We start from the raw sequence: 54543 nt of genomic DNA on the forward strand, positions 1-54543 counted from the left end.
TCCGCGAAGGCGGTCTGACGGTCGGCGCGGGCGTCATCACCAAGATCCTCGAGTAAGAAAAGGTGAGAAATGGCCAAGCAACGTATTCGTATCCGCCTTAAGGCATTTGATCATCGCGTACTGGATCAATCGGCGAAACGCATCGTGGAAACTGCAGAACGCAGTGGTGCGCGGGTGGTTGGTCCGGTTCCTCTGCCCACCAAGATTGAGCGCTACACGGTGCGCCGCTCGACCTTCATCGATAAAGATTCTCACGAGCACTTTGAGATTCGCACGCACAATCGTCTGATTGACGTGATTGATCCGGATGCCAAGACGATTGATATGCTGATGCGGCTCAATCTGCCTGCGGGCGTAGATATCGAGATTAAGATCTAACCAGGTTTTATGGACGATGATGCCAGTTTGCACGGAGGTTTCCTCTGTGCAAACTGGCTGTGTGTGAAAACAGGATTTACTCTGGACAGGATAAAGACGCTCTGGTAAAATAGAGCGGTTTTGGGCGCAAAGCCCGAACAGGTAGTGCAAGAGTTGGTGCGCTGGGCGCGTGAAAAGAGACCCGAGCGATGCCCTCCACGAACTGACTGCGCTACGGACGGGGATGATGCAGCCGAGCCCAGGCTGACAGTCCCGACACTTTGAAGCAAGGAGACAACAGAGATATGTTGAAAGGGCTGATTGGAAAGAAAATCGGTATGACCCAGATTTTCGATGAGAACGGTGTGGCTATTCCGGTCACCGTCATCGAGGCTGGGCCTTGTTACGTTACCCAGGTACGTACGCCGGAAAACGACGGTTATTCAGCCGTCCAGCTGGGGTTTGAAGAGGTGAAACCCAAGCGCCTCACAGGCGGCGAATTAGGCCACCTGAAACGCAACAACCTTCCGCCGTTGCGCTTTTTGCGTGAATTTCGGGTCAAAAATCCAGAAGTCAAAGAAGGCGATAAAGTGACTGTGGAGTGCTTTGCTGTGGGCGAGCGCGTGGACGTGGTCGGCACCAGCAAAGGTAAGGGCTTCCAGGGTGGCGTGAAACGCTACCATTTTCGGGGTGGTCCAAAGACTCACGGTCAGTCAGATCGCCATCGCGCTCCCGGTTCGCGAAGCTCGGGCACGACACCGGGGCGTGTGTATAAAGGATCGCGGGGACCGGGTCATATGGGCAATGACCGCGTGACCGCGCAGGGCTTGAAAGTGGTCCTGGTGGATACCGAACGCAACCTGATTGGCGTCAAGGGCTCGGTGCCGGGCGCCAAAGGCGGCCTGGTCGTCATCAAAGAGGCGCGTAAACAGTAGCTGGCTGCCTTAGCCTGAATGTAGGAGCGATGGTATGTTAGTAGATGTAGTCAACATGCAAGGGCAGAAAGTCAGCTCTGTGGAACTTCCCGAGAGCATCTTTGAAGCCCCGATTTATATTGATCTGATGCACCAAGCGTATCTTCGCCAGATGGCGAATGCGCGTCTGGGAACCCACGACACCAAGACTCGCAATGAGGTCTCGGGTGGTGGGCGTAAGCCCTGGCGACAAAAGGGTACTGGTCGTGCCCGTCAGGGTTCCACTCGTTCGCCGATTTGGGCAAAGGGTGCCAAAGTGCACACGCCCCATCCGCGTTCTTATGCCCAGTTGATGCCGCGCAAAATGCGCCGCGCCGCGTTGCGTTCGGCGCTCTCCGTCAAAGCGGCTGAAAACGCCATTGTAGTGGTGGATCAACTCACCCTGCCGGAAGCCAAGACCCGGCACATGGCGCAGGCGTTGAACACGCTGGTCGGCGATGCCAGTGCGCTGGTTCTCATTCCGGAAAAGGAAGCCTATGAGGGCGTCATTCGCTCTACCCGCAACCTGCCGGACGCCAAAATCCTGCTGGCAAATTACCTGAACATCCGCGATTTACTGGTGTTCGATAAGGTAGTTATGCCGTTGGCGGCGCTGGATGTGATCTCGGCGAACCTCGGGTAAACAGGAGGACAGAATGAGCACGATCTATGATGTACTTCGCCGCCCATTGATTACGGAGAAAACCAACTATCAGGCTGGAAAACTTCATCAGTATGTATTTGAAGTTGCCGATGATGCAACCCGCACGCTGGTGAAGGATGCCGTTGAGAAAATTTTCAATGTGACAGTCCTGCGGGTGAACTTGATCAATGTTCCGGCAAAACAAAGCCGTCGTGGACGAGGTCGCCGCGTGGTAGTGACTCGCGAAGGGTACAAGAAAGCCATCGTGACGCTGGCGCCCGAGGACTCAATTCCGTTGTTTGAAGGGGTGTAGCCATGGCTGTTAAAGTCTACAAACCGGTAACCCCCGGTCTGCGCGGCATGACCGGTTACACATTCGAAGAAATTACCAAAACCAAGCCGGAGCGCTCCCTGATCGTCGTGCGCAAGAAGCACGCCGGGCGCAACCACTTTGGGCGCATTACCGTGCGCCATCAGGGTGGCGGCAATCGCCAGTTCATCCGTCTGGTGGACTTCAAACGCGATAAGCGCGGCATTCCTGCCCGTGTTGCGGCTATTGAGTACGATCCGAACCGCACCGCGCGCATTGCTCTGCTGGTGTACGCGGATGGCGAGAAACGCTACATTGTGGCTCCGCTGGGCTTAAAGGTTGGTGATACCGTGCTGGCAGGGAAAGATGCGGAAATCCGCCCGGGCAACAGTCTGCCGATTGCCAATATCCCAGTGGGTACGATGATTCACAACATCGAACTCAAAGAGGGTCGGGGCGGTCAACTGGTGCGGGCTGCGGGCGCTGCGGCGCAATTGCTGGCAAAGGAAGGCGATTACGCACAGGTTCGCCTGCCCTCGGGTGAGGTGCGTCTGGTCCGCCAGACCTGCTACGCCACCATTGGGCAGGTAGGCAATCTGGATCATTCCAATGTCAAGTTGGGGAAAGCCGGGCGCAAGCGCCACATGGGCATTCGCCCGACGGTGCGCGGTACCGCGATGAGCCCGCGCGACCATCCGCATGGCGGTGGTGAAGGGCGTCAGCCGGTCGGTATGCCGGGTCCCAAATCGCCGTGGGGTAAACCCACCCGCGGTTACAAGACCCGCCGCAATAAGCAGACCGACAAGTACATTGTCCGCCGTCGTAAGTAGAAGACGCGGTTTAGCGATTGGAATTGCGTTAGACCGGAAGAAAGAAGGACGAGACTATGTCACGATCGTTGAAAAAAGGGCCGTACGTTGACCCAAAACTTCTCAAGAAAATCGAGTTGATGAACACCCGGGGCGAGAAAAAGGTGATTCGCACGTGGAGCCGGGCAAGTGTGATCTTCCCTCAGATGGTAGGGCACACCATTGCCGTCCATGATGGACGTCGCCATGTACCCATCTACATCACTGAGAACATGGTTGGGCATCGCCTGGGCGAATTTGCCCCCACGCGCCTGTTCCGCGGTCATGTCGCGGAGAAATCCTCTGGCGCCAAGGGTAAGGGAGGCAGATAAACCATGGCAACGGATATTCGCGCTCAATTGAGATTTGCCGACACCTCCGCGCAAAAAGCGCGCCTGGTGGTGGATCTGGTGCGGGGAAAACCGGTGGTAGAAGCCTCCAATATCTTGCGCTTCACCCCTAAAAAAGCCGCGCGGATCATTAACAAAGTGCTGGACTCGGCGATTGCCAACGCAGAAGAAAACTTCGGCGTCAGCCGCGACAACCTGTACATCCATCAAATCGCCGCTGATGAAGGACCTACCCGGAAGTGGCGCCGTTTTGGGGCTCGCGGTCGCTTCAAGCCGATTTTACGCCGCACTTCTCACATTACGATTGTCCTGCGCGAGCGGGAGTAGTAAGGACCAGGAGCAGATATGGGACGCAAAGTTAATCCCGTTGGTTTTCGTCTCGTCGTGAACAGGGCTTGGGAAAGCCGTTGGTTTGCTGACGGGAAAGAGTACACACAAAATCTGCAACAGGATTTTCAGATCCGCAAACTGGTGCGGGAAATTGCAGAAAACGCTGGTGTTTCCCGTGTGGAAGTGGAACGCTTCCCCGGTAAGGTGCGCGTGATTGTCTTCACCGCCAAGCCTGGCATCCTCATCGGACGCAAAGGCGAAAGCGTGAAGAAACTCCGCCAGGATCTGGAAGCCCTGACCGGCAAGAAGATTGACCTCGAAATCAAAGAGATCAAGAACCCCGACACCGATGCTTTACTGGTGGCTGAAAATCTGGCCTCCCAGATCGAGCGCCGTGTGAGTTATCGCCGGGCGATGAAACGTGCCCTTCAGCAAGCCATGCGCCAGGGAGCCAAGGGCATCAAGGTTGAAGTTCAGGGCCGCCTGAGCGGAGCAGAAATGTCCCGCAGTGTTTGGTTGCGCGAAGGCCGTGTCCCCCTGCAGACCCTGCGAGCCGACATTGATTTCGCTCGCGCTGAAGCGCTGACCACCTATGGACGCATTGGCGTGAAGGTGTGGGTCTATAAGGGTGAGATGGCGCCCGAGGTCGAAGAAAAAGCCGAGCCTACCGAAGGCGTGTACGTAAGCGAATAACGATACCCCCTGACAGATTGTCGGGATGAGAGAAAGAGGTAGCAACCATGTTGATGCCAAAACGTGTCAAGTGGCGCAAACAACAGCGCGGAAACATGCGCGGTAAAGCCCTCCGCGGGGCAGAAATCGCCTTCGGCGAATATGCTCTGCAGGCGCTTGAACCCGGTTGGGTTTCGGCTCGCCAGATCGAGGCTGCCCGCCGCGCTATCGCGCGTGAAATGCGCCGCCGAGGAAAGATTTGGATTCGTATCTTCCCGGATAAACCCTACACCCATCGTCCGCCTGAAACCCGTATGGGTAAAGGGAAAGGGAATGTCGAGTACTGGGTGGCTGTGGTTCGCCCTGGGCGGATCATGTTCGAAGTGGGAGGCTTACCTGAAGACGTTGCCAAGAAAGCGCTTCATCAGGCTTCCTATAAGTTCTCCATCAAGACCAAGGTCATTGCACGTGAGGAAGTGGAAGGAGAACAGGCATGAAACCGTCTGAAATTCGACAACTGACGACTGAAGAATTGCGAGCCAAACTGATGGATGCTCGCCAGGAATTGATGAACCTGCGTTTCCAGATGACCACCGGTCAATTGACCGACACCAGTCGTCTGGGGAAGACGCGTCGCCTGATCGCTCGTTTCGAGACGATCCTGCGCGAACGCGAACTGGCAGAAGAAAGAGGTGAAAAATGAACACGCGCCGTCGCATGACCGGTCTCGTGACCAGCAATAAGATGATGAAAACGGTTGTGGTTCAAATCACCCGCACCTTCCAGCACCCGCTGTACAAGAAAGTGGTGCACTCCATCAAAAAGGTCAAAGCCCACGATGAACTGGGGTGCGAGGTAGGCGATGTGGTGCAAATCGTGGAAAGCCGCCCGCTTTCTGCGCAAAAACGCTGGGTGGTCGAGAAGATCATTCGCAAGTCCAGTGGCGCAGATGTGGTGGAGGAAGGAGCCTAAGCCATGATTCAACAGGAAACCCGATTAAAGGTTGCCGATAACACGGGCGCTCGCGAACTGCTGGTGATTCACATCATGGGTGGGTCGACCCGCAAGTATGGCGAAGTGGGCGATATTGTGGTGGCGACGGTCAAATCGGCTGCACCGCAAGGCGCAGTAAAGAAAAGTGAGATCGTCAAAGCCGTGATCGTGCGCTGTGCAAAGGAATGGCGGCGAGAAGATGGTTCGACCATTCGGTTTGATGACAATGCCGCTGTGATCCTGGACAGCTCTGGACAGAACCCGCGGGGTACCCGCATCTTCGGGCCTGTGGCGCGTGAACTGCGCGAAAAAGGCTTCATGAAGATTGTCTCGCTGGCGCCTGAAGTGCTCTAGGATCGATGAGGAGAGTGGTATGAAGTTCAAGATTCATAAGGGCGATACGGTAGAGGTGATCAGCGGCCGTCGAGAAGACAAAGGCAAACGCGGTGAGGTCATTCGCGTTTTGCCCGACGAGGAGCGCGTGGTGGTGCAGGGTGTCAACCTGCGCACCAAGCATCAACGTCAGGTTCAGGCTCAGGGCCGCACGATCAACCCCGGTCTGGTCAAATTTGAGGCGCCCATTCACATTTCCAATGTGATGCTGGTTTGCCCAAAGTGCGGGAAAGCCACCCGTGTGGGCGTCAACCGGCAGGCAGATAAAGCCGTGCGCGTCTGCAAGAAATGCCAGGCGGTTATTGATGAATAAGGCACCTGGAGTGATGCGATGAACAGGTTGAAAGAATACTATCAGAAAGAAGTTGTGCCTGCGTTGATGAAGTCGCTGGGGCTGGACAATGTCATGCAGGTGCCCAAAATCCAGAAGGTTGTGGTGAACATTGGTTTGGGCGAGGCATTGGACAACCCCAAAGCGCTGGAAACCGCTTCCGCAGACCTGATGGCGATTACCGGGCAGAAGCCGGTCATTACCAAAGCCCGCAAAAGCATTGCGGCTTTCAAACTGCGCGAAGGACGTGCAATCGGCGCCAAGGTGACCCTGCGTGGTGAGCGCATGTGGTCCTTCCTGGATCGCCTCATGAACGTGGCTCTGCCGCGTGTGCGTGACTTCCGGGGTGTTTCCCGCGATGCCTTCGATGGACGTGGTAACTACACCCTTGGTCTGCGTGAGCAGTTGATCTTCCCTGAGATCGAGTACGATAAAATCGACAAGATCCGCGGGATGGAGATCACCATTGTGACCACCGCCAAGAGCGACGATCATGCAGCGGCGCTGTTGGAAATGCTGGGTATGCCATTCAGAAAGGGTTAATATGGCGAAGAAATGCATGAAATACCGTGAGATGCGGCGAAAGTACGAAGTTCGTGTACGCAACCGCTGTGAGCGTTGCGGACGACCGCGCGGCTATATCCGCCGGTTTGGACTGTGCCGCATTTGTTTCCGCGAATTGGCACTGCAGGGCAAGATCCCTGGCGTGACAAAGGCTTCCTGGTAGCCGGTTGGGAGGTAAGCGATGAGCGTTAACGATCCAATTGCTGATATGTTGACCCGAATCCGCAACGGCATTATGGCCGGGCACGCCATGGTTGCCATGCCCTCTTCGAAGATCAAGGTTGAGATCGCTCGAATCCTCAAGGAAGAAGGTTACATCGAGGATTACGAGGTGGTTGAAGAGGCTGATAACTCGGCACGCAAAGTGTTGCGGTTGAAACTTAAATACGTGGGCGAACGGCGCCAGCGCAAACCCGTCATTACCGGGTTGGAGCGCGTGAGCAAGCCCGGACGCCGCATCTATACGCCCAAATCGGAAATTCCGTGGGTCCTCTCCGGAATGGGCATTGCCATCCTTTCCACTCCCAAGGGAGTGATGACGGGACAGCAGGCTCGCAAACTGGGCGTGGGCGGCGAGATCCTCTGCAAGGTCTGGTAGCCTGCGACGTGAAGGAGGTAGAACTGTGTCTCGTATAGGACGTTTACCTGTGGTTATTCCCTCTGGCGTGCAGGTGGGGGTTGATGGGCTGAGTGTGACCGTCAAAGGTCCCCGTGGAACACTTGCTCGCACCTTCGCGCCGGGTGTCCAGATTACGCTGGAAGGCAATCAGGTGCAGGTGACGCGCGAATCGGATGAACCGCGCATCAGAGCCCTGCACGGAACAACCCGCGCATTGATTCAGAACATGGTGACCGGCGTAAGCACGGGGTTCACCAAAGTCCTGGAAATCGAAGGAGTGGGTTACCGCGCCAGCATGGATGGCAAGAATCTGGTGTTGAACGTGGGGTATTCACACCCCGTTGTCGTGGAACCGCCTGCGGGCATTACCTTTGAGGTGGAAGAGCGCACCCGTCAAATTCGGGTCATTGGCGCCGATGCCGAGCAGGTGGGACAGATAGCCGCGGATATCCGCAAGATCCGCCCGCCGGAACCCTATAAGGGCAAAGGCATCCACTATCTGGGTGAGAAGATTCGCCGCAAAGCCGGTAAGTCGGGCAAGGGCGGTAAAGGTGGCAAGAAATAGCAGGTGAGATATGGCAAAACGAACTCGTGCTGAAGGACGTTTACATCGGCATCGCCGCGTGCGCATGAAAGTGCAAGGCACGCCTGAGCGCCCTCGCCTCAGCGTTTATCGCAGTCTGGCGGAAATCTACGCTCAGGTGATTGATGACCAGGCTGGTCATACGCTGGCGGCGGCATCAAGTATTGATCACGAACTGCGCGAGAAAACCGCCGGTTTGAATAAGACCGAACAGGCAAAACTGGTTGGTAAACTGGTTGCCGAACGCGCCCTGGCGAAGGGCATTAAGCAGGTTGTCTTTGACCGTGGCGGTTTCCGCTACATGGGTCGCGTCAAGGCTCTGGCAGATGCTGCCCGCGAAGCCGGTCTGGATTTCTAAGGAAGGAAGGTCCTGATCCATGATGGACATTATGGAATATCCAAGCATTGAAACCCAGTATGACGAGCGCGTGATTGAAATCGCGCGGGTTGCCAAAGTTGTCAAAGGTGGCCGCCGCTTTCAATTCCGTGTGACGGTTGTGGCTGGTGATAATAAAGGTCATGTGGGTTTAGGGGTTGGTAAAGCCAACGCCGTGCCGGATGCCATGCGCAAGGCTACGGAACGCGCCCGCAAGAATATGCGCAAGGTCAGCATGTACGGGACCACTATCCCGCATGAGGTGATCGGCAAAGTGGGTGGTTCCAAAGTTCTGCTCAAACCGGCATCCCCCGGTACCGGCGTTATTGCCGCGGGTGGCGTGCGCGCTGTGCTGGAAGCCGCGGGCATTCGCGATATCCTCACCAAATCGTTGGGCAGTTCAAATGTGCTCAACGTGGTGCAGGCAACCTTTGAAGCCCTTGACCAGCTGAAATTCCTTGAAGTGGAAGCCGCCAATCGTGGCAAGGCTGTGGAAGAGGTTTTACCGTTCTGGGAGCGGAGGAAGAAACATGACTGAAGCGACCGAACCGAAAATGTTGAAAATTACGCTGGTCAAAAGCCCCATCGGTTACTCCGAGAGGCATAAAGCCACGGTGCGTGCTCTGGGTCTGCGCAAAATGCACCAGAGCGTGGTACACCCCGATTCCCCATCCTTGCGGGGAATGCTTCTCAAAGTGAACCACTTGGTGAAAGTTGAGGAAGTGAAATGAAACTTCACGATCTTTTCCCGAACGAAGGTGCAAAGAAAAAGCACAAACGCAAGGGTATTGGTATCGCCGCGGGTCAGGGTAAAACCGCCGGTCGCGGTACCAAAGGCGAAGGGGCGCGCTCCGGTCAGGGTGGTAAACTCTACCGGCAGGGTGGTAACCTGCCTTTCTATCGCCGCTTACCCTTCATGCGTGGTGAAGGCTTTACTCCCCCCAATCAGGTGGAGTACAACGAGGTCAACGTTGAGCAGTTAGAACGTTTCCCGGAAGGAACGGTAGTTACTCCGGAACTGCTGGCGCAGGCGGGAATGCTGCACAAAAACAGCAATCCGGTCGTGATCCTCGGTCGTGGTGAGTTAACCCGCGCTTTGACTGTTAAGGCGCAACGCGTCACCAAAGGCGCGCGCGAAAAAATCGAAGCCGCCGGTGGTAAGGTGGAATTAATAGCCTAGTTTCAGGAGACCCTCTATGAAACGGTCTGCTTGGCGTTACCTGTGGAAGTCGGTCGATATCCGTCAGAAACTGTTAATTACGTTTCTGCTGTTGGTCATCTACCGGCTGGCTGCCAATATCCCCGTGCCCGGGGTGAACACCGAGGTGATTCGCGGTTTACTGCAGGGGTCGAGTGGAGCCCAGTCTTTCCTGGGCTTACTTGACCTGCTCTCGGGCGGTACGATTTCAAACTTCTCCATTCTAGCGATGGGAGTGTACCCCTACATTACCGCTCAAATTATCCTGCAACTGCTGGTCCCCATCATCCCGGCACTGGAACAGCGTCTGAAGGATAACCCGCGCGAGGGGCAAATCTGGATGGAAAAATGGACCATCATTCTCACCATCCCGATGGCGTTCCTTTCGGCAATCGGGCAGATTAACATCTTTGGTTCGCTGTTGCAGGGGGGCATTTCCGCAATCCTGCCCAACTATGGGTGGAGCGGTGCGAACCTCCTGCCAACCCTGACGGTCATTCTGACCATGATGGGTGGGACGATGTTCGGCATCTGGCTGGGACAACTCATTTCAGAGTACGGTATCCCCAAGCAAGGCCTGTCGTTGATCATCTTTGCCGGTATCGTTGCGCGCATCCCTGCAAACCTGCTCTCGATTTTGAGCGATCAGCAAAATGGTTGGTGGATGTTGCTGGTGATCCTTGCCATCCTTGTCCTGATCATTTTCGCCATCGTGTATGTTCAGCAGGGACGCCGCAACGTACCGGTGGTATTTCCGGGGCGGCGCGTGGGCAATCGCATGTCCATGCCGGTGCACAGCAACCTGCCGCTGATGGTCAACATGGCGGGCATGATCCCGTTGATCTTTGCTCAGGCAATTTTGACCTTCCCCTCCATGCTTGCCAGTTACTTTATTTTGTCCAAGACGGAGTGGGTGGCAAATGCCGCGCGAGATATTCAACAGTTGTTCAGTTCGCAAAGCGCCCTGTACATCATCATCTATTTCCTGATGGTGGTGTTGTTCACCTTCTTCTACACCGATGTGCTCTTCCAGCAGCAAAACTATGGCGAAAACTTGAAGAAGCAAGGGGCGCAGATTCAAGGTGTGTTACGGGGTGAAGCCACTCAACGCTATTTGAGCAAGGTGCAGCGTCGCATTACCCTGCCGGGGGCTCTCTTCCTGGGCATTGTGGCAGTCCTGCCTTACATTGTGCATGCACTGTTACCGGCAAACGCCGGGGCGGGCTTGCTGCTCATCTCTGCCGCAGGGTTGCTCATCGTGGTCGGGGTGGTGCGCGATACCTTCACCATCATTGACACTGAGTTGAAATTGCACGGTTATCAGGAAAGCCTCATCAAAGGGTAGGGGCGTATGGCAACGTACATTGTGCTGTTAGGTCCTCCGGGCGCGGGCAAGGGAACACAGGCCACTCAGATTGTGCAAACATTTGGGCTGACCCATGTCTCCACTGGCGATTTGTTCCGCGAAAACCTGCGCAACCAGACCGAACTGGGGAAACTGGCGGCGAGTTATATGAACGCCGGAAAACTGGTCCCCGATGACGTCACCATTGCGATGGTGCGGGAACGCATTACCCGTCCTGATTGTGTGCAAGGGGTGCTCTTCGATGGCTTCCCGCGCACCGTGGCTCAGGCGGATGCGTTATCTGCCATGCTGGCAGAACTTTCGGGAAAGGTGGATTGTGTCCCTTACATCTCCGTACCCGCTGAGGTACTGGTGGAGCGGTTGAGCGGGCGCATCAGTTGCCCAACCTGCGGACGGGTGTACCATGTGACCAACAACCCGCCGAAACAGCCCGGTGTGTGTGATGCCGATGGCACTGCCCTGGTCCAGCGAGAGGACGACAAACCCGAAACCGTGCGAAAACGGATTGAAGAGTACCTTAAAAATACTGCGCCGTTGATTGATTACTATCGTGAGCGCCACCTGCTGGTGGAAATTGATGGTACCCAGTCCATAGAGGCTGTCAGCGAACAGATTCTCAACGCAATCCGAAAGGTGAAAACTTCGTGAGCTGGGATCGACAAATCACCATCAAAACCCCGCAGGAACTGGAGATCATGCGCGAGGCAGGAAAGATCAATGCCGAAGCGCTGGCAGCCGCCCGTGCCGCCATTCAACCCGGTGCTACCACTGCCGATGTCAATGCGGCGGCGGAAAGCGTGCTGAAAAAATATGGGGCCTACTCCCCGTTTAAAAATTATCCGGGACCGTACCCCTATCCTGCCAGCACGTGTGTCAGCATCAATGATGAACTGGTGCACGGTATTCCCAGCAAGACGCGCAAGATCAAGGAAGGGGATATCGTCACGGTGGATTGCGGCACGGTGTACCGGGGTTTTGTGGCAGATGCGGCATTCACGGTAGGCGTGGGGCAAATCTCTGAGGTCGCCCGTAAATTGCTGGAAGTGACTGAAGGAGCGCTCTACGCAGGCATTCAACAGATGAAGCCGGGCAATCGCGTGGGAGACATTTCAGCGGCAATTCAACAGTATGTCGAAAGCCGTGGGTTTCACGTCACCCGTGAGTATACCGGACATGGTGTGGGACGGCGCATGCATGAAGGTCCACAAGTCCCCAATTATGGGGTTCCAGGACGCGGGTTGCTTCTTCGACCAGGATTGACCATTGCTCTGGAGCCAATGGTGCTGGTTGGAACCTGGCAGACCCGGGTGCTGGCAGATGAGTGGACGGTAGCCTCTGCCGATGGTTCGCTCACCGCACATTTTGAGCACACCATCGCAGTAACGGAAGATGGACCGGTCATCCTCACCCTGCCGGGAGAGGAATAAATCTGGACAAAAACGGGCAAGCGGCATATAATAGCAACTTTGGTTTGCCTGTTGCGATAATGACGAAGGAGTAAGGAATCATGAGAGTTTCGCCATCTATCAAGAAACGCTGCGCAAAATGCAAAATCGTGAAACGCGGCGGACGGTTGTATGTCATTTGTGAAAATCCTAAGCACAAGCAGCGACAGGGGTAATCAGTTATGGCACGTATTGAAGGTGTAGATCTTCCGCGCAACAAGCGGGTCGAGGTCGCTCTGACCTACATTTATGGTATTGGCCCCACGCGGGCACGCGAGACACTGGCGGCTACGAAAGTCAACCCCGATACACGGGTGAAAGACCTGACCGAAGCCGAAGTGAACGCGCTGCGCGATTATATTGCCCGCAATTACACTGTGGAGGGAGACCTCCGCCGCGAAGTTCAGATGAGCATTAAGCGGCTGATCGAAATCGGGTGTTATCGTGGTCTGCGTCACCGCCGCAATCTGCCGGTGCGTGGACAACGCACGCGCACCAACGCGCGCACCCGCAAAGGACCACGCAAGACGGTTGCGGGTCGTGGTCGCCGCCGTGGCGCCAAGAAGTAGTCTTTGGCACAGGATGGAGGACGGAGGTAGGGATCTTCCTCTCCCTCCGCGGCACTCCGTCCTCGCCTGTTGTTCAAAGGTCCTTTTTGGCTGGAACCTGGATGTAACGTAAACAGGAAAGGGAGTATGGCACAAAACGTACGTTCTGCACGAAGAGGTGGCTCGGCTAAAAAAGTCAAGCGAACGCTGACTTCCGGGCAAATCCACATTTACGCCTCTTTCAACAACACCATTGTGACCGTCACGGATCAACAGGGAAACACCGTCTGCTGGGGTTCCTCCGGGTCGGCTGGCTTCAAGGGGTCGCGCAAGAGCACGCCCTTTGCAGCGCGTCTGGCGGCAGAGCAGGCCGTGAAAGCCGCGATGGCAATGGGATTGCAAGAGGCAGATTTGATTGTTAAGGGGCCTGGCCCCGGTCGTGAGTCAGCCATCCGCGCTGTTCAGGCGATGGGTGTGCGGGTGCGCTCGATTGCTGATGTGACGCCGGTTCCGCATAACGGTTGCCGGCCTCCGAAGAAACGCCGCGTCTAAAAGGGGAAGGTAGTATGGGTAAATATCTTGGGCCGGTTTGCAAACTTTGCCGGCGAGAAGGTGAAAAACTGTTCCTCAAAGGGGAACGTTGCTATAGCCCCAAATGCTCGTTTGAAAAACGCGGTTTTGCTCCCGGTCAGCATGGCCGCACACAGCAGGGGCGTAGCGAGCGCGAATCGGATTATGCGCGTCAGTTGCGCGCAAAACAGAAGGCTCGCCGGGTCTACGGCATTTTTGAGCGTCAGTTCCGCCGCTACTTTGGTTTGGCGCTTCGCAAGAAAGGTTTGACCGGTTTGAACCTGTTGCAGACGCTGGAAATGCGTCTGGATAACGTGGTCTACCGCATGGGGTTTGCCTCCAGTCGGGCGCAGGCGCGTCAGTTGGTTAATCATGGCCACATTCTGGTCAACAACCACCGCGCGGATATTCCTTCCATGCTGGTCAAACCCGGAGATGTTGTCTCCGTAAAGGAAAACGCCCGCAGTCTGACCTACTGGAAAGATTTGCTGGATGTTGTTGACCGGCGCACTTGCCCGATGTGGATTGACCGCGATACCAAGAATCTTTCCGGTCGAATTCTGCGACTGCCGGAACGGTCTGAAATTGACGGCAACCTCAACGAGCAGTTGATCGTTGAGTACTACTCTCGCTAAGGCTCGATGAAGTCCGGGGCGATAAGTTACGCCGGGAAGGGGTGAAACGTGGCTGCTCTAACAAATATGGTAACGCCAAAAGTCGAGCGAGAAGCAGAGGCTCGCAATTATGGAAAATTCATCATCGGGCCACTGGAAGGCGGTTACGGGGTGACCCTGGGAAACGCCCTGCGGCGTGTTCTGCTTTCCTCTCTGGAAGGCGCCGCGGTGACTTCTATCCGCATCTCCGATGTCCTGCATGAGTTCAGCGATATCCCCGGAGTGCGCGAAGACGTCATTCAGGTGATGTTGAACATCAAACAACTGCGCCTGATTTTGCATGACGTGGAAACCACCCACATGCACCTGGAGGTGCGTGGCGAAGGTACTGTCACGGCGGCAGATATTGATGCGCCTGCTGAGGTGGAAATCGTCAACCCTGAACTGGAACTGTTTACAGTGGATGACCCGAACACTCGCCTGGAGATCGATTTGACGGTCAGCCGCGGGCGGGGCTACTCGCCGGCTTCGGAGCGAAGCGGTCGCCTGCCAATTGGCGAACTGCCCGTGGACGCCATCTTCAGCCCGGTAAAACGTGTGAACTGGTCGGTCACTGCCGCGCGTGTTGGGCAAAGCACCAACTACGACCGTCTGATTATGGAAATCTGGACCGATGGCACCATTACGCCGGAAAATGCTTTGAGCACTTCGGCAAAAATCCTGATTGACCACCTCCGCTACATCACCGGCGTGAGCGCCGAGAGCCTGGCGGTGGCGGTTGAGAAGGAAGTCACCGGCGGTCGTTTGACCAGTGAGGCGGCTGAAACGCCCATCGAGAATCTGGATCTCTCGGTGCGGGTGTTTAACTCCCTCAAACGCACGGGAATTACCACTGTGGGCGATGTGCTGGAGTTGCTGGAGAAAGGCGAAGATGCTGTGATGTCCATTCGCAACTTTGGCGAGAAGAGCCTGGATGAATTACGACAGAAAATGCGGGAAAAAGGTTTCCTGCGAGATGAAAAAACTGTGGAGTGAGCGAATATGCGACATGCTGTAGCCGGTTACAAACTTGGACGTTCAAAAGGACAGCGCAACAGCCTGCGGCGTACGCTCATCAATCAGCTGTTTACTCACGAGCGTATTCGCACCACCCGCGCCAAGGCGCTTGCCATTCGCGGGGATGCTGAACGATTGATTACGCTGGCGCGCAACAGTAGCAAAGGCACCGACATTGACAAGGTGAATGCTCGCCGCCGTGCCGCCGCTCGCCTGGGAAACCCGGCGACCGTGCGCAAGCTGTTTGATGATATTGCCCCGCGGTATGCCAATCGCAATGGCGGGTACACCCGCATTGTGAAACTGGGACCCCGCCTGGGCGATGCCGCCGAAATGGTCTTGATTGAACTGGTAGAAGGGTAAAACCATCCGGTTCATACCGGGGTGGTATGGCACGTTACAAAGCGATTATTGCCTACGACGGCACGCACTTTCAGGGTTTTCAGCGACAGGCTGGCGCCCGAACGGTGCAGGCAGAGGTAGAAGAAGCGTTGCGTTCGCTGGGTTGGAGGGGAGATTCTCTCCTCTCCAGCGGGCGGACGGATACAGGGGTGCATGCCAGCGGTCAGGTGATTGCCTTTGATCTGGATTGGCGGCACTCTCATGAAGCCCTGCGCAACGCTCTGAATGCCCGTCTTGCAGAAGATGTGGCGGTCCGGCAGGTGGAAGAAGTAGCGGAGGATTTCCATCCGCGCTTCAACGCCATCGAGCGGGCATACCTCTACCGCATTATCGTGGCAGAAACCCGAGACCCGCTCCGAGAGCGGTACGCGTGGCGCCTCTGGCCCCCACTGCAAGCCCCTGAAGCCTTGCAGTGCGCCGCGCAAGCCCTGTGCGGAAGTCACGATTTCGCCGCCTTTGGTATGCCGCCCATTGCGGGAGGCAGTACTCTCCGCCACATCTATCAGGCGGAATGGCGGGTTCATGCGGATGAATGGGTCTTTGAGGTGCGCGGAAATGCCTTCCTGTACCATATGGTGCGTCGGATGGTGTGGGCGCAGGTGCAGGTTGGGCAGAACCGGTTGAGTTTGAGGGACTTCCTGGAAGCCATTCATCAGGCTCGACCGTTACCGCCCGGTCTGGCACCCGCTCATGGGCTGGTGTTGACCGAGGTGCGTTACGCCGAAAACAGGCAGGAAGCAAAAAACTGGATAAGATCCTTGCTATAAGGTGAGACAATGGCAGTGGAAAAAACTTTTGTATTGAAAGGAAAACCCGAATCGCAATGGCTCCTGGTGGATGCCACCGGTAAGGGCTTGGGGCGATTGGCTACGCAAATTGCCCACTATCTGATGGGCAAGCATAAGCCGACCTATACCCCTGGGGTAGATATGGGCGATTATGTGGTCGTAATCAACGCTCTGCAAATGGATATTCCCAAAGAGCGCTTGACAACCAAGATTTACTATCGCCATTCCAACTATCCGGGTGGCTTGAAAGCAATCAGTCTGCGTGACCAGTTGCAGAAGAACCCCGAACGGGTCATTCGCGCGGCTGTATGGGGAATGCTCCCGCATAACAAACTGGGACGTCGCCTGATCGAAAAACTCAAGGTGTACCCCGGCAGTGAGCACCCGCACACCGCACAGAAGCCAACCCCGGTTGCGTAGGAGAGTGGAGGAATTATGTCCGTTCAGTATTATGAAGGTGTTGGGCGCCGTAAAGAAGCTACTGCACGCGTTCGCGTGATGAGCGGTAACGGCAAGTTCATCGTCAACGATAAACCCGTTGAAGATTACTTCACCCGCCTGGGCGATCTGGAAGCCATTCTGGCGCCGCTGTCGGCGGCTGGTGAGGATCGCTCTCGCCTCGATATCACCGTTCAGGTAACGGGCGGTGGCGTCACGGGGCAGACCGATGCGGTCAAACTGGGCATGGCGCGCGCGTTGGTGAAGATGAATGCCGATCTGGTTGCCGTGATGCGCAAGTACGGCTTCCTGACCCGGGATGCTCGTGTCAAGGAACGCAAGAAACCCGGTCTCAAACGCGCTCGTAAGGCCCCTACCTACACCAAACGTTAAGCCGATTCTTTCGGAAATCAAAAAAACCGCCAGTTCTCTGGAATTGGCGGTTTTTGTGTTTGCCGTGGTAACAGCGATAAAAAGATTATTCCAGTGTTTCTGCGTTCAGGCGTTTCCAGCCTTTTTCCGGATCGCTGTGGACAAAATTTCCATCTCTCAGTCGCTGTGCCACACGCAAGAGCACTTGCTGGATTTCTTCAGCGATCTCACGGGCAGTTTCGTCTTCCAGGGCACTGCACGAAACCACGTCCAGAGGATCGGCAAAGCGTACAATCACCCGATCCCCTAACGACTCCACCGAAATATTGCAGGGAAGCATAAGTCCAATGCGCGGGTCGTGTTGTAAGGCGCGATGGACAATGGGAGGGTTGTAGGCGCCCAGGATGGAATAAGGATGAAAATCTACGTTCATTTTCTTTTTCAGCGCGGTGGACAGGTCAATATGCGTGACCACACCAAACCCCTCTTCTTTCAGCACTCTGGAAACGACTTCCAGCGCCTGGGGGTAAGTAAGGGAAAGAACTACTTCAAAAGGATTCTCAGGAGGCATGCACCTTTTCCATCTGGTAAAATGTCTATGCTAATTTTACCCGATTTCCTGCTATTTTGAGATTGGAGGTCAACGAAGATATGAATGAGCAGGGCATTACCATCCTCGGGTTGGGACCGGGAGCGCCCCAACTGTTGACGCTGGAAGCCTGGCAACATTTGCAGTCCATTCCTGAGATTTACCTGCGCACCCGGGCGCACCCTGTCATTGCGGGGTTTCCCTCCACCTTACAGGTGCACTCTTTTGACGAAATCTATGATCAAAACCATGATTTTTCTGAGGTTTACCGTCAGATTGTTGAAAGAGTATTGGAACATGCTCAAAAAATGGGTGCGGTGACCTATGCAGTACCGGGGCATCCCTTCGTTGCTGAGGCAACTGCACCGGAAATTGTGCGCCGTGCCGGTGAAATGGGCATCCCTGTGCGGGTAATTGAAGGCATCAGTTTTCTGGAGCCAGTTTTTTCAGCCCTCCAAATGGATCCTTTCCCGCGTGCCGTGCTGGTTGATGCGCTGGAGCTGGGCGCTCTCCATGTTCCCAATTTCCCTCCCGATTCTCCAGCCCTGATTGCGCAGATTTACAGCCGTCAGATTGCGTCCGAGGTGAAATTGACGCTGAACGCTTTCTATCCGGATGAATTTCCCGTTCGGCTGGTCCATGCAGCAGGGACTCCCCAGCAAAAAGTGGAAGACCTGGCTCTCTATGAGATTGATCGCAGTCCTCATATCGGGTTGTTGACTGCATTGTACGTTCCTCCGCTGGATGAAGATACCTCAATGGAGGCATTTCTTGAGATTGTGGCTCATCTCCGCGCTCCAGACGGCTGTCCATGGGATCGCGAGCAGACCTTGCAAAGTTTAGGTCCACATCTCCTTGAAGAGACATATGAGGCTCTGGAGGCACTGGATCAGGAGCAAATTGATAATTTGCGGGAAGAACTGGGAGATTTGCTCCTGCTGGTTTCCATGCTCAGCCAGATTGCCAGCGAAGAGGGATTTTTTACCTTCCCGGAAGTGGTTCAGGGCATTCACCGCAAAATTGTCCGCCGTCATCCGCATGTCTTTGGCAATGTGGACTTAAAGGATGCCCGTGGAGTATTGCGGAACTGGGAAAAACTCAAAGAAGCCGAACGGAAAGAAAACGGTACTGCCGGGCAGAAGGGGATTCTGGATGGCGTGTCAAAGGCATTGCCATCGCTCATCCGTGCGCAGGAGTACCAGAGCCGTGCCGCGCATGTAGGCTTTGATTGGAGCAACATTCAGGGCGTTCGTGAAAAGGTCATGGAAGAATGGGAAGAACTCCAGCAGGCAGGCTCTCCAGAGGAAATCGAAAAAGAGATAGGTGATTTATTGTTTGCGGTGGTCAATCTTTCGCGCTGGTATAAGGTCGATGCCGAGACGGCTCTTCGAAAAGCCAGCGAGCGGTTTATGGCGCGCTTCAAGCACATTGAACAGGAAGCCCGTGTTATGGGAAAATCCCTGGGAGATCTTTCTATGGATGAGATGGAGGCTCTCTGGCAACAAGCCAAACGTCAGGGAAAGTAAAGGTCTGTCACGGGAGCCCGCACCAGAGGAGCCAAAACCGGCTCCTCTGGCGGTTTTTAAATTAAATTAAAGGTTGATATTAAAAAAATCAAAATACCTGTTGACAAAAATAAATTTCGGTGTATGATTATTAAAGATTATTGAAAGGAGATTGGCATGAGTGCTTTTGAACAGCGCTTTCCTTTTCCGGCAAACGGGTTAATTGTCATTCAAAGTACGGGAGACCTCCGTGTTCAGGGTTGGGAACAAAAGGAGGTGCTGGTACGCACCCCTGAGGCAGATGCGGCTCTGGCCCAGGCTCAGTCGGATCGGCTTTCTGTTCTTTCCCGGTCGGACGTTGAGGTTTTTGCGCCAAAGCAGGCAAGAATTCGCATAGAGAATACCAGCGGGGATGCAGTGATTGTGGACATGGCGGGCTACATGGAAATTTCAAGGGTCAGTGGCGATTTAGCCGTACAATCCTGCAGGAAAGTGGATGTGGGCATTGTCAATGGAGATGCCGAATTGCTCCAGGTGGAAGGACCTGCTGGACTTCGCCGTGTAGGTGGTGATTTGCTCATCGAGTGCCGCAATCGGGTGATTGCCGAGCAGGTCGGTGGCGATGCGACTATTATCGCCGATGCGCTGGTGCGAGTCAAATCGGGTGGAGATTTGAGTATCCGATTGCTATCGGTGGAAGTAGAAGAAGTCAATGCCCGGTGTGGTGGCGATCTTTCCCTGTTTGCTTTGCCCGGACTTGGGGCTCAGGTAGATGTGAATAGCGGGGGGCATTCCATTGTGATGCGCTTACCCGATCAAACGTTGCATCTCGACCAGGGACATTACAGTGCCACTCTGGGAAGTGGAAAGACTCTCCTGCGCCTCTCTGCAGGTGGAGATGTGCAAATTGAACTGGGTGAAGCGGTAGACCGCGAAGTTGATGCTTCTCGTCATTCCATGGGGTCGAAATTTGTTTCTACAGGCGAGGTAGATATGACCGGATTTTCCCCCCAGATAGAAGAAAAAATTCGTCAAAAGATGGAATTTGCCACGCGGAAAGCCGAAGAACGGGCGCGCCGGGCGGAAGAGCGGGTGCGTCGTGCCATGGAACGGGTTGAACAGGTACAACGCCATGCCGGACATCGAAAGTTTAACTGGTTTGGCATTCGCTCCGGGTGGGAAGATAAGCCTGCCGAGCCATTGGACCCCCAACCGCCCGAAGCCCCGGAGGCTCCAGAAACCAGCGCTTTTTCAGACCGTTCTTTTTCGCAGGTATCAAATGAAGAGCGTCTGTTGGTGCTGAAAATGCTTCAGGAGCATAAAATTACTGTTGAAGAAGCCGAACAATTGCTTGCCGCGCTGGATGGTGATCTGGACGTGGAGTAAACAGCCATTCTTTAGCATTCCCATCACCGGGTTGATCTCTCCTCGCCTGAAAAGGCGGGGAGTTTGTTTATAATCGGTCTATGCAGAAGATGAGGAAAGTCTGGTTTTTTATCGGCTTTGCAATTTTAGCGGTGCTGTTTTTGTGGGTCTCCCTGCCTGCGCCTGTGGAGCGGGTGAGCGTTTCTCTGGAAGGAGATCCGCAATTGTTTACTGAGGTGGTACTTTTGGTTCCTCGCTGGGGGTGGGTAGGACGTTCTGTAGAAATTCAGACTGTCATGTATAAAGCCACCCCCGAGAAGATGGTGGTGCGCGCAAGATTGGAGACATCACCCGGTGTGCTGGGGAGCGGGGAAGAGTCGCAGGTTGTCCAGGGAACATCTCCGGTGCAGTGGACTTTTCCACTGACCAGTATGACTCCCGGGCACAAGGCCTGGAGGGTGTGGCTGTGGGCAGGGGATTCCCCGGCAGTTGAAAACCTGTACCTGGTGCGCGGGGGTAAAGTGCGCATTCTGGGCATCTCAGGCATTCCAGTGTCCTTGCTTCAGGGTGGATTAGCCCTTGTAATGGTTTTGTTGATCCTTGCCCGGGTATTGTTTCAGTCTCAATATCCTCCTCGAAAAGGGAATTGGATGAATTGTGATAAAATAAACAGAAATTGAATACGCTGAAAACGGGATGGGGTCACTGCATGGCAGGAAATCCCGAAAAATTTTCTCGCTAGAGGAGATTTCATGTTGACTGCGTGGCTGTATGTAGGCATATTCCTTGTCGTTGCGGTGCTCTTGCCGGCGGTGGCGATTGCTCTGGCAGGTATTCTGGCGCCCAAGAAATCCAACCCGATTAAAACCTCCGTTTACGAATGCGGTATCGAAGTTGTCGGTCCAGCCCGAGTCCAGATTAAGGCTCAATATTATATTTACGCAATGGTGTTTCTCGTCTTTGACGTAGAAATGGTGCTGCTTTTCCCCTGGGCAGTTGCATTCAAGCAACTGCCTCTTTTTGCGGTGTTTGAGGGCATTCTTTTCCTGCTGATTTTGCTGGGTGGTCTGTTCTACGCCTGGCGAAAAGGTGCGCTGGAATGGTTTTAAACGGGGAGGCGTATGACGAACTGGCTTGAAGATCCGATTCGCTGGATTGCTGAGTGGCTGTACAGTGTGCTTGTCGGCTGGGGGATCCTTCCCTCAGTAGCCGATGTCATTCTGATGATTACAGGTGCGGCTATCCTTTCAACGCTGGCACTGCTCTGGGTGCTCTTCCTCATCTGGTTCGAGCGCAAACTCATTGGACGCATCCAGGACCGCTTTGGGCCCAATCGAGTTGGTCCATGGGGTATATTCCAGTCCGTTGCGGACATGATAAAGATTTTTACCAAAGAGTACATTACGCCTCAAGGCGCAGATAAGGTTCTCTACAATCTGGCGCCTGTTCTGGCGGTGGCTTCCGTTTTGCTCATCTGGGCGGTTTTGCCATTTACCCGAAGCATAATGGGTGTCAATCTGAATGTCGGCGTGGTGTACATTGTTGCCGTTGGTGGCGGTGGTGTCCTTGCCATTCTCATGGCCGGGTATGCCTCGAACAACAAGTATGCCTTTCTGGGGGCTTCTCGCGCTGTAGCGCAATTGATTTCCTATGAAGTGCCGATGGTCATCTCGCTTCTCGTTCCGGTCCTTCTGGCGGGCTCAATGGGGCTGAACGATATTGTCCAGGCTCAATCTGTTCCCTATCTGGTGATGGCTCCCGTTGCTGCTCTGGTGTTCTTCATCACTTCCATGGCGGAAACCGGCAGAGCGCCGTTTGATCTGGTAGAAGCCGAATCTGAACTGGTGGCAGGGTACAATACCGAGTATTCCGGGTTGAAATTTGGCATGTTCTTTGTGGGGGAATTCCTCCATTCTTTTACCGCTGCGCTGTTGTTTGCTGTGTTGTTCTTGGGAGGATGGCGTGGACCCTTTGTGGATCAGGTGCCCCTGCTGGGATTGGTGTACCTCTTTATCAAAACCATGGTGATTTATTTCCTGATCATCCTGGTACGGGCATCGGTGCCGCGTTTCCGCATTGACCAAATGATGGATTTAAACTGGAAGGTGCTTACACCGCTTTCCATTTTATCTTTTCTGGTGACCGCTGTCATTGCTAAAGTCCTCGAAGGACAATTCCTTTTCCAGGTTCTGGGTTTGCTGGCAGGCAATGTGATCCTGCTGGTTCTGTTTATGGAATGGGGAGAACGCCGTAACAAGAGAAACCGCCGTCCTATGGTCAGCCAGCCCCGTCCGCTGGCTACACCGGCATCTGATGAAACCTCGATGGCTCAGTCCTGAAACGGGAGTGCTTCATGAGTGCTTTCCAAATTGTTTTCCTGTTGATTGCCCTGCTCACCCTGTTTTCTGCGCTGATGGTCGTCTTTGCCCGAAAGACCATTCATTCTGCGTTCTGGTTGATTCTGGCATTGTTCGGGGTAGCCGCTACCTTTGCCACGCTGGCGGCTTCGTTTTTTGTGGTGATTCAGGTAGCCGTGTACATTGGCGCCATTGCCATTCTCATCATTTTCACCGTCATGTTGACCCGTCGCTCCATGGAAGAGAGCGGCGATCAATTGCTTCCGGGGTGGGGATGGGCGGCTCTGGTGGTCCTCATTGTTTTTGGCGGGCTGGTGTTTATGCTTTTGCAATGGCAGGGGATTTTCCAGCCACCCCAGGTGCTGACGGCTGGCGGGGAAAATCTGGAAAATTTGGGCATGGCGCTGGTGATGCCCGATCGCTATGTCATTCCCTTTGAAGTGGCTTCTGTTTTGCTGGTTGCTGCCATGATTGGGGCAATATATGTGGCGGGTGACCACAAAAAACGTTCCTGAGGAGGACACGTGATCCCACTGGCTTGGTACTTAATCTTTTCTGCAGGTTTGTTTTCCATTGGCTTGCTCGGGGTACTGGTGCGTAAAAATGCCGTGTCCATTTTGATGGGCGTGGAATTAATGCTGAATGCCGTCAATATCAACCTGCTGGCATTCTGGCGCTACCTGTGGGCACCCGAAGTGGATGCTCAGGTCTTTGTGGCAGTGGTTTTAATCGCCGCTGCTGCGGAGGCTGTGGTGGGATTGGCGCTGATTATTTCCGCTTATCGCCGCCGCCAGACTGTGGTGGTGGATGAAATGAATCTTCTCAAAGGGTAGGAGGGGTACATCGCATGACTTCAGAAGTGCTTCTCTGGTTAATCCCGTTCCCTCCATTGCTGGCTTTTGGTCTCATCGCTTTGTTTACCCATCGCCAACGAGCGCTCAGTCACTCTCTGGCAATCGCATCTGTAGCGCTCTCATGGCTGTTGGCGATGGTGGTATTTTTCCGGGCGGTGAGTCAGCCTCACTTGAGCGAAGAACCTTTTGTCTCTGCGTTGAACTGGTTACCGCTTGGCGGGGACTGGTTGAAGATCGGGGTATTGATGGACCCCGTCAGTGCGGTGACGCTGTTTTTTGTCGCCTGGACGATTTTGATGATTTTCATCTACAGCGTGGGGTATCACAATTTCGGTCAACCTGAGGGTGACCATGACCAGCCCGGGCTTCCTCCCCATGGCGCTATTGTTCGCGATGCGCATGGGCATACCCATCGAGTACCATCGATTGAACCCATGTATTCGCGTTTCTTTGCGCTGAGCAGCCTTTTTGCTTTTGCCATGTTCCTGCTGGTGATTACGGACAATTTGCTGACCCTGTACATCGGCTGGGAAATCATGGGCTTCTGCTCCTACATGTTAATCGGCTTCTGGTATGGCAAAGAATCAGCGCGTAAAGCCGCTATCAAGGCGTTCCTGACCACCCGTGTTGGTGATGTGTTCATGCTGCTGGGGATTGTGGGGGTTTACACTGCGACTGGCAGTTTGAATTATCGTGAAGCCTTGATGAATCCCGATGTGCTCCGTGTTCTGGCTGAAACGCCTTCGGGCGTGCTTAACCTTTCGGTAGCCGGACTGTTGGGACTGCTGTTGTTCATTGGTACGGTAGGCAAGAGCGCGCAATTCCCACTGCATGTCTGGTTGCCTGACGCCATGGAGGGCCCTACGCCTGTTTCAGCAATGATTCATGCCGCAACCATGGTCTCGGCAGGCGTTTATCTGACGGTACGCATTTACCCGTTGCTCTCTGCGGGGCAGGAAGGGGGAGCGCTTACACCGGCAATGTCCGTGGTGGCGCTGATTGGCACCTTTACCGCGCTTTTTGCCGCAACCATTGCTCTGGCACAGAACGATATCAAGCGGGTGCTGGCGTATTCCACGATCTCACAGTTGGGGTACATGATCGCTGCGGTAGGGATTGGCGCCTACGTCGCTGCGGTCTTCCATCTTGTCACCCATGCGTTTTTCAAGGCGCTTCTCTTCCTGAGTTCGGGTTCCGTGATTCATGGCATGGAACATGGCGTTTTGCACACCGATGAGAAAATTGACCCTCAGGATATGTTCAACATGGGGGGCTTGAAAGCCAGAATGCCCGTGACCTTCTGGACATTCCTTATCGGTGGACTGGCGCTTTCCGGGTTCCCTGTCCTGACGGCGGGGTTCTGGTCAAAGGATGAAATCCTTACAGGCGCATTTGCCGGACACCACTGGTGGGTGTTTGGAACTCTGGCGCTTGCCGCTTTCCTGACCGCTTTTTACACCATGCGCCAGATCACACTCACTTTCCTGGGAACTCCCCGTACCCATGCCGCGGAGCATGCTGTAGAAAGCCGTGCGGTCATGACAGCGCCGCTGGTGGTGCTTTCCATTTTTGCGGTTGCCTTTGGGTGGAGTGGCATTCCTGAAAAATTCCCTCTCCTCGGTGGTCTGATTCCGAACTGGTTTGGTGGGTTTGTTGGCAGCATGGTTCACGCAGAAGGGGAGCACACGGTAGAAAGTCTGCTTCCTCTTTTGACCTCTCTGGTGGTATCGCTGGGTGGTTTGACTCTGGGATGGCTGGTTTACCGCAATGTCCGTGCTGGCGATCCTGACCCGCTTCAAAAACCGCTGGGAGCGCTCTACAGGGTATTTAAGTACAAATATGGCATCGATGAACTCTATGACGCCGTGTTTGTCCGTCCTTCCATCTGGTTAGCCGAGGTCTTTACCTACCGCTTCCTTGATAAGATGGTGCTGGACGGTATCATTGAAGGGGTGGCGCGTGGCACATGGAATCTCGGACTGGCGCTTCGCCGTTACTTTGATCTGGCGGTGATTAACTGGTTCGGGGATGCTGTGGTGAGCGGCGGAACGCGCAGGGGGGGCGAGGCATTAAAACCCATCCAGAGTGGTCGTGTCCAGCAGTATCTGATTGTTACTTTTGTGGGCGCGATTTTGCTCGGTATCGTCCTGTACCTGATGTTCGTCGGATAGCCATGCAGAAGAACGAGGCTTGATTCAGGAGGTCTCCACAACATGGATTTTCTCAGTAATCATCTGCTTTCTCTGATCCTGTTCATTCCAACCGGGGCGGCGCTCTTGCTTCTGCTGATTCCTCGCCAGCGGTTGACGCTCATCCGCTGGTTCAGTCTGATTGCCAGCCTCATCCCACTGATTCTGTCGGTTATTTTGTGGCTTCGTTTTGATCCGCAGGGCGCAAAGTTTCAGTTTGTAGAAGAAGCAGTCTGGTATCCGGCTATTCATTCCTCGTACCATGTAGGCGTGGATGGTATTGCTCTGACCATGGTTTTGCTCACCACCTTGCTGACGCCGCTTGCCATTCTTGCCTCTTTCAGCATTCAGGAAAATGTTCGCACATACATGGTGCTGTTCCTGCTGCTGGAGACGGGTATGCTGGGCGTCTTTATGGCGCTGGATTTGCTCCTCTTCTTTGTTTTCTGGGAAGTGGGGCTGGTACCCATGTACTTCCTGATTGCGCAGTGGGGTGGTGCGAATCGCAACTATGCCTCACTGAAGTTTATTCTGTACACCATGGCAGGTTCGCTCGGCCTGTTGCTGGCAATCCAGTTGATTGGCGTGGTCACCCGAACGTATGACATCACCCGGTTGATTGAAATCTGGCCTCAACTGGATTTGCCCGGTGGGGTCCTGCTGGGCATGCCACTGGCTACGGTCAAGGCGGTTGCCTTCTGGGCGTTTGTGGTGGCATTTGCCATCAAAGTGCCTGTCTGGCCCTTCCACACGTGGCTTCCCGATGCTCACACAGAAGCGCCCACGGCTGGTTCGATGATCCTGGCGGGAGTGCTTTTGAAACTGGGAGCGTTTGGTTTCATTCGCCTGGTTCTGCCGCTGTATCCTGTCGAGTCAAAACAGTATGCCCTGTGGCTTGCCGGGCTGGCGACACTGGCAATCATTTTTGGCGCGCTGGGAGCCTTTGGGCAGGATGACTTCAAGCGTCTGGTTGCCTACTCGTCCATTAACCATATGGGGTTTGTGGTTCTGGGCGTGGCGGCAATGGCGGCGGCTCCCGGTACCTTGGATGCCAATATCGCCCTGAACGGCGCTGTTCTTCAAATGTTCAACCACGGGTTATATTCAGCAGGCATGTTTTTCCTCGTCGGGGTCATTTATGAACGGGCTCACACCCGCGATTTGAATGCCTTTGGTGGTCTGTATGCCATCTTACCGGTTTATGGTTCGATTCTCATCTTTACCTCGATGGCTTCGTTAGGATTGCCAGGGCTGAACGGTTTTGTCTCTGAATTCATGGTGGTGCGTGGCGCTTGGGGCGTGTTGACTGTCTTCACCGTGCTTTCGATGATTGGGTTGTTCTTCACCGGCGCATACACACTTAAAGCCCTGTGGAAGGTTCTGCATGGTCCTCTCAACGAGCACTGGAAGGGACATGTGAGTGAAATGAACGTGCGGGAAATGCTGGTCATTACGCCGTTGATGGTGCTCATTCTGGTCATTGGAGTCATGCCTGGCTGGATCGTGGATGTGATCAACCGGGCAGTCATGTTGTGGTTCTAAGGAGCGCAGGATGGGTTTTCCAGTCTTGAGCCTGATTATCTTTATCCCGCTGATTGCCGGATTGATCATTCTGGCACTTCCGGCAGAACGGAAACAAGCCATCCGGGTGGTCGCCCTGGTTGCCAGTCTGATGGATCTGGTGCTGGCATTTTGGGTGTATTTTACTTATGATGTTCAAGCCGGCGGCTACCAGTTCGTGGAGCGCATGGACTGGGTGAAGTCTCTAGGGATTGCGTACTTCACCGGCGTGAACGGTGTCAGTGTGCCGCTGGTGCTTTTAGGCGCGGTGGTACTGACTTCCGGGGTGATGGTCTCCTGGAAGGTGGAAGAACGTCCCCGCGAGTTCTTTGCCTTTTATATGTTTCTGGGGAGCAGCGTTCAGGGTGTTTTCTGTTCGCTGGATCTGTTCATGTTGTTCTTCTTCTTTGAACTGGCAGTATTCCCCAAGTACCTGATGATTGCGATCTGGGGCTATCCCAAAACCCGCGATTATGGTTCCATGAAACTCACCCTGTATCTTTTCCTGGGGTCGGTGTTATCGCTGGTGGGTGTGCTGGCAATGTGGAGTGCCGGCGGTCACACTTTCGACATGCTGGAACTGGAAAAGGCAGGGTTCAGCCGTGCTTTCCAGACAGGCTGGTTCCTGGTGGTGTTTGGTGGTTTTGCCATTCTGGGGGGTATTTTCCCCTTCCATTCCTGGGCACCCGATGGTCATGTTGCCGCGCCAACCGCCGTCTCGATGATGCTGGCTGGGGTGGAGATGAAAGTTGGGGCGTTTGCCGCTCTTCGCGTAGCCATTACCCTCATGCCGGATGGAGCACGCTTTTATGCACCGCTGATTCTGGCGCTGGGCACGGTGAACGTGGTATATGGCGCGTTAATTGCCATGATTCAGAGCGATTTCAAGTACGTCATCGGTTTCTCTTCTGTATCACACATGGGGCTGGTGATGATTGGCTTCGCCACTCTGAATCGGGAAGGCTTGCTTGGCGCGGGCTTGCAAATGTTCTCCCACGGCATCATGACGGCTCTCTTCTTTGCTGTTGTGGGCATGGTCTATGACCGCGCGCACACCCGCCACATTCCTGAACTGGGGGGCTTATCTCAAAAGATGCCCCTGGCAGCGCTGGGATTTATCATTGCGGGCCTGGTTTCCATGGGAATGCCCGGTTTTTCCGGCTTCGTGGCAGAATTTCCTATCTTCATGGGTGCCTGGCAGGTCATGCCCATTGTGGCAATCATTGCCATTCTGGGCGTGATTGTCACCGCCGGGTACATTTTACTGGTTGTCCGGCGGGTATTTTATGGAAACCTGCCAGAGCAATTGAATGCACTGGTGGGAGATGTGTCCACAATGGATAAAATTGTCATTGTGGGGCTTTCTGCGATGATGGTTTTGATGGGCATTCTACCGACATGGACGCGGATGGTGCCTCTGATCGAATCGGGTATTGCCCAAATTCTGGTATTGTTGGGAGGAGCCTAAATGAATCCTGCTCCTTTTGAACTTTCCATGTTACTTGCCATCCTTCCGGAAATCCTCCTGGTTGTTCTGGCAGCGCTGGTTCTTCTCTTAAACCTTGGCGTGCGCCATCGGGCAGAAGGAGTTTTAGGATGGTTAACTGCCATTGGACTGGCGGTGATTGCTGTGCTGAGCGCGGTATTTGCTCGCCCCGGGGATACTCCGCAGTTGATTTTCGGGGGAATGTTGCGGCTGGATTGGGTATCTTTCAGTTTCCGGTTGCTTTTCCTGCTGGGTGCGGCAATTACCGTACTGGTTTCTTTAGAACATGCCCGAACCATTACGGGAGAATACCTTGCGCTGCTTCTGGTTTCGACGCTGGGAATGAGTCTGATGGCATCCTCGGCAAATCTTATCATGCTTTATCTGGCAATTGAAACCACCTCGCTCCCTCTTTACCTTCTTGCCGGTTACTATGTCGAAAATCAGAAATCGGTGGAATCGGGCATTAAGTATATGCTGTACGGGGCCGTCACCTCGGCAGTGATGCTGTACGGTTTCAGTCTGCTCTTTGGATTGAGCGGAACAGCAAACCTCGCCATGATTCCGTTCCGTCTCACCCAGACCGGCGTTTCTCCTCTTCTGGTTGGCGGGGCGCTTTTCCTGACGCTGGTCGGGTTTGGTTTCAAGGTTTCTGCTGCGCCGTTCCATTTCTGGGCGCCAGACGTGTATGAAGGCGCGCCGACACCCATTGCCGGATTCCTTTCCACTGCCTCAAAGGCGGCGGGATTTGCTGTGCTGGTGCGGGTCTTGCTGGTGACCTTCCCACAACTGGCTTCCTTCTGGACACTGGTGGTTGCCATTCTGGCGGCGTTGAGCATGATTGTCGGGAACTTGCTGGCGCTTACTCAGCGCAACATCAAACGTCTGCTGGCATACTCATCCATTGCTCAGGCGGGTTATATTCTGGTTGGGGTTGCTGCCGATTCTCCGCTGGGTGTGGCGGGGATGGTGTACTACCTGACCTCTTATCTGGTCACCAATCTGGCGGCGTTTGCCATTGTCTGGCTGGTTGCTCAGCAGGTCGGTTCAGAAGATCTGGACGCCTTTTCAGGTTTAGGCAAACGGAATCCTGCCATTGCCCTGGCTATGCTGATCAGTCTGCTTTCCCTGGGCGGGATTCCTCCGTTGAGCGGGTTTATTGGTAAAGTTCTGGTATTTGCCGCCGCGGTCGAGGCAGGGCAGGTGGCACTTGCAATTATCGGGGTGCTGACCTCCGTGATTGGATTGTACTACTACCTTACAGTGATGAAAATTCTCTATCGCCCTGCTGTAGACGAGGCGCCGCTGAAGCCTTCCTTATCCTGGCGAACCGCCATGCTGATTTGCGTGGTGCTCATGCTGGCATTGGGGGTGATTGTGGCGCCCTGGTACGGGCAATCCCTCGCTGCGGCATCTGCGCTGTTCTAGAAGAAACGGCACTTTACCAGACAGCAGAGGAACCGCAAGGGGAATCTGCTGTCTTTTTACTCAGGATGCGCTTATGGAATTTTTTGAGAGTTTTGATTCTTATCAGGAAGCATGGCGAAATCGTCAGAGAGCGGAAGAGTGGCTGGATTATTACCGCTTTCGCCGGCTTTCTTTCGTGCCGAATCTCCTGCCCGAGCAGGCGTTAGCGATGCCCGCTGAGGAAGTGATTGGAATCCTCAGGGCGCGGTTTGGAAAAGCCATAGACCTTGCTTTAAGCGAGACCTGGACAAGCCCTGAACCTTTTGAGCCGTTGCCGCCAGAACTGATGAGTCCGGTACAATCTTTCCCGGATTCTGACTGGCTTAAACGAACCCGTATGGTTGGTGTCAATATCCGAACCATCGGCAACTTTTTCAATCTGGTGAAATACTGCCTCACTCTGCCTGATTTTTACGATTCCATCCACATCCTGCCTGTGTGGGAACCCGGGGTCGTAGCCAGCATTTATGGTATGAGTTCATGGCAGATCAATCGGGAGTTTTACAGCATGGAACTGGCGGAACTGTTCCCGTGGCTGAATCGGGTGGAGAGGCAACTTAAAGCCGTGATTCACCTGCTCCATGTAATGGGGCGGGCTGTGGGAATGGATGTGATCCCGCACACCGACCGTTTTTCAGAAATGGCGCTGGCTTTCCCGGAATACTTTGAGTGGATGCAGAGGCGTGGGCTGGAGATTGTGGATCATTCCACCGGCTTGATTCATCGGGTGCAGGCGTGCATCTGGAAGTTTGTGCAGGATCATGGTTCTGCCGTGGAAGGTTTGGCAATCCCGGAAAGTGCGGAAGAATTTTTCTCCCCACATACTGGCGAGAAGGAACGAAACCTGATTCTTTTTGGATTGCCCGAAGATTTCTGGGGACGTTTGAATCGGCGTATGGCAATCATCCAGGAATTGTATGCCCGGGGATTTGAGACCGTTCCTGCAACCATGGCGCCACCCTTTCGGGGGATTGAGGTTGACCCTTCCCCTGAAGCGGAAGTGGTGGATGAATTTGGCATGGTATGGCGCGACTTTCGGATGATTCGTCCGACGCCCATGTCGCGTGTGTTTAATCCTCTGGCACGGTATCGCCTGTATGAACACAAGGAAAACGGGGAAGACTGGGAACTGGATTTCAATCAGCCAGTTAAACCGGTGTGGGAGTACGTTTGTTCCCATTATGCGGAAGTGCAGAGGTGCTTCGGGTTTGATTTTATGCGCGGCGATATGTCTCACGTGCAGATGCGCCCAGAGGGAGTGCCCGATCAGGTGGATGATTATTACGATTTGCTTGGTGCGGTGAAAGAGACCATCCGACAGCGTAATCATGTGCCGTTCTTCGGGTATTTTGCTGAATCTTTCCTGCCGCCGCGGGATGTAATGGGATATGGCGAGGAAATGGATCATCTGGAAGCCTCGCACGCTGATGTCACCCTGGGGGATTTGCAGTCTACCTGTATGGGTACGGCGGAATTTCTACAGCGCTTTCGATATTACGATGATTTACTGCGTACCCGAAAATGTGCGCCGTCTTTCACCGTCATGACTTCGGATAAGGATGATCCCCGTTTTGACCGTTTTTATCTGGATGGGAATGAAGCGCGGGCTTTTCTTTCTCTCTTTCTTACGGATATGCCCTCGTATGTGGCATTAGGATTTGAAACCCGCGATCCGCACCCCGAGCCGGCACCGAATGAGTATTACACGAAACTGTATGTGTTTCAGGAAAAACGGGGAAATAAAGTAACCCGTGGAGCGTTTCAGTGGGGAAGGAATACGCGGTTATTTGCCAATCTTCAGCGCATTCGCCTGTTTTATGAGAGAATCCGCGAAGACATTGCGGATTCCACCACGCGCTGGTTGATTCCTCCGGATGCTACCGGCATGAATCCGGTGGTGGCTTGGACACAGATGGGCGATCATCCCGTGTTTGTGTTTGTGGTGAACACCTGCCCGCACTGTAAAGCAGGTAGATTCGGATTACCATTGTCCCCCGCGTTCCGCCTGAGGTTGTGTTTTGCTCTGCCTGCTTCTTCAGATGAGGAACTGGTTTACAATGGCGTCCATTTTGTGGTACCGGGATTGATGCCTGGCGAAGTGCGGGCATATCAGGTTGAGACTTACAGGGAGGGGTAGGATATGGAAGAAGATGTAGGTCTGGTAGCCATTGGAGAAATTCTGGTGGATCTCATTGGGGCTGAGCCTGCAGAAAGTCTCGATTCCACCGAATGCTTTTGCCGTTTTCAGGGCGGTTCGCCAGCCAATCTGGCGGTGAATGTGGCGCGATTGGGCGGTCGTTCGGCATTGATTGCCTGTGTGGGCAATGATGCTTTTGGTAGATTTCTCGAAAGCCACGTGGCTCAAGGCGGGGTTAACACCCGCTGGTTGCGCCATGAGGATCAGGCACCTACCAGTCTGGTGTTCGTCTCCCGCACCTCTGGCACTCCCGATTTCCAACCCTACCGGGGCGCAGATTACCGCATTACACCGCAGGATGTTCCGGATGAGGCAATTCGGGCGGCAAAAGTGCTTCATTTCACCACCTGGCCTCTTTCCATGGAACCTTCGCGTTCCGCAGTAATCAGCGCCATTGAACGGGCTAAATCATGGGGAAAAGTCGTCTCGTTCGATCCCAATTTCAGCCCGAAAATCTGGCAAAACCAGCCCGAAGCCCTGGAGGTCATTCGTGAAGTGTATCGTTCGGTGACGCTTACCAAAGCCTCGCTGGTGGATTGTCACCGCCTGTTTGGTCCAGGTGATACCCCTGCCGGTTACATCCGCCGTTTCCATGAATGGGGCGCTGAGGTTGTCCTTTTCACCATGGGAGAGCAAGGTTCTCTGCTCTCTCAACGTGGCAAAGCGGTGCTTCGTTTACCTGTGCGCCCGGTTCAGGTAGTGGATGCCACAGGTGCGGGGGATGCATTCTGGGCAGGTTTCCTGACCGCCTGGATGGATGGAAAATCCCCAGAAGAATGTTTGCTCTTTGCCCGCGAAGTAGTGGAAGCCAAACTCAGGGTGGTGGGACCGCTTCGGGAAGGGCTGGATCGTTGGAAAATCTACACTCAAATGCCCCGTCCGGACGGGGAATTTGTCCTCTGGGATGGCAAATGACTGTAGCCCACTGTAGATTTGGTGAGTATTTTGGTCAATGCTGTCCAATCTTTGTTGGGCTGGTTGACGCATTAAATTTGGTTATGTTATAATCCTTCTCATGAGCCAGACCAATACCCCGAAGCCCGATCGTAGCCGTTACTGGCTGAATCTGACTCTGGCAGGTTTTGCCGCTCAGGCGGGGTGTGTGACCCTGTTGATTGTGTTAGGGGCTGTTCTGGGGGGATTGTGGTTAGATGCTCGTTTTCAGACCCGTCCGTTATTGACTTTGATCCTTGTCTTCGCCAGCATTCCTGTTTCTTTGCTGGTGATGTTTTTTATTGTGCGCTTAACAACTGCAAAAATTAAGAGCAATCTGAAACATCAAAATGGAGAGGAGGCAGGCATTGGAAAAACCAGTTAATCGCGGACCGCTGGGTATTCGACACCGATGGTGGGTTTTACTTTTTATCATCCTCAACGTTGTTGCGGTGATTTTCGTTAAACCCGTTCAGCCGCATATTCAGGTTGCCCCTGAAAAGATCACCCACGAACCTCTTTTCACCTTACCCGTTGTAGGGGAGTTTTATCTGACCAATACTCTGCTCATGCTGGTGCTGGTGTTGCTGGTCATCTTCTGGCTGGCATACGCTGTGCGTCGGGAGGTCAAGAGTGGTACGCTGGTTCCTAAAGGGGTGGCTGGATTGATGGAAGCGCTGGTGGAGATTCTCTACAATCTCACCGAGTCTTCTGCCGGGAAGTATGCCAAAACAATCTTTCCCTGGTTTGCTACCATCCTCGTCTTTGTGCTGGTGGGCAACCTGATGAAACTGACCCCCATTGTGGAGACGTTTGGTCTGGTGCATGAAATGAAAGAAGGCGGGCATGCCCTTCAGGAACTTCTTCCGGGGGTGTACAACATTCTGCCTGGTGAGGTGCACGAAGGGGAAAAAGGCTATCACATTACCCCGTTCTTTCGCGGTATTCCCACCGATTTGAACTTCACCCTGGCGCTGGCGTTAATTTCGGTGGTGATGACACAGGTGATTGGTGTGCGAGCGCAAGGAGGGGCATACTTCTATAAATTCTTCAACGTGTTGAATTTATTCAAAAAGCCATTTTTTGGCGCCATGGACTTTCTGGTTGGACTGCTGGAATTGATTTCGGAGTTTGCCAAAATCCTCTCATTTGCATTCCGGTTGTTCGGAAATATGTTTGCCGGTGCGGTTCTGCTCTTTTTGGTGGGCTCGTTGATTCCGGTATTCATGCAGTCCTTTGTGGTGCTTTTTGAAGTATTTGTAGGCTTGATTCAAGCCTTTGTATTTGGCATGCTGACCATGGTCTTTATGGCACAGGCTACCCGTGGACATGGCGGGGAACATGGAGAAAGTGCTCACTGAGCCCTGTGTTCTCTGAAAAGGCGATTGACATCATTCTGGAGGAGGTATTCAAACAATGACCGGGGATATTATCGAAGCAGCAAAATTCATTGGTGCGGGGCTGTCCATGATTGGCGCTCTGGGTGCGGGAATTGGCATCGGCTTGAGTGTTCAGGGAGCGCTTGAAGGGATGGCTCGCAACCCTGATACGTACGGAAATCTGCTCACCAACATGATTCTGGGGATTGCTTTCTCGGAAGCCATCGCCATTTATTGTCTGGTGATTGCGTTCCTCATGCTCTTCGTGCTGTAAAAGGAGGGGGCTTTGGAAGCACTAGGTATCAACCTCGGCTATTTGCTGGTCTATATTTTCTCTTTCGCGATTGTGTTTATCACCCTGCGAGCCTGGGTTTTCGTTCCCCTTTCGGAGATGATGGAAAAGCGGCGCAAAACCATTGCACAGGGACTTGAAGATGCCCGTGTTGCTGCCGAAGCCCGTGCAAACGCTGAGAAAGAAGCGCAGGCAATCCTCGCCGAAGCCCAGCAGAAAGCCGCTGAGATTGTCCGCGAGGCTACCCTGCGTGCCCAGAAAGTAGAAGAAGAGATTCGCGCGCAAGCCGAAATTGAAGCCAGCAAAGCCCGATCACAGGCGCTGGCAGACCTGGAGGCAGAACGGAACCGCATGCTCTCTGAACTGCGCGGTCAGGTTGGGGCGCTGGCAATTGCTGCCGCACAAAAGTTGATTGGTGAGAGCCTGGATGAAAAGCGCCAGCACGCTTTGCTCAACGAGTTTTTTGCCGGTGTACGTGGCGGAAAAGTAGTGGTGCTGGAAGGTGTGGAAAGCGTTGTCGCCGATCAGGCAGAGGTTATCAGCGCTTTGCCGTTGACTGAAGAAGAGCAGGATCTGGTGAAACGCGAAGTCCTTTCCCGTCTGGGTACGGCGGCGGCGGTTTCCTTCCGCGTGGATCCCTCCATCCTTGGCGGTCTGATTGTCCGTCTGGGCAACCGTGTGGTGGATGGCTCGCTGGCAGGACAATTGGAGAGTTTGCGTCAGTCCTTGCGCTAGGACTCCTGGGCTTTTTAGAAAAACACAAAACCTCTCAGGGAAAAAGCCCTGAGAGGTTTTAGATTTAACACAAATGATAGAATATTGAGAACTGTGACAAACGGGTTCCAATGGTAAAAAACAGGCTTCCCCTTTTTGAAACGCAACCAAAATTTCTTTGCAGGGCTTGAATATGAAAAGGGTATAATCAGAATGGAAGGATGTAGCCTTATGATTGGTTTTGTGCGTCGGAATTTACCTGAGTTGATTCGTCACCTTCCCATACCGGTATCCTGGGAAGGCACTCTTCCGGATATTCCCGTGACCGGCATTACCTATAACCATCGAGAAGCTCAACCTGGATATATCTTTGTCGCTTTTCCCGGCACCCGGGTGGATGGACATGCTTTCATCCCTCACGCCATTGAACGTGGAGTGATTGCTGTCGTGGGAATGCATGACCTCTCGGGTCTATCTGTGCCCTACCTCAGGGTGACAAATTCTCGCGAAGCCCTGGCATATCTTTCGGCGGCTTTTTACAATTTTCCCGCTCACGACATGACGGTGATTGGCGTCACTGGAACGGATGGGAAAACAACCACCTCCAACCTTATTTACCAGATTTTACTTGCTGCGGGTTTCAATGCGGGCATTGTCTCGACTGTAAATGCGGTGATTGGAGACGAGGTTGTGGACACCGGCTTTCACGTTACCACGCCCGAAGCGCCTGAAGTACAGCGGTACTTATCCCGCATGCGCGCCGCAGGGTTGACTCATGTCGTGCTTGAAGCCACTTCTCACGGACTGGAACAACACCGCGTCAGCGCGTGTGAGTTTGACATTGGCGTGGTGACCAATATCACCCATGAACATCTGGATTACCACGGTTCCTATGAAGCTTATCGAGCGGCAAAAGGGCGTCTTTTCCAAATGCTGGCGGAAACGCCTGAGAAATCCCATGGTAACCCCCGCCTTGCCGTTTTGAATCGGGATGATTCATCCTTTGAATACTTGCAGGGTATTGTCCAGGTCCCTGCGGTGAGTTATGGCTTGACCCCGGAAGCAGATCTACACGCTGAGAATATTCGTTACGAAGCCGGCTGTCTCCAATTCGACGTAGTTGGCGCAGAGTTTCGTCAACCTGTGGAAACCTCCCTGGTGGGCAATTACAATGTCAGCAATTGTCTGGCGGCGTTTGCTGCCACGGTGATAGGACTGGGGATTGACCCACAGCAGGCGGCGCAAGGGATTGCCAGTATGAGTGGAGTGCCGGGACGCATGGAGCGTATCCACATGGGACAGCCATTTCATGCCATTGTGGATTTCGCTCACACGCCTAACGCGCTCAAACAAGCCCTTCTGACTGCGCGAGAAATGACTTCTGGGCGGGTAATCGTGGTTTTCGGTTCGGCGGGTCTCCGGGATCGCGAGAAACGCCGCCTGATGGCGGAAGTGGCGGCTCAATTAGCCGATATCTCCATTTTTACGGCTGAGGACCCGCGCACGGAATCGCTCGAAGAGATTTTAGAAGAAATGGCGCGCGGGGCAGAATCACAGGGGGCTGTGCGTGGCAGGCAGTTTTATCTGGTTCCTGATCGTGGGGATGCCATCCGTATGGCGGTTCAGATGGCAAACCCGGAGGATCTGGTGATTGCCTGCGGCAAGGGACACGAGCAGTCCATGTGCTTTGGGGAGACGGAATATCCATGGGATGATCGTGTAGCCATGCGTGCAGCGCTGGCAGAACGGCTGGGTGTGCCCGGACCTGCCATGCCGTACCTGCCTACACAGGAGCATTGATTAATGCTGGAACCCGAATTCTGGAAGAAGAAATCCCTCGAAGAGATGAACCAGGAGGAGTGGGAAGCCCTGTGTGATGGCTGTGCCCGCTGTTGCCTGTATAAATTGCAGGATGAAGATACCGGCGAGGTGTTTTATACCAATGTGGTCTGCCGTTTGCTGGATCTGGAACGTTGCCGGTGTACTGCCTATGCCGAACGGGCTATCAAGATGCCTACCTGTCTGGTTCTGGATCCAAAGCAAGTACGAGACCTTGCATGGATGCCAAAGACCTGTGCCTACCGTTTGCTGGCGGAGGGAAAGCCTCTGGAGTGGTGGCATCCGTTGGTGTCAGGCGATCCCAATACGGTTCATCTGGCGGGAATTTCTGTGCGTTACCGGGTTATTGAAGAGCAAGATGCGGATATGGAGGATCTCGAATCCTACATCGTAGACTGGCTTGGGTGATTTCCAGACGAAAAAGCAGGGGCTGCCCCATTTTCAGGACAGCCCCTGCTGGTTATAACTCAGAGGTCCTTCGGTTATCTGCGGCGCTGGGGACCACGGCTGGAGTCGTTGCGATTGCCTCCGCCGCGTGACTCGTTACCGGGGCGCCCACCACTGCGGGGTCCACTGCCAGGGCGGGATGGACCGGAGCGTCCGCCGCCGTTTGTGCTTCGAGATCCGCCTGGACGATCGCGTCCCTGCGCTTCCTCAGGGGTCCAGCCTTCCAGCACGGCTTGCCGCGAGAGGCGAATCTTACCGTCGGGATCAATATTGGTGACCATCACGGTGACCTCATCGCCCACGTTGACCACGTCTTCTACGCGGTTGACGCGGTCGGAATCCAGTTGGGAAATATGCACCATGCCGTCCACATTGGGCAGGATTTCGACAAAGGCGCCGAAATCAGTTACCCGCACCACCTTACCGGTGTAAATGCGTCCCACCTGCGGAATCTCCGTGACGGCTTCAATGCGTTCGCGTGCTGCCATTTCCCCCGCCTTATCGGTCGAGGCGATGTACACCGTGCCGTCGTCTTCAATATCAATGCGGGTGTTGGTTTCTTCCTGCAAGGCGCGGATTAATTTACCGCCCGGACCGATGATCGCTCCGATTTTATCTACAGGCACTTTGATGATGGTAATGCGCGGCACGTGCGGCTTCAGTTCAGGCCGTGGTGCTGGAATGACTGCCAGCATTTTCTTGAGAATATCCAGGCGGGCTTCTCGGGCTTGCGCCAGAGCACGGGACATCAATTCGGGTGTGATCCCCTTAATCTTGATATCCATTTGCAGGGCAGTGATGCCCTTTTCTGTGCCTGCCACTTTGAAGTCCATGTCGCCGAGATGATCTTCCAGACCCTGAATGTCGGTCAAAATCACGGCGTTATCGCCTTCTTTGATCAACCCCATGGCAACGCCAGCCACGGGCGCTTTGATGGGCACGCCGGTATCCATCAGAGCCAGCGTGGAGCCACAGACGGAAGCCATGGAGGTAGAGCCATTTGAGGACAGCACTTCCGAGACCAGCCGCAGGGTGTAAGGGAATTCATCTTCCGACGGAATCACCGGTTCGAGGGCGCGTTCTGCCAGCGCTCCATGCCCAATTTCCCGACGGGACTGTCCGCGCAGGGGTTTGACCTCGCCGGTGGAGTAGGGTGGGAAGTTGTAATGGTGCATGTAGCGTTTGGTTTCGATGGGAACCAGCGAATCCAGTTCCTGCGCCTCTCTGGGGGTTCCCAGGGTTGCCAGTGTGAGCACCTGTGTCTCACCGCGGGTGAACAATCCGGACCCATGCGCGCGCGGGCTGATGCCCACTTCGCACCAGATGGGGCGGATTTCGGTGGGTGTGCGGTGATCGGGGCGGATGCCTTTTTCCAGAATGCGGCGGCGCACCACCTTTTTGTACACTTCAGTGAAAGCGTTTTTGAGTGGTTCTACCAGGGTTTCATCCCCTGCCGACATTTCTTCGACAATTTGTTTTTGCAGAGCATCTACGGCTTCGTTCAGTTGTGCCTTGTCGTGGGGTGCATCCAGTGCGGCTTCCAAAGCACCGGCGGCTTTTTCGTAAACCTGATCCACCAGCGCTGGATCAAGCGGGAAGAGCGGAACTTCTCGTTTGGGTTTGCCCACCTCAGCCGCCATTTGCAGTTGCGCGTCAACTAAGGGTTGCAAGGCTTCGTGGCCAAACTGCAAAGCCTGCACCATCACGTCCTCTTCGACCTCTTTAGCGCCGCATTCCACCATCAAAATGGCATCGCGGGTACCGGCAATGCGCAAATCCAGGTCGGACACTTCCAGTTGAGAAAAGGTAGGGTTGACGATAAACTGTCCATCAATCCGACCGATGCGCACTGCACCAACCGGACCACCCCACGGGATGTCTGAAATCATCAATGCTGCTGAGGCAGCATTGATGCACAGGATGTCCAGTGGATTTTCCTGATCGGCGGAGAGAGAGAACAGGATGACCTGCACCTCGTTACGCATCTCTTTGTTGAAGAGAGGGCGCAGCGGGCGGTCGGTCAACCGTGCGGTGAGGATGGCTTCAGTAGAAGGTTTGCCTTCTCGACGGAAGTAGGATCCCGGGATCCGTCCTCCCGCGTAGAGACGCTCTTCATACTCCACTGAGAGGGGGAAGAAATCAATCCCTTCCCGCGGTTCCGGAGACATGGTTGCGGCGGCGAACACCATGGAGTCGCCAAGACGCACAGTCACGGCACCGCCAGCCTGACCGGCAAGTTTGCCGGTTTCAAATACGACAGATTGCCCTCCCACGAGGGCGGTAAAAACTTTTGATTCTGGTTGCATGATACATCCCCTTTGGCGCCCCCTGGCTCGATCAGGGACTGAAGCCTGAGGAGGAAAACTTCCTCTTCACGATTCAATTCCTAATCGTCACACAGGGGTGCGCCCGAAATAGAATTAGAATGATTTTTCAAAAAAAGAGTAGATGGGCTTCGCTTTCCTGCACCATCTACTCTATTATGCCTTGATGTTATTTGGTGCGCAAGTTCAGGCGTTCTGCCAGGGCTATATAACGCCTGTAGTCCTTCTTCCGCAGGTAGGCGAGAAGCCGGCGGCGCTGTCCAACCAGCATCAACAACCCACGGCGGGAAGATTCATCGTGTTTGTGAATGCGCAGGTGGTCGGTCAGTTGATTGATGCGCTCAGTCAACAGTGCCACCTGAACTTCCGGTGAACCAGTATCGCCTTCGTGGCGTTGGAACTGGTTGATCAACGAGTCTTTCTTTTCTTTTGTTAAAGTCATGACGTCTGCTCTCCTTTCATGATGGTGCAGGTCTCCAGATCGCCAGCCGTAGCCAGCCATCGGACCAGTCAACGTCCCGAATTATACCACAAAATATTTAACCTTCTTTGTCAAGAGCATGCGGGCTGGGCGTGCCGGAGATCCGTATGACTGAAAAAGGCAAAATGGGCATATAATACCCCGCATGCTTCCAGAGATGCAATTTACGCTTTGTTTTCTAACCCGTGGAGATGATGTGCTGATGATCCATCGGAACCGTCCCCCCAATGCCGGGCTTTGGAACGGCATCGGGGGGCACTGGGAAGAAGGAGAAAGCGCCCTGGAAGGGGTGCTCCGTGAAGTCAAAGAAGAAACCGGTTACCACCTGACCAACGCTCGATTTTGCGGGATTCTTACCTGGGAAGGGTTCGAGATTCCTTCGGGCGGGCTGGTACTGTTCGTGGCGCAGGCACCTGAAGGCGAGCCGCAGGATTGTGGAGAAGGGCAACTGGCATGGAAGCCCAGGGAGTGGGTGTTTCAATCCCCTGAGGTGGTTTCCAATATCCATGTGTTTGCTCCCTATATCTTAAACGGAGCCAAACCGTTGCATTATCACTTTATTTATGAAGATGGGCAGATCCGTGCGTACAAAATTTCTCCGTTATCGGCGGAGTTGCGGTTATAATTGAAAAATCCAATGCTGAAGAGAGCGAGAGAAAGCATGAGCGACGAGAAATTAACCCCACAATCCGAAAATTTTTCCGAATGGTACAACCAGATCGTCTTGCGCGCCGATCTTGCAGATTACGCTCCGGTGCGTGGCTGTATGGTAGTGAAACCCTACGGATGGGCGCTCTGGGAGAATATCCAACAGGCGCTGGATAAGCGTTTCAAAGCCACCGGGCATGTCAATGCTGCTTTTCCGCTGTTTATCCCCATGAGTTTCCTGGAAAAAGAGAAGGAACATGTGGAGGGTTTCTCCCCGGAACTGGCTGTGGTCACTATTGGTGGTGGCGAGACACTGGAAGAACCGCTGGTGGTGCGCCCAACTTCGGAGACCATTATTGGGTACATGTATTCAAAGTGGATTCGCTCGTATCGTGACCTGCCAATTCTGATTAATCAATGGGGTAACGTGGTCCGCTGGGAGATGCGCACCCGTTTGTTCCTGCGCACGCTGGAATTTTACTGGCAGGAAGGTCATACCGCTCATGCCACTCGAGAAGAAGCCATTGAAGAGACCATGCGTATGCTGGACACCTACTACCGATTTGCCATTGAAGAAGCGGCGGTGCCAGTCATTCCGGGACGCAAGAGCCAGACGGAAAAGTTTGCCGGGGCAGAAATGTCCATGACCATTGAAGGGATGATGCGCGATACCCGTGCTTTACAGTCAGGCACTTCTCATTTCCTTGGTCAAAACTTTGCCCGTGCGTTTGATATCCGCTTCCTCGACCAGAATAATGAACTTCAGTATGCCTGGACAACATCCTGGGGTCTTTCCACCCGGTTTATTGGTGCCATTATTATGACCCATGGCGATGATCAGGGCTTGATTCTGCCGCCTCGTCTCGCTCCCATTCAGGTAGTTATTGTGCCGATTTATCGTGATGACGCTGAACGCAGTCTGGTCATGCAGGTAGTGGATCGCCTGGAGCAGGAATTGCGCGAGGTCTTCCGGGTGCACGTCGACCGCCGTGATGGCGTGACCCCGGGCTTTAAATTCAACGATTGGGAGATGCGCGGTGTACCATTGCGCCTTGAGGTGGGTCCCAAAGATGTGGAAAAGAACAGCGTGGCTTTAGCGCGCCGGGATCGTCCCGGAAAAGCAGGGAAATCCTTTGTCTCTCAGCAAGGACTGGTTCAAACCATTTCTGACCTGCTTAAAGAGATTCACCAGTCTTTGCTGGATCGCGCTATTGCCTTCCGCGATTCGCATATCCATGACGTGAAGGACTATGATGAACTCAAACAGGTGGTGGATGAAGGTTGGGCGTTTGCCTGGTGGTGTGGCTCTGCCGCCTGCGAAGCCAAAGTAAAGGAGGATACCAAAGCCACCACCCGCTGTATCCCTCTGGATCAACCGGGCGGCTCCGGAAAATGCGTGGTCTGCGGCGAACCAGCCACAGAAAAGGTTTACTTCGCCCGCGCTTACTGATAGGTCATCAGGTGCGGATGAAAGCCATCCGCACCTTTTTTCTCAGGGGAGTTATGCCAGCCGTCTCAGTTGTTCGCTTACAGGAACAGATTACCACATTAATCGGGCGCATGAACCGCCCCCTGGATTTCTACCGTGCTCTGGCAGATTTACTGGACACCTACGGCGATCATGCTTATCGGGCCGGTGAGAGTGTGACCGGAGTTTCCATTTTCCCTTCTTACCATGTACCACCGCTGGTCTGGCGGCAAATGGAAGTTGCTCTGGCTCAGGCGGCAAAACGGTTCCCCCGGCAGGCGCTGGATGTCATTCCCCTTCTCTGGGCAGATGAACATCGTGAAATGCGGCAAATTGCTGCGTGGATGCTGGGTCATATCCCGATCTCCGAGGCAGGTGCGGTGGTTGAAATACTCCAGCAACTGGTCATTTCGAATGTGGATTTAACCCTTCTGAGGATGTTGCTGGACAAAGGAACACTGACCCTTCGAAGGGAGGGAGAAGAAACTTTACTCCGTTTAATCGAAAACTGGCATAACCATGAACAGCCCATCTATCACCGGGCGGGGTTGTTCCTCTGTGAGGTGTTGGTTTCAGATCCAGCCTGGGAAAATCTACCGGCAATTTTTCGTCTTTTGCAACCTTTGACAGAAAAACCGGAACCCGCCTGGTTGAATGACCTGGTAGTGGTTTTTCAGAAACTGGCTGAGCGATCGCCTTCAGAGGTCTCTTATTTCCTCAGACAGGTTCTCTCTAGAGGAGAAAACCCCATGACCGGGCGTCTGGCACGCAAAGTTGCCTCTTTTTTGCCCGAGCAAATGGGAGAAAGACTAAAAAAAGCCGCACGTCAAACCTCCCGCGCGTCAGACTGAGCGCGGATGGGAACGCATTTTTCCCACGCATGGATATAATGGATTTATGCACCTCATCATGACCCACGAGCAGGCAGATTTTGATGCCCTGGCGGCGATGCTGGGCGCATATCTGATGCACGAGCACGCCTATCCGGTCTTACCTCGCCGTCTCAATCGAAACGTGCGAGCCTTTCTCAATCTTTATGGCAGTGAATTACCTTTTGTGGAGATTGAGGACTTGCCCAATGAGCAGGTAGAGACGGTGACGCTGGTAGATACTCAATCTCTGGTTACCCTTCGAGGGGTGAGCGCAAAATCCCGGGTGCACGTGGTGGATCACCATGCTCGCCGCGAAAATCTCCCTTCTCACTGGGAAGTGCAAATTGAGCCGGTGGGTTCCTGTACCTGTCTTTTTGTGGAAGGGCTTCGAGAGCACAACGGGAATCTCAGCCCTTTGCATGCCACCTTGTTATTATTGGGTATCTACGAGGATACCGGTTGCCTGACATATCCCAGCACGACCGCTCGGGATGCTCAGGCGGTGGGGTATTTGCTGGAACGAGGGGCAAACCTCGAGGTGGCAAATAAATTCCTGAACCCTGCGCTTTCAGCCGAGCAAAGGCGTGTTTACGATCTCCTGCTCAGTGTGGCTGAAACGGTTGAAATTGGTGGACTTCAAATCATCATCTCAGCGGCGGATGCTGGCGAGATGGTGGATGAAATTTCCAGCGTTGCCCATAAAATCCGCGATTTGCTGGACCCTGCGGCATTGTTCTTGCTGGTGCGTACCCCTGAAGGGATTCGTCTGGTGGCGCGTTCGACTACGGATCGGGTGGATGTATCCAGTATTGCCTCCCGGTTTGGCGGTGGCGGTCATGGACGAGCCGCCGCGGCTTTAATCCGCATTCCTCAAGGTGGAAAACTTCCCTATCAGGAAGCAGATGAAGATCCTCTGGATGCCATCAAGCGGGAGATTCTCCACATTTTGCCGCGCTTTGTCCAGCCGGCGGTATCTGTGAGTCAAATTATGTCCTCCAATCCCTTAACCGTCCCGCCGCATATGACCGCAGGTGAAGCCCTCAGGTGGATGGAGCGCTATGGTTTTGAGGGGTATCCGGTTGTGGAAGATGGCAAAGTTGTGGGGTTGCTCAACCGCCGGGCTGTCGAGCGCGCAGTTTCTCACAAACTCAGTTCTCTGACTGTAGCCAGTCTGATGGAAGTTGGTTCGGTTTTTGTCTATCCCGACGACTCCATTGAGCGGGTGCGCGATGTGATGGCGCAATCTGGATGGGGGCAGGTGCCGGTGGTGGATCGCCAGACCGGAAGTGTGATTGGAATTGTCACCCGCACCGATCTTTTGCGCCACATCAGCGGGGAAGTTCCTGTACCGGGCAGGCGCAATCTGGCGAAGGAACTGGAAGAATCCATCCCTAAAGGCAGGTTGTTGTTGATTAAAGTCATTGCTGCAGAAGCCCGCCGTTTACATCAGGCGGCGTACATTGTTGGCGGTTTTGTTCGTGATTTGCTTCTGGGGCGTCCCAGTCTGGATTTTGATATTGTGGTAGAAGGGGATGCCATTCAACTGGCTCGCTCGCTGGAAAAACGTTTTGGTGGTCGGATTCTGCCTCACGCCCGGTTTGGCACGGCAAAGTGGACAATTGCTCCCGTTCGGGAGAAATTAGCGGTAATGCTTTCGGAGGGGAATTCGATCAAACCGGACGAGTTACCCGAATCGCTGGATCTGATCAGCGCTCGCCGGGAGTTCTATGATTATCCCACCGCTCTTCCAACAGTGGAACGCAGCAGCATCAAACTGGACTTGCATCGCCGGGATTTCACCATTAACACCATGGCAGTGCGTCTGGATGGGCATCACTTTGGGGATTTGTACGATTACTGGGGCGGACTGCGCGATTTGGAGCAAAAAATAGTGCGGGTGTTGCACTCTCTTTCCTTTGTGGATGACCCCACCCGTCAGTTAAGGGCAGTGCGATTTGAACAGCGTTTTGATTTCCGAATTGAACAACGCACGCTCCAACTTATGGATGAGGGGCGCCCGCTCATCCGTCATCTCTCCGGTGATCGCCTGCGCCACGAATTGAACCTGATTTTGCAGGAAGAAAAAGTTTTCGCCATGCTTGCACGCCTGGAGGAACTGGGATTGCTGGCAGCAATTCATCCTGCTCTTCACTGGGATCCGGGGATGCATCCCCCCATGCACCATGTGTTGAAAGAATCCCTCCCCGAATCATGGAAACTGCCCGAAAAAGTTGCCAATCTTCCCATCCGACTCGCGCTGGCGTATCTGGTGTGGTTATTGCCTAATCCGGAGGGGAAAAACATTGCAGAACGCCTGCGCCTGCCTGCATCCCTGCAGAACCACTGGCTGGATGCCCGCCGATTGCTTGAAGACAATCTGACATTTCAGGATGCTTTTCCCAGTCAGGTCGTCAGTGTGTTGGACCAGATAGCCGTACCTGCCCTGTACGCAGTCTTTCTGCTCAACCGGGAGGTTCACATGAAGAACATCCTGGAAAAATATGTGCATCAATGGCGTTTTGTCTTTCCATACACTACCGGTGATACCTTGAAGCATATGGGAATACCACCTGGTCCGGGGTACCGCAATATTCTCTGGCAACTGCGGGCGGCGTGGCTGGATGGAACGGTGACTACTCTGCAGGAGGAACAGGCGTTGTTGCAAACCTTGCTTTCCTCGCCTGCGGGTCAGAGAGATGCATGAACGCAACGAATATGGATAAAGAAGAATTGCTTTCGCGAATCACCGTGCGGCATTTGCGTGAAGAGGATTTGCCTGCTCTGGAATGGGAAGGGGAGTATGTGCATTTTCGTCGCATGTATGCCGATGCCTACCAGCGCATGAAGCACGGCTTAACCCTGATGTGGGTTGCTGAACTGGAAGGCGCAGGCATTATCGGGCAGGTGTTTGTTCAGTTTATTTGCGATCGTCCCGAACTGTGTAATGGCATTGATCGGGCCTATTTATATGCATTCCGGGTTCGTGCGCCTTATCGCGGTCACGGAGTGGGAGCATTCATTCTTGCTACAGTGGAAGAAGATTTGCGCCGACGTGGCTTCCGTTATGTGACGTTGAATGTTGCCCGCGATAATCCCCGGGCGCAAGCCTTTTACGAACGCCATGGTTTCCATGTCGTAGCGCCGGAGCCAGGGCGGTGGCAATATATCAATCATCTCGGCAGGCTGGTGGAGGTGGTGGAACCCGCCTGGCGCATGGAAAAGAGCCTGAACCCCTAGGGCTTCGATTGCAGTTTCAGGAAGAGCGCGCTCCCGCGCAATCCGTTTTCCAGGGCTTTGAGCCCATCTTCAATCGGAAACCACAGGCGAACCTGTCCCTCTCCGTTCTCAAAGAGAATGCTCATATAGCCCCGTGTGGTGCCGGGAAGGTCTTCCCGGGGAATCTGTTCAGCCACTTGCAGAAGACGCTCAGCCCAAAAGCCCATTTCGTCCTGCCGGGATAAACTGGATAGGGGTACTGTGAAGTAGAAATCCGTTTGCAAAGGGGTGAAGCGCACCACCCGATTGGTGCTGACATCCAGACAATTTTCTCCGTAAGCCATCAGCATGCCCTGCACGCTTCCCCAACCATTTTTGACCAGTACGTCCTGCAGACGAGCCGTTTCTTCTTCTAACGGCTGATTCGTCCAGGCAAAGGCACAGGGGATAGGCGTAGGCGTAAATGTGGGTACCGGTGTGGGTGAAGGAACAGGGGTGTTGCTTGGTAAAGGCGTTTTCCCCAATTGTTTGGGAGGGGGGACATTCGGAGAAAAGAAATATTCCGTTGGGAACTGGCAGGATACCAGAAACGCCAGCGCACCTAACGAAAGCATTTCCAGGAATAGGGAAAAGGAAATCCTTTTCATCGGTTGTACTCCAGCCAGATCGTCAAACGTTCCCAGCGATCTTGACATTCCTGAATGCGGACAGGCGTGAATAAATTATTGAAGATTTCAATTTCCTGACGGGTTATACCGGTGTTCATACTTTGATCCACTTCCTTAAGATGGGCATACAGCAAAAAAGTTCCCGCTGGCGCAAGAAATTTGAGCAAGTTTTTCCGGTAACGTTCCCGATCCTCTTGAGGAAGTCCATGGTAACAACCGATATCAAGAATCAGGTTGAAAGAAGGAGAGAGACGGGAAAGGTCAATGACACTTCCTGAAAGCACCTCCCCTTTCATGCCCGCTCTGCGCAGTCGTTGGCGGGCTCGCCAGACAGCCAGAAGGGAGAGATCCACACCCGCTACCTGCCAGCCCGCTTTTGCCAGTGTTAGCAGATTTGTTCCGCTTCCACAGCCAAGATCCAGCGCTCGACCGGGGGGATGGGTCTGGATAAACGCTATTAATTCTGGAGGCGAAACCTGTGTATCCCATGGCGGGCGTTTCAGGTACCAGAGATTGAAGGTGACCCAGCGCAACAGGCGTTCCAGCCATACCATATTTGAATCTTACTTTTGAACAGCATATCCGTCAAATCTAAATTTCTCAACCGGTCTCTTTCTTGAATGAAGGTGCCAGTAGATGGCTGAAAGGCAAAGGCATAGCGACGAGGGCAAATTTTGCTTGACAAGCCGTCTTCTCTCGGTTAAAATGGCGTCACTCCTTGGGTAACCGGGGGCCTGTGGCTCAGTTGGGAGAGCGCCTCAATCGCACTGAGGAGGTCAGGGGTTCGAATCCCCTCAGGTCCACTCGGGCTGAAGCGATTGAGCGCAAATCAGCCGGGCAATTCCAAAAAGGGGCCCATAGCGCAGTTGGGAGCGCGTCTCAATGGCATTGAGAAGGTCGGGGGTTCGAATCCCCCTGGGTCCACACGAAGACAGGGGCGGGCTGAAAAGCCATGCCCTTGAGAATTTAAGAACAAAGCCAGGGCAGGAGTAGTAAGCCATCTGCCAGCGAGTCGGGAGAGCGTGGTGTGAGCCCGGCAAGGCGCCTGCAGAGCGCCAGTCAAGGCTGAACTCGCCTGTCACCCCTGAGGGGGAGGCTGGGCAGGTGAACGCGTAAGTAGCCTGCAACGGGTTTCGCCCGTTATCGCGACCCAAAGCGACCTGCAGAAGCAGGTAAGCAGGGTGGTACCGCGGAGGTTCATGTCACCTTCGTCCCTGAGGGGCGAAGGTGTTTTTTTATCTGAGGCATGAAGGATAATTGAGGAGGATTGAGGTATGACCGAAGCCAAAGTTCGCATTTACAACCCGGCAGAAATTGAGGCGCGCTGGCAAGAGCGTTGGGAGCGCGATGGGCTGTATCATGCAGATATTGACCCCAACAAGCCCAAACATTATGCCCTGACCATGCTTCCCTATCCCTCAGGAAATTTACATATCGGGCACTGGTATGCCATGACGCCCTCGGATGCCCGGGCGCGGTTTATGCGTATGCGCGGTTACAATGTGCTTTTCCCGATGGGGTTTGATGCTTTTGGGCTTCCAGCAGAAAATGCAGCCATTAAACGCAACATTCACCCCAAGGAATGGACCTATCAGAACATTGCCAATATGCGCAGGCAGTTGAAGAGCATGGGGGCGATGTTCGATTGGAGACGGGAAGCCATTTCCTCAGATCCAGAATACTACCGCTGGACGCAGTGGTTCTTTATTCAGTTTTATAAACATGGTTTGGCTTACCGCAAGATGTCGCCGGTGGATTGGTGTCCGACCTGCAATACCACACTGGCACGCGAGCAGGTATGGGGTGAAGATCGCCACTGCGAACGTTGTGGAACACCGGTCATCAAGAAAAATCTGGAGCAGTGGTTCTTCAAAACCACGGCTTATGCAGAAGAGTTGCTCCGATATGATGGCATGGACTGGCCCGAAAAAGTCCGTGAGATGCAGATTAACTGGATTGGAAAATCTGAGGGAGCATCGGTAATCTTCTCAACCGAACAGGGTGATCCATTGGAAGTTTTTACCACCCGTCCAGATACCCTGTGGGGGGTGACCTTCATGGTGCTGGCGCCGGAGCATCCTCTGGTGGAAAGGGTAACCACACCCGACCGCAAAGCCGAAGTCGAGGCTTATGTGGCTCAGGCGATTCGCCAATCCGATATCCAGCGTGAGTCTACCGAGAAAGAGAAAACCGGTGTATTCACCGGGGGGTATGCCATTAACCCGGTCAACGGCGAGCGCGTGCCAATCTGGATTGCTGATTATGTGCTGATGTCTTATGGCACGGGCGCCATCATGGCTGTTCCAGCCCATGATCAACGCGATTTTGAGTTTGCGCGCAAATATGGTTTGCCGGTGCGGGTGGTAATTCAACCGGAAGATATGGAACCGCTGGATGGCGATGCGCTCACTGCGGCAGTGCCTGCCAGGGGAAAGATGGTGAATTCCGGTTCTCTAACAGGCACACCCGGCGACAAATCCTTTGAGGCGGCAGTGGCGTATGTGGAGCAAATTGGCAAGGGGAAGCGTGCGGTGAATTACCGCCTGCGTGATTGGTTGATTTCCCGCCAGCGCTACTGGGGGGCGCCCATCCCAATGATTTACTGTGAGAAGTGCGGTGTCCTCCCCGTTCCGGAGGATCAACTGCCGGTTTTGCTGCCAGATGATGTGGAATGGCGTCCTACCGGCGAAAGCCCGTTGAAACTGCATCCTACCTGGCGCTTTACCACCTGTCCAAACTGTGGCGGCAAAGCGGAGCGCGAGACCGATACCATGGATACCTTCATGTGTTCTTCCTGGTATCACCTGCGTTACCTCAGTCCGCATTATGACCAGGGACCCTTTGACCCCAGAGAATACGATTACTGGATGCCGGTGGATACCTATACGGGTGGTGCCGAGCATGCCACCATGCACCTGATTTATACGCGCTTCTTCCATAAAGCCTGCCGGGATATTGGCATTACAAAAGGCAACGAGCCGATGATTCAACTGCGCAACCAGGGACAGATTCTGGGACCTGACGGACAGCGCATGAGCAAGTCGCGCGGGAATGTGGTGGACCCCGATGAACAGGTGCGGTTGTACGGCGCCGACACGGTACGTGCCTTCCTGATGTTTGGGTATCGCTGGGCAGAAGGTGGCCCATGGGGAACGGAAAACATTCAAGGGGTCAATCGCTGGTTGCGCCGGGTATGGTCTCTGTTTTTGGAAGAAGCCGAGGGCGGTAAGGCGGATGAAGCCACTTACAAACGTTTGCGCCGCAAAGTCCACCAGACTCTGCGCTCGGTGACACGCGACTTTGAAGAATTTGAGTTCAACACCATTGTCTCAGCGTTGATGGAACTGGCTAACGAAATGAGCCGCGCCAAACAGAACGGAGCCTTTGGTACGCCCGTCTGGGATGAAGCCGTGGAAATTTACCTGAAGATGCTCGCTCCGGTTGCTCCGCACATTTCCGAGGAAATTTGGGCGCAGTTGGGTAAACCTTATTCGATCCATCTGCAATCCTGGCCTCAGGTGGATGAGGAGGCTGCCAGAGAAGAAGAAATTACGCTGGCAGTCCAGGTGAATGGGAAAGTGCGCGATCGTCTGGTGGTTCCAGCGGAAATCGACCGCGAGACGGTGGAAAAAATGGCACTGGCAAGTCCTGCGGTGCAAAAATTCCTGGAAGGGCGTGCTCCCAAACAGGTCATCTACGTGCCGGGTAAACTGGTCAGCATCGTTGGGTAGGTTGATTCAGGAAATCTGTATGAAGCGGGAAGAACTCTAACTTCCCGCTTCTTTCTTTATTTACCAATCTTATCGGAAATGTTAAGTGAAAGAATACGGGGATGAATTAAAATTACAATACACAAATCAGGGGTTTTTCATGTCCTCAGATGCAACATTGCTTCAGCGTTTAAGAAAATTCGTAATAGAAGAAGCAGATGCTCAACGTGAGGCGTTAGAACGCCAGTGGAGTACTCCTTTATCCCAGAGAGTTGCAAAAGGATGGGCAATTGAAGGAATCCGCATTTTGAAGGTGGATAAATTTCTGGTGCAAATGCGTTGTTATACCAATCAATCCCGTTTCCGCGAGGGAGATTTGGTTGTTCTGCACCGTGGAAACCCCAAGGATCCTGATGCTATTCACCTTGATCTTTATTACGATGGAGGAAACGATCTCGAAGCCGGTCTGATCCGCGGAAACCCTTACCTTTTACAGGCAGAACCGGACGGGTGGATTTTAGATCAAGATTGGTTTGATACGAGTGAATTTTATCTTGCTGCAATTGATCAGATTGCGGATTCTCGTCGAGGGCGTTCAATTATTTTACCTGTTATTCAGGGAAACCTGTATCCTCAAATAGACTATGCTCGTTACCAGCGAGCGCGAGAATGGGCTTCTCACAGGGATTTAAACGAGAGCCAGATTGAGGCAATTTCTACCTCTTATGCCACGAATTTATACCATCTTATTCAAGGACCTCCTGGAACTGGAAAGACCCTGGTTCTGGCACATTTATCCGATCTCTTGGTTCAGGAAGGAAGTCGGGTTCTGATCACTGGATTGACGCATCGTGCAATTCATAATGCTCTTAATAAGGTTCATCAGGTGAATGCCAACTTACCTGTTTGTAAAATTGGGGATCAACGACACGCGGGAGATTTGAAAGTTCCTAATTTTGAAACGTTTGATGAATCGGGGTTTGGAGATCTGAATAACGGGTATGTGGTTGGTGCTACTCCGTTTGCCTTGCAAACTCAACGCTTGATGAACGTTGAATTTGATGTGGTTATATTTGATGAGGCTTCTCAAGTTACACTTACTTTGGCATTAATGGGGATGTTAGCGGGAAATAAATACATTTTTGTTGGAGATGATAAACAGTTACCGCCTGTGACAGTTTTTGCTCAATCTAAAGATGAAGTTAGTTCAATTTTCTCGTTACTTTCCGGGCGTGCCCAGGAGACGATATTAGACATTACCTACCGCCTAAATGATGTGCTTACAGAATGGCCCAGTAAGACTTTTTATGGAGGAAAACTGAAATCTAGCGAATCCTCGAGGAAAAGACGACTACATTTGATAGGAGAGCCAAGTCGGTGGGATATTATTTTCGATCCAGAGGCTCCAGCGGTATTTGTAGATTTAGACCATAAAAATGCCACCACCAGAAGTATGTTAGAAGCAGAGATTGTTGCCGATTTAGTGGTTTCGCTGATTCTTCGAGGAATTCCCCCAAAAGAAATAGGTGTGGTTACGCCTTTCCGCGCTCAAAGTCGCTTGATTCGCACAATGTTATGGCGGATGATTGATGATGAAGAAATCCGCCGAGAAATTATCGTAGATACTGTTGAACGCATGCAGGGTCAGGAGAGAGAAGTAGTTTTAGTATCCTTAGCCACCTCAAGTCCTTCATTTGCTGCTCAGATTGCAGACTTTTTATTTTCTCCACAACGTTTAAATGTGGCCATTACTCGACCTCGAACCAAGTTAATTCTTTTAGGAAGTAAACATGTCCTGTTATCAGAAAAATACGATCCAGAACTGAAAGATCGTATTGATATGCTTCGTGATTTAATTAATTTCTGTACGAATATCCCTCTACAGGGAGGACTCCTATAAGACTATGGCACACATTTTGCCTCCGCAGCCTCCCACGAAATTGCCCAAAGAAACCCTAAAGGTATTCGAGGCACTTAAGGCTTTACCTGATCGATATTTTATCTGGCATCACCTTGCTCCATGGGACCCTCTTAGCCCAGACTTTTTGATTCTGACCTACGAAGGACAGGCATTACTGGTTAAGGTTTGCCCTACTACGATATCAGAGGCTTCTTCTTCATTGCAAATGCGTCTCTTTGGAGAGTCGGTTTTACCGATAGGTAAAAAAGAAACAGAAATACTTGAAGGGTTTATTGAAAAAATAAATTTACCTCAAGGGTTTAATATTGGGGCTTTAATTATCTTTCCAAACCTTCCAAATACTCGAGTACAGGAAATATATCAGACTGTTTTGCCAAATTCTGTGTCATGGAGTGGAAAGGAAGTTCTTGAAGAGAATGAAGATGCGTGGAAACCTTTTTTCTCAAAGAATCCTTTACCTGCATTCTTAATTGAAAAAATCCGTCAGTGTTTTTCACCTGAAATTGTTGTACCAAGCAGTATGACGGTCCGTCCAGAAATTCAGCGGAGAGTAGAGGCTGGTCTTACGGAATATTTACTGGATTATGATCAGGAAAAGGCTGTTAAGTCCGATCTTGACCTTTCCAATGAAGATATGCCGTTGCTTTCAGATTTTCGGTTGAATATTATCAACGGAGTAGCAGGAAGTGGAAAAACCCTCATCCTCATTTATCGTTTGCGTTTACTCTACAATATTTATCCACAAAAACGATATCTGGTCTTAACGCATAACCGCCCATTGAATTATGATATGCAATCTCGGTTTGCTCGATTAAATGGTGGAAAATTACCAGAAAATATTGAATGGTTCACATTTAATGGTTGGTGTTACCATTATTGGCCCAGAGAACGCGAGAAATGGATAGAACCCATAAGGATAAAATACCGTGAGCAAATTGCTGAT

The 54543-nt window shown here is 53.4% G+C and carries 65 protein-coding genes and 2 tRNA genes (1 of these 67 only partly in view); 62 read left to right on the forward strand and 5 right to left on the reverse strand.

Annotated elements, in window-relative coordinates; genetic code table 11:
- The first annotated feature begins 69 nt into the window (after window positions 1-69).
- From rpsJ to rpsI, 33 genes are all read left to right on the forward strand, one after another.
- Window positions 70-378, forward strand: a complete 309-nt coding sequence (gene rpsJ / locus LHF31_RS12160; protein ID WP_013559428.1) for a 30S ribosomal protein S10 — start codon at window positions 70-72, stop codon at window positions 376-378.
- A gap of 284 nt (window positions 379-662) precedes the next feature.
- Window positions 663-1292: a 50S ribosomal protein L3 gene (rplC, locus tag LHF31_RS12165; RefSeq protein WP_013559429.1), complete on the forward strand. Its 630-nt coding sequence runs from the start codon at window positions 663-665 to the stop codon at window positions 1290-1292.
- 34 nt (window positions 1293-1326) lie between these two features.
- Window positions 1327-1953 (forward strand): 50S ribosomal protein L4, encoded by a 627-nt coding sequence (rplD, locus tag LHF31_RS12170; RefSeq protein WP_298007545.1) that lies wholly within the window; start codon window positions 1327-1329, stop codon window positions 1951-1953.
- Between the two features lie 13 nt (window positions 1954-1966).
- Window positions 1967-2266, forward strand: a complete 300-nt coding sequence (rplW, locus tag LHF31_RS12175; protein WP_298007543.1) for a 50S ribosomal protein L23 — start codon at window positions 1967-1969, stop codon at window positions 2264-2266.
- A 2-nt stretch (window positions 2267-2268) separates the two neighbouring features.
- Entirely contained in the window at window positions 2269-3093 is an 825-nt protein-coding gene (rplB, locus tag LHF31_RS12180; protein WP_298007541.1) for a 50S ribosomal protein L2, read from the forward strand.
- A gap of 56 nt (window positions 3094-3149) precedes the next feature.
- Window positions 3150-3443 (forward strand): 30S ribosomal protein S19, encoded by a 294-nt coding sequence (gene rpsS / locus LHF31_RS12185; RefSeq protein ID WP_298007538.1) that lies wholly within the window; start codon window positions 3150-3152, stop codon window positions 3441-3443.
- 3 nt (window positions 3444-3446) lie between these two features.
- Window positions 3447-3788: a 50S ribosomal protein L22 gene (gene rplV / locus LHF31_RS12190; protein WP_298007536.1), complete on the forward strand. Its 342-nt coding sequence runs from the start codon at window positions 3447-3449 to the stop codon at window positions 3786-3788.
- 18 nt (window positions 3789-3806) lie between these two features.
- Entirely contained in the window at window positions 3807-4484 is a 678-nt protein-coding gene (gene rpsC / locus LHF31_RS12195) for a 30S ribosomal protein S3 (RefSeq protein WP_303774265.1), read from the forward strand.
- A 47-nt stretch (window positions 4485-4531) separates the two neighbouring features.
- Window positions 4532-4960 (forward strand): 50S ribosomal protein L16, encoded by a 429-nt coding sequence (rplP, locus tag LHF31_RS12200; protein WP_303774266.1) that lies wholly within the window; start codon window positions 4532-4534, stop codon window positions 4958-4960.
- A complete protein-coding gene (gene rpmC / locus LHF31_RS12205; protein WP_013559437.1) occupies window positions 4957-5166 on the forward strand; it encodes a 50S ribosomal protein L29 in 210 nt (69 codons plus the stop codon). Before rplP ends, rpmC begins: the two co-directional genes overlap by 4 nt.
- Window positions 5163-5435 (forward strand): 30S ribosomal protein S17, encoded by a 273-nt coding sequence (gene rpsQ / locus LHF31_RS12210; RefSeq protein WP_298007466.1) that lies wholly within the window; start codon window positions 5163-5165, stop codon window positions 5433-5435. The genes rpmC and rpsQ overlap by 4 nt, the downstream gene beginning before the upstream one ends.
- Before the next feature lie 3 nt (window positions 5436-5438).
- On the forward strand, window positions 5439-5810 hold the full coding sequence (rplN, locus tag LHF31_RS12215; RefSeq protein ID WP_013559439.1) for a 50S ribosomal protein L14: 372 nt from the start codon (window positions 5439-5441) through the stop codon (window positions 5808-5810).
- Window positions 5811-5829: 19 nt separating this feature from the next.
- The gene (rplX, locus tag LHF31_RS12220; protein ID WP_298007469.1) at window positions 5830-6162 is read left to right on the forward strand and encodes a 50S ribosomal protein L24; all 333 of its coding nucleotides are present in this window, start codon (window positions 5830-5832) and stop codon (window positions 6160-6162) included.
- Window positions 6163-6180: 18 nt separating this feature from the next.
- Entirely contained in the window at window positions 6181-6723 is a 543-nt protein-coding gene (gene rplE, locus LHF31_RS12225; protein ID WP_298007471.1) for a 50S ribosomal protein L5, read from the forward strand.
- Between the two features lies 1 nt (window position 6724).
- Entirely contained in the window at window positions 6725-6907 is a 183-nt protein-coding gene (locus tag LHF31_RS12230) for a type Z 30S ribosomal protein S14 (protein WP_013559442.1), read from the forward strand.
- 18 nt (window positions 6908-6925) lie between these two features.
- Window positions 6926-7342 (forward strand): 30S ribosomal protein S8, encoded by a 417-nt coding sequence (gene rpsH, locus LHF31_RS12235; protein WP_298007474.1) that lies wholly within the window; start codon window positions 6926-6928, stop codon window positions 7340-7342.
- 25 nt (window positions 7343-7367) lie between these two features.
- Window positions 7368-7928, forward strand: coding sequence for a 50S ribosomal protein L6 (gene rplF, locus LHF31_RS12240; protein ID WP_298007476.1), 561 nt, complete (start codon window positions 7368-7370; stop codon window positions 7926-7928).
- Between the two features lie 10 nt (window positions 7929-7938).
- Window positions 7939-8304 carry a 50S ribosomal protein L18 gene (gene rplR / locus LHF31_RS12245; protein WP_298007478.1) on the forward strand — a complete coding sequence of 122 codons (366 nt, stop codon included), beginning with the start codon at window positions 7939-7941 and terminating at the stop codon, window positions 8302-8304.
- Between the two features lie 19 nt (window positions 8305-8323).
- Window positions 8324-8860, forward strand: coding sequence for a 30S ribosomal protein S5 (rpsE, locus tag LHF31_RS12250; RefSeq protein ID WP_363324774.1), 537 nt, complete (start codon window positions 8324-8326; stop codon window positions 8858-8860).
- Entirely contained in the window at window positions 8853-9053 is a 201-nt protein-coding gene (gene rpmD / locus LHF31_RS12255; protein WP_363324775.1) for a 50S ribosomal protein L30, read from the forward strand. The genes rpsE and rpmD overlap by 8 nt, the downstream gene beginning before the upstream one ends.
- The gene (rplO, locus tag LHF31_RS12260) at window positions 9050-9502 is read left to right on the forward strand and encodes a 50S ribosomal protein L15 (RefSeq protein WP_298007480.1); all 453 of its coding nucleotides are present in this window, start codon (window positions 9050-9052) and stop codon (window positions 9500-9502) included. Before rpmD ends, rplO begins: the two co-directional genes overlap by 4 nt.
- A gap of 16 nt (window positions 9503-9518) precedes the next feature.
- Entirely contained in the window at window positions 9519-10865 is a 1347-nt protein-coding gene (gene secY / locus LHF31_RS12265) for a preprotein translocase subunit SecY (protein WP_298007482.1), read from the forward strand.
- A gap of 6 nt (window positions 10866-10871) precedes the next feature.
- On the forward strand, window positions 10872-11534 hold the full coding sequence (locus LHF31_RS12270) for an adenylate kinase (RefSeq protein ID WP_298007484.1): 663 nt from the start codon (window positions 10872-10874) through the stop codon (window positions 11532-11534).
- The gene (gene map / locus LHF31_RS12275) at window positions 11531-12313 is read left to right on the forward strand and encodes a type I methionyl aminopeptidase (RefSeq protein ID WP_298007486.1); all 783 of its coding nucleotides are present in this window, start codon (window positions 11531-11533) and stop codon (window positions 12311-12313) included. The genes LHF31_RS12270 and map overlap by 4 nt, the downstream gene beginning before the upstream one ends.
- Before the next feature lie 80 nt (window positions 12314-12393).
- A complete protein-coding gene (gene rpmJ / locus LHF31_RS12280) occupies window positions 12394-12507 on the forward strand; it encodes a 50S ribosomal protein L36 (protein WP_013559452.1) in 114 nt (37 codons plus the stop codon).
- 6 nt (window positions 12508-12513) lie between these two features.
- Window positions 12514-12900, forward strand: coding sequence for a 30S ribosomal protein S13 (gene rpsM / locus LHF31_RS12285; protein WP_013559453.1), 387 nt, complete (start codon window positions 12514-12516; stop codon window positions 12898-12900).
- Between the two features lie 126 nt (window positions 12901-13026).
- Entirely contained in the window at window positions 13027-13431 is a 405-nt protein-coding gene (gene rpsK, locus LHF31_RS12290) for a 30S ribosomal protein S11 (protein WP_013559454.1), read from the forward strand.
- 14 nt (window positions 13432-13445) lie between these two features.
- Window positions 13446-14084: a 30S ribosomal protein S4 gene (gene rpsD, locus LHF31_RS12295; protein ID WP_298007491.1), complete on the forward strand. Its 639-nt coding sequence runs from the start codon at window positions 13446-13448 to the stop codon at window positions 14082-14084.
- A 48-nt stretch (window positions 14085-14132) separates the two neighbouring features.
- Entirely contained in the window at window positions 14133-15098 is a 966-nt protein-coding gene (locus LHF31_RS12300) for a DNA-directed RNA polymerase subunit alpha (RefSeq protein ID WP_363324776.1), read from the forward strand.
- Window positions 15099-15104: 6 nt separating this feature from the next.
- Window positions 15105-15482 carry a 50S ribosomal protein L17 gene (rplQ, locus tag LHF31_RS12305; protein WP_013559457.1) on the forward strand — a complete coding sequence of 126 codons (378 nt, stop codon included), beginning with the start codon at window positions 15105-15107 and terminating at the stop codon, window positions 15480-15482.
- 26 nt (window positions 15483-15508) lie between these two features.
- A complete protein-coding gene (truA, locus tag LHF31_RS12310; protein ID WP_298007494.1) occupies window positions 15509-16288 on the forward strand; it encodes a tRNA pseudouridine(38-40) synthase TruA in 780 nt (259 codons plus the stop codon).
- 9 nt (window positions 16289-16297) lie between these two features.
- Window positions 16298-16729 carry a 50S ribosomal protein L13 gene (gene rplM, locus LHF31_RS12315; protein WP_298007496.1) on the forward strand — a complete coding sequence of 144 codons (432 nt, stop codon included), beginning with the start codon at window positions 16298-16300 and terminating at the stop codon, window positions 16727-16729.
- Between the two features lie 12 nt (window positions 16730-16741).
- Window positions 16742-17140, forward strand: coding sequence for a 30S ribosomal protein S9 (rpsI, locus tag LHF31_RS12320; protein WP_363324777.1), 399 nt, complete (start codon window positions 16742-16744; stop codon window positions 17138-17140).
- An 85-nt stretch (window positions 17141-17225) separates the two neighbouring features.
- Here rpsI and LHF31_RS12325 read toward each other — a convergent pair whose 3' ends face one another.
- Window positions 17226-17690: a DUF302 domain-containing protein gene (locus LHF31_RS12325; RefSeq protein WP_298007500.1), complete on the reverse strand. Its 465-nt coding sequence runs from the start codon at window positions 17688-17690 to the stop codon at window positions 17226-17228.
- An 80-nt stretch (window positions 17691-17770) separates the two neighbouring features.
- Here LHF31_RS12325 and mazG point away from each other — a divergent pair, with 80 nt between their 5' ends.
- The 19 genes from mazG (at window position 17771) to LHF31_RS12420 (ending at window position 38253) form a co-directional block, all read left to right on the forward strand.
- A complete protein-coding gene (mazG, locus tag LHF31_RS12330; protein ID WP_298007502.1) occupies window positions 17771-19234 on the forward strand; it encodes a nucleoside triphosphate pyrophosphohydrolase in 1464 nt (487 codons plus the stop codon).
- Between the two features lie 156 nt (window positions 19235-19390).
- Window positions 19391-20599 carry a hypothetical protein gene (locus tag LHF31_RS12335; protein ID WP_298007504.1) on the forward strand — a complete coding sequence of 403 codons (1209 nt, stop codon included), beginning with the start codon at window positions 19391-19393 and terminating at the stop codon, window positions 20597-20599.
- An 89-nt stretch (window positions 20600-20688) separates the two neighbouring features.
- Entirely contained in the window at window positions 20689-21258 is a 570-nt protein-coding gene (locus tag LHF31_RS12340; protein WP_298007506.1) for a hypothetical protein, read from the forward strand.
- A gap of 72 nt (window positions 21259-21330) precedes the next feature.
- Window positions 21331-21687 (forward strand): NADH-quinone oxidoreductase subunit A, encoded by a 357-nt coding sequence (locus LHF31_RS12345; protein ID WP_298007508.1) that lies wholly within the window; start codon window positions 21331-21333, stop codon window positions 21685-21687.
- Between the two features lie 12 nt (window positions 21688-21699).
- Window positions 21700-22917: an NADH-quinone oxidoreductase subunit NuoH gene (nuoH, locus tag LHF31_RS12350; RefSeq protein ID WP_298007510.1), complete on the forward strand. Its 1218-nt coding sequence runs from the start codon at window positions 21700-21702 to the stop codon at window positions 22915-22917.
- Window positions 22918-22931: 14 nt separating this feature from the next.
- On the forward strand, window positions 22932-23450 hold the full coding sequence (locus LHF31_RS12355; RefSeq protein WP_298007512.1) for an NADH-quinone oxidoreductase subunit J: 519 nt from the start codon (window positions 22932-22934) through the stop codon (window positions 23448-23450).
- 9 nt (window positions 23451-23459) lie between these two features.
- The gene (gene nuoK, locus LHF31_RS12360; protein ID WP_298007514.1) at window positions 23460-23768 is read left to right on the forward strand and encodes an NADH-quinone oxidoreductase subunit NuoK; all 309 of its coding nucleotides are present in this window, start codon (window positions 23460-23462) and stop codon (window positions 23766-23768) included.
- A gap of 14 nt (window positions 23769-23782) precedes the next feature.
- Window positions 23783-25960 (forward strand): NADH-quinone oxidoreductase subunit L, encoded by a 2178-nt coding sequence (gene nuoL / locus LHF31_RS12365; protein ID WP_298007516.1) that lies wholly within the window; start codon window positions 23783-23785, stop codon window positions 25958-25960.
- 42 nt (window positions 25961-26002) lie between these two features.
- Complete coding sequence (locus LHF31_RS12370; RefSeq protein ID WP_298007519.1) at window positions 26003-27520, forward strand: NuoM family protein; 1518 nt, start codon at window positions 26003-26005, stop codon at window positions 27518-27520.
- A 10-nt stretch (window positions 27521-27530) separates the two neighbouring features.
- On the forward strand, window positions 27531-29006 hold the full coding sequence (locus LHF31_RS12375) for a NuoM family protein (protein ID WP_298007521.1): 1476 nt from the start codon (window positions 27531-27533) through the stop codon (window positions 29004-29006).
- Entirely contained in the window at window positions 29007-30452 is a 1446-nt protein-coding gene (locus tag LHF31_RS12380) for an NADH-quinone oxidoreductase subunit N (RefSeq protein ID WP_298007523.1), read from the forward strand.
- A 73-nt stretch (window positions 30453-30525) separates the two neighbouring features.
- On the forward strand, window positions 30526-32628 hold the full coding sequence (locus LHF31_RS12385; protein ID WP_303774267.1) for a hypothetical protein: 2103 nt from the start codon (window positions 30526-30528) through the stop codon (window positions 32626-32628).
- Window positions 32629-32631: 3 nt separating this feature from the next.
- The gene (locus LHF31_RS12390; RefSeq protein WP_298009917.1) at window positions 32632-33603 is read left to right on the forward strand and encodes a carbohydrate kinase family protein; all 972 of its coding nucleotides are present in this window, start codon (window positions 32632-32634) and stop codon (window positions 33601-33603) included.
- 100 nt (window positions 33604-33703) lie between these two features.
- Window positions 33704-34006 carry an AtpZ/AtpI family protein gene (locus LHF31_RS12395; RefSeq protein WP_298009915.1) on the forward strand — a complete coding sequence of 101 codons (303 nt, stop codon included), beginning with the start codon at window positions 33704-33706 and terminating at the stop codon, window positions 34004-34006.
- On the forward strand, window positions 33990-34982 hold the full coding sequence (gene atpB, locus LHF31_RS12400) for a F0F1 ATP synthase subunit A (protein ID WP_298009912.1): 993 nt from the start codon (window positions 33990-33992) through the stop codon (window positions 34980-34982). Before LHF31_RS12395 ends, atpB begins: the two co-directional genes overlap by 17 nt.
- Window positions 34983-35037: 55 nt before the next feature.
- Window positions 35038-35274 carry an ATP synthase F0 subunit C gene (atpE, locus tag LHF31_RS12405; RefSeq protein WP_013559477.1) on the forward strand — a complete coding sequence of 79 codons (237 nt, stop codon included), beginning with the start codon at window positions 35038-35040 and terminating at the stop codon, window positions 35272-35274.
- Window positions 35275-35286: 12 nt separating this feature from the next.
- A complete protein-coding gene (gene atpF, locus LHF31_RS12410; RefSeq protein ID WP_303774268.1) occupies window positions 35287-36027 on the forward strand; it encodes a F0F1 ATP synthase subunit B in 741 nt (246 codons plus the stop codon).
- A 210-nt stretch (window positions 36028-36237) separates the two neighbouring features.
- Window positions 36238-37806, forward strand: a complete 1569-nt coding sequence (locus tag LHF31_RS12415) for a UDP-N-acetylmuramoyl-L-alanyl-D-glutamate--2,6-diaminopimelate ligase (protein WP_298009904.1) — start codon at window positions 36238-36240, stop codon at window positions 37804-37806.
- A 3-nt stretch (window positions 37807-37809) separates the two neighbouring features.
- Entirely contained in the window at window positions 37810-38253 is a 444-nt protein-coding gene (locus tag LHF31_RS12420) for a YcgN family cysteine cluster protein (RefSeq protein WP_303774269.1), read from the forward strand.
- Window positions 38254-38327: 74 nt separating this feature from the next.
- Here LHF31_RS12420 and LHF31_RS12425 read toward each other — a convergent pair whose 3' ends face one another.
- Both LHF31_RS12425 and rpsO read right to left on the reverse strand, forming a co-directional pair.
- On the reverse strand, window positions 38328-40598 hold the full coding sequence (locus LHF31_RS12425; protein ID WP_298009842.1) for a polyribonucleotide nucleotidyltransferase: 2271 nt from the start codon (window positions 40596-40598) through the stop codon (window positions 38328-38330).
- Window positions 40599-40785: 187 nt separating this feature from the next.
- Window positions 40786-41058 carry a 30S ribosomal protein S15 gene (rpsO, locus tag LHF31_RS12430; protein WP_298009839.1) on the reverse strand — a complete coding sequence of 91 codons (273 nt, stop codon included), beginning with the start codon at window positions 41056-41058 and terminating at the stop codon, window positions 40786-40788.
- A 196-nt stretch (window positions 41059-41254) separates the two neighbouring features.
- Here rpsO and LHF31_RS12435 point away from each other — a divergent pair, with 196 nt between their 5' ends.
- The 5 genes from LHF31_RS12435 to LHF31_RS12455 are packed head-to-tail and all read left to right on the forward strand — an operon-like array spanning window position 41255 to window position 47322.
- Entirely contained in the window at window positions 41255-41722 is a 468-nt protein-coding gene (locus LHF31_RS12435; RefSeq protein ID WP_298009836.1) for an 8-oxo-dGTP diphosphatase, read from the forward strand.
- A 36-nt stretch (window positions 41723-41758) separates the two neighbouring features.
- Window positions 41759-43195: a proline--tRNA ligase gene (gene proS / locus LHF31_RS12440; RefSeq protein WP_298009834.1), complete on the forward strand. Its 1437-nt coding sequence runs from the start codon at window positions 41759-41761 to the stop codon at window positions 43193-43195.
- Window positions 43196-43248: 53 nt separating this feature from the next.
- Window positions 43249-44064 carry a hypothetical protein gene (locus tag LHF31_RS12445; protein WP_298009831.1) on the forward strand — a complete coding sequence of 272 codons (816 nt, stop codon included), beginning with the start codon at window positions 43249-43251 and terminating at the stop codon, window positions 44062-44064.
- Window positions 44065-44110: 46 nt separating this feature from the next.
- Entirely contained in the window at window positions 44111-46789 is a 2679-nt protein-coding gene (locus tag LHF31_RS12450) for a CBS domain-containing protein (RefSeq protein WP_298009828.1), read from the forward strand.
- A complete protein-coding gene (locus LHF31_RS12455) occupies window positions 46786-47322 on the forward strand; it encodes a GNAT family N-acetyltransferase (RefSeq protein ID WP_298009823.1) in 537 nt (178 codons plus the stop codon). Before LHF31_RS12450 ends, LHF31_RS12455 begins: the two co-directional genes overlap by 4 nt.
- Here LHF31_RS12455 and LHF31_RS12460 read toward each other — a convergent pair.
- Entirely contained in the window at window positions 47319-47948 is a 630-nt protein-coding gene (locus LHF31_RS12460; protein WP_298009821.1) for a hypothetical protein, read from the reverse strand. The two genes, LHF31_RS12455 and LHF31_RS12460, sit on opposite strands and share 4 nt — an antisense overlap.
- On the reverse strand, window positions 47945-48523 hold the full coding sequence (locus LHF31_RS12465) for a class I SAM-dependent methyltransferase (protein WP_303774270.1): 579 nt from the start codon (window positions 48521-48523) through the stop codon (window positions 47945-47947). Before LHF31_RS12465 ends, LHF31_RS12460 begins: the two co-directional genes overlap by 4 nt.
- 176 nt (window positions 48524-48699) lie before the next feature.
- On the opposite strand from LHF31_RS12465, the gene LHF31_RS12470 reads away from it, so the two are divergent.
- From LHF31_RS12470 to LHF31_RS12490, 5 genes are all read left to right on the forward strand, one after another.
- Window positions 48700-48772: transfer RNA gene (locus tag LHF31_RS12470), tRNA-Ala, on the forward strand.
- A 48-nt stretch (window positions 48773-48820) separates the two neighbouring features.
- Window positions 48821-48893 (forward strand) — tRNA-Ala (locus tag LHF31_RS12475).
- A 350-nt stretch (window positions 48894-49243) separates the two neighbouring features.
- Window positions 49244-51700: a leucine--tRNA ligase gene (gene leuS / locus LHF31_RS12480; RefSeq protein WP_303774271.1), complete on the forward strand. Its 2457-nt coding sequence runs from the start codon at window positions 49244-49246 to the stop codon at window positions 51698-51700.
- Window positions 51701-51785: 85 nt separating this feature from the next.
- The gene (locus LHF31_RS12485) at window positions 51786-53579 is read left to right on the forward strand and encodes a DEAD/DEAH box helicase (RefSeq protein ID WP_298005641.1); all 1794 of its coding nucleotides are present in this window, start codon (window positions 51786-51788) and stop codon (window positions 53577-53579) included.
- Between the two features lie 4 nt (window positions 53580-53583).
- On the forward strand, window positions 53584-54543 hold the start of the coding sequence (locus LHF31_RS12490; protein WP_298005637.1) for a UvrD-helicase domain-containing protein. Its footprint extends 1056 nt past the window's final position; the window shows 960 of its 2016 coding nt (coding positions 1-960); its start codon is at window positions 53584-53586; its stop codon lies off the right edge, out of view.

The organism is Anaerolinea thermophila (genome assembly GCF_020723905.1).
Taxonomy (GTDB): Bacteria; Chloroflexota; Anaerolineae; order Anaerolineales; family Anaerolineaceae; genus Anaerolinea; species Anaerolinea thermophila_A.

What these genes read in the sequence shown, in the direction of transcription:
- rpsJ (WP_013559428.1), top strand. Translation starts at nt 70, where the DNA reads ATGGCCAAGCAACGTATTCGTATCCGCCTTAAGGCATTTGATCATCGC.
- rplC (WP_013559429.1), top strand. Translation starts at nt 663, where the DNA reads ATGTTGAAAGGGCTGATTGGAAAGAAAATCGGTATGACCCAGATTTTC.
- rplD (WP_298007545.1), top strand. Translation starts at nt 1,327, where the DNA reads ATGTTAGTAGATGTAGTCAACATGCAAGGGCAGAAAGTCAGCTCTGTG.
- rplW (WP_298007543.1), top strand. Translation starts at nt 1,967, where the DNA reads ATGAGCACGATCTATGATGTACTTCGCCGCCCATTGATTACGGAGAAA.
- rplB (WP_298007541.1), top strand. Translation starts at nt 2,269, where the DNA reads ATGGCTGTTAAAGTCTACAAACCGGTAACCCCCGGTCTGCGCGGCATG.
- rpsS (WP_298007538.1), top strand. Translation starts at nt 3,150, where the DNA reads ATGTCACGATCGTTGAAAAAAGGGCCGTACGTTGACCCAAAACTTCTC.
- rplV (WP_298007536.1), top strand. Translation starts at nt 3,447, where the DNA reads ATGGCAACGGATATTCGCGCTCAATTGAGATTTGCCGACACCTCCGCG.
- rpsC (WP_303774265.1), top strand. Translation starts at nt 3,807, where the DNA reads ATGGGACGCAAAGTTAATCCCGTTGGTTTTCGTCTCGTCGTGAACAGG.
- rplP (WP_303774266.1), top strand. Translation starts at nt 4,532, where the DNA reads ATGTTGATGCCAAAACGTGTCAAGTGGCGCAAACAACAGCGCGGAAAC.
- rpmC (WP_013559437.1), top strand. Translation starts at nt 4,957, where the DNA reads ATGAAACCGTCTGAAATTCGACAACTGACGACTGAAGAATTGCGAGCC.
- rpsQ (WP_298007466.1), top strand. Translation starts at nt 5,163, where the DNA reads ATGAACACGCGCCGTCGCATGACCGGTCTCGTGACCAGCAATAAGATG.
- rplN (WP_013559439.1), top strand. Translation starts at nt 5,439, where the DNA reads ATGATTCAACAGGAAACCCGATTAAAGGTTGCCGATAACACGGGCGCT.
- rplX (WP_298007469.1), top strand. Translation starts at nt 5,830, where the DNA reads ATGAAGTTCAAGATTCATAAGGGCGATACGGTAGAGGTGATCAGCGGC.
- rplE (WP_298007471.1), top strand. Translation starts at nt 6,181, where the DNA reads ATGAACAGGTTGAAAGAATACTATCAGAAAGAAGTTGTGCCTGCGTTG.
- LHF31_RS12230 (WP_013559442.1), top strand. Translation starts at nt 6,725, where the DNA reads ATGGCGAAGAAATGCATGAAATACCGTGAGATGCGGCGAAAGTACGAA.
- rpsH (WP_298007474.1), top strand. Translation starts at nt 6,926, where the DNA reads ATGAGCGTTAACGATCCAATTGCTGATATGTTGACCCGAATCCGCAAC.
- rplR (WP_298007478.1), top strand. Translation starts at nt 7,939, where the DNA reads ATGGCAAAACGAACTCGTGCTGAAGGACGTTTACATCGGCATCGCCGC.
- rpsE (WP_363324774.1), top strand. Translation starts at nt 8,324, where the DNA reads ATGATGGACATTATGGAATATCCAAGCATTGAAACCCAGTATGACGAG.
- rpmD (WP_363324775.1), top strand. Translation starts at nt 8,853, where the DNA reads ATGACTGAAGCGACCGAACCGAAAATGTTGAAAATTACGCTGGTCAAA.
- rplO (WP_298007480.1), top strand. Translation starts at nt 9,050, where the DNA reads ATGAAACTTCACGATCTTTTCCCGAACGAAGGTGCAAAGAAAAAGCAC.
- secY (WP_298007482.1), top strand. Translation starts at nt 9,519, where the DNA reads ATGAAACGGTCTGCTTGGCGTTACCTGTGGAAGTCGGTCGATATCCGT.
- LHF31_RS12270 (WP_298007484.1), top strand. Translation starts at nt 10,872, where the DNA reads ATGGCAACGTACATTGTGCTGTTAGGTCCTCCGGGCGCGGGCAAGGGA.
- rpmJ (WP_013559452.1), top strand. Translation starts at nt 12,394, where the DNA reads ATGAGAGTTTCGCCATCTATCAAGAAACGCTGCGCAAAATGCAAAATC.
- rpsM (WP_013559453.1), top strand. Translation starts at nt 12,514, where the DNA reads ATGGCACGTATTGAAGGTGTAGATCTTCCGCGCAACAAGCGGGTCGAG.
- rpsK (WP_013559454.1), top strand. Translation starts at nt 13,027, where the DNA reads ATGGCACAAAACGTACGTTCTGCACGAAGAGGTGGCTCGGCTAAAAAA.
- rpsD (WP_298007491.1), top strand. Translation starts at nt 13,446, where the DNA reads ATGGGTAAATATCTTGGGCCGGTTTGCAAACTTTGCCGGCGAGAAGGT.
- rplQ (WP_013559457.1), top strand. Translation starts at nt 15,105, where the DNA reads ATGCGACATGCTGTAGCCGGTTACAAACTTGGACGTTCAAAAGGACAG.
- truA (WP_298007494.1), top strand. Translation starts at nt 15,509, where the DNA reads ATGGCACGTTACAAAGCGATTATTGCCTACGACGGCACGCACTTTCAG.
- rplM (WP_298007496.1), top strand. Translation starts at nt 16,298, where the DNA reads ATGGCAGTGGAAAAAACTTTTGTATTGAAAGGAAAACCCGAATCGCAA.
- LHF31_RS12325 (WP_298007500.1), bottom strand. Translation starts at nt 17,690, where the DNA reads ATGCCTCCTGAGAATCCTTTTGAAGTAGTTCTTTCCCTTACTTACCCC.
- mazG (WP_298007502.1), top strand. Translation starts at nt 17,771, where the DNA reads ATGAATGAGCAGGGCATTACCATCCTCGGGTTGGGACCGGGAGCGCCC.
- LHF31_RS12335 (WP_298007504.1), top strand. Translation starts at nt 19,391, where the DNA reads ATGAGTGCTTTTGAACAGCGCTTTCCTTTTCCGGCAAACGGGTTAATT.
- LHF31_RS12340 (WP_298007506.1), top strand. Translation starts at nt 20,689, where the DNA reads ATGAGGAAAGTCTGGTTTTTTATCGGCTTTGCAATTTTAGCGGTGCTG.
- LHF31_RS12345 (WP_298007508.1), top strand. Translation starts at nt 21,331, where the DNA reads ATGTTGACTGCGTGGCTGTATGTAGGCATATTCCTTGTCGTTGCGGTG.
- nuoH (WP_298007510.1), top strand. Translation starts at nt 21,700, where the DNA reads ATGACGAACTGGCTTGAAGATCCGATTCGCTGGATTGCTGAGTGGCTG.
- LHF31_RS12355 (WP_298007512.1), top strand. Translation starts at nt 22,932, where the DNA reads ATGAGTGCTTTCCAAATTGTTTTCCTGTTGATTGCCCTGCTCACCCTG.
- nuoL (WP_298007516.1), top strand. Translation starts at nt 23,783, where the DNA reads ATGACTTCAGAAGTGCTTCTCTGGTTAATCCCGTTCCCTCCATTGCTG.
- LHF31_RS12370 (WP_298007519.1), top strand. Translation starts at nt 26,003, where the DNA reads ATGGATTTTCTCAGTAATCATCTGCTTTCTCTGATCCTGTTCATTCCA.
- LHF31_RS12375 (WP_298007521.1), top strand. Translation starts at nt 27,531, where the DNA reads ATGGGTTTTCCAGTCTTGAGCCTGATTATCTTTATCCCGCTGATTGCC.
- LHF31_RS12380 (WP_298007523.1), top strand. Translation starts at nt 29,007, where the DNA reads ATGAATCCTGCTCCTTTTGAACTTTCCATGTTACTTGCCATCCTTCCG.
- LHF31_RS12385 (WP_303774267.1), top strand. Translation starts at nt 30,526, where the DNA reads ATGGAATTTTTTGAGAGTTTTGATTCTTATCAGGAAGCATGGCGAAAT.
- LHF31_RS12390 (WP_298009917.1), top strand. Translation starts at nt 32,632, where the DNA reads ATGGAAGAAGATGTAGGTCTGGTAGCCATTGGAGAAATTCTGGTGGAT.
- LHF31_RS12395 (WP_298009915.1), top strand. Translation starts at nt 33,704, where the DNA reads ATGAGCCAGACCAATACCCCGAAGCCCGATCGTAGCCGTTACTGGCTG.
- atpE (WP_013559477.1), top strand. Translation starts at nt 35,038, where the DNA reads ATGACCGGGGATATTATCGAAGCAGCAAAATTCATTGGTGCGGGGCTG.
- LHF31_RS12415 (WP_298009904.1), top strand. Translation starts at nt 36,238, where the DNA reads ATGATTGGTTTTGTGCGTCGGAATTTACCTGAGTTGATTCGTCACCTT.
- LHF31_RS12420 (WP_303774269.1), top strand. Translation starts at nt 37,810, where the DNA reads ATGCTGGAACCCGAATTCTGGAAGAAGAAATCCCTCGAAGAGATGAAC.
- LHF31_RS12425 (WP_298009842.1), bottom strand. Translation starts at nt 40,598, where the DNA reads ATGCAACCAGAATCAAAAGTTTTTACCGCCCTCGTGGGAGGGCAATCT.
- rpsO (WP_298009839.1), bottom strand. Translation starts at nt 41,058, where the DNA reads ATGACTTTAACAAAAGAAAAGAAAGACTCGTTGATCAACCAGTTCCAA.
- LHF31_RS12435 (WP_298009836.1), top strand. Translation starts at nt 41,255, where the DNA reads ATGCAATTTACGCTTTGTTTTCTAACCCGTGGAGATGATGTGCTGATG.
- proS (WP_298009834.1), top strand. Translation starts at nt 41,759, where the DNA reads ATGAGCGACGAGAAATTAACCCCACAATCCGAAAATTTTTCCGAATGG.
- LHF31_RS12445 (WP_298009831.1), top strand. Translation starts at nt 43,249, where the DNA reads ATGCCAGCCGTCTCAGTTGTTCGCTTACAGGAACAGATTACCACATTA.
- LHF31_RS12450 (WP_298009828.1), top strand. Translation starts at nt 44,111, where the DNA reads ATGCACCTCATCATGACCCACGAGCAGGCAGATTTTGATGCCCTGGCG.
- LHF31_RS12455 (WP_298009823.1), top strand. Translation starts at nt 46,786, where the DNA reads ATGAACGCAACGAATATGGATAAAGAAGAATTGCTTTCGCGAATCACC.
- LHF31_RS12460 (WP_298009821.1), bottom strand. Translation starts at nt 47,948, where the DNA reads ATGAAAAGGATTTCCTTTTCCCTATTCCTGGAAATGCTTTCGTTAGGT.
- LHF31_RS12465 (WP_303774270.1), bottom strand. Translation starts at nt 48,523, where the DNA reads ATGGTATGGCTGGAACGCCTGTTGCGCTGGGTCACCTTCAATCTCTGG.
- leuS (WP_303774271.1), top strand. Translation starts at nt 49,244, where the DNA reads ATGACCGAAGCCAAAGTTCGCATTTACAACCCGGCAGAAATTGAGGCG.